The organism is Pseudomonas sp. GW821-FHT02A11, assembly GCF_059421985.1.
In genome coordinates this window covers 1-56,037 of record NZ_JBWKWB010000031.1, presented here as the reverse complement: position 1 = coordinate 56,037, position 56,037 = coordinate 1, and the positions used below count along the sequence as shown (strand labels likewise).

Below are 56,037 nucleotides of genomic sequence, written 5' to 3'. Positions count from 1 at the left end.
ATGTCAGACAACATGGGATGCCTGATACGACGCCATCGCGGGCAAGCGCGCTCCTACGGGACAGTGATGCTGGTTAAATCACCTTGAAGCCATGGGTGCCGTCGCGGCCCAGCTGCTCCACCAGACCAAACTCCCAATCCAGATACGCCTGCATCGCTTCGCGCGGCGCGTCGGTGCCTTCGTAAGGGCGGCGATAGCGATCGATGCGCGGGGAGGCCAGGTGGGTTTCGCCGGTTTCCAGCGCGAACCCGGCAGCGACCCAACTGGCCGTGCCGTCCTTGAGCAGGAACACGGGTTTGCCGGTCAGCGCTTCCACTTCCGGGACGGCCAGGCGCGCCAGTTTGCTGCTGCCACAGGTCAGCACGTAGTGCTCGGCGGCGGGAATCTTGCGCAGGGCGTTGGAGAGATCCGCGCGCAGCGTCCACCAGGCTCCCGGAATGTGCTGCTTCACATAATTGGCGCTGGCGGTGAAATCCAGTACCGCGACGCTGCCATGCTCCTGCCAGTGACGCAGGGTGTCGGGGCTGATCTCCTCGACCTGCCAGGGCGTCGGAATCGGCGCATTCCACGGGCCTTTTTCGCTGAAGTCGTGAGGGCGCAAGTCGTCGAGCACGTACACCTCCCAGCCCAGTTGCGCGAGCCAGGAGGCCGACATGTTGGCGCGCACGCCGTTGTCGTCCGCCAGCACGACCCGCGCGCCACGCACGCTGGCGTAGTGATCGGTCTCCTGCACCAACTGGCCGCCAGGCGTTGCGCGTGCGCCCGGCAGGTGACCGGCTTCAAATTCCTCCGGCGTGCGCACATCGAAGAGATACGTGGTGCGCGTCGTCTCAGCGTGCCACACCTGCAGGTTGGCGCGCGTGGCACGCTGTACGCCAGCGCGGTCGGCGACCTTGCGGGCGTCGGCGCGGGCGACGTTCAGGGTCTTCTCACTGACCTTTGGAAAGCGCCGCGACTGACCGTGATCCAGGGTCTGCCCGGCCAGCAGCCAACCGATGGTGCCGTTGCGCAGGGCCGAGATCGGGTTCGGCAGGCCGGCGTTCACCAGTGACTGCGTGCCGATGATGCTGCGGGTGCGTCCTGCGCAATTGACGATGATACGCGTGTCGGGATTCGGCGCCAGTTCGCGGGCGCGCAGCACCAGTTCGGCGCCCGGCACGCTGACCCCGGTGGGAATGCTCATGGTCTGGTATTCGTCGAAACGGCGGGCATCGAGCACCACCACATCGGCCTTGCTGTCGAGCAGTTGCTTGACTTCCTCCGCGCCCAGGGACGGGGTGTGACGATGGTGCTCGACCAGTTCGCCAAACGCCTTGCTCGGCACGTTGACATCGATGAACAGCTCGCCGCCCGCATCACGCCAGCCCTGCAGGCCGCCTTCCAGCAGTTTCACGTCGCTGTAACCCAGGTCGACCAGGCGGGCGAGGGCCGATTGAGCCAGACCTTCGCCGTTGTCGTAGAGGGTGATCGCGGTGTCGCGACGCGGGATGCGCGACAGCACTTCAAGCTCCAGTTTCGACAGCGCAATGTTCGCTGCGAATAGCGGGTGAGCTTCGGCAAACGGCGCTTCTTCGCGCACGTCCACCAAGGCGACTTCTTCTTTATTGAGCAGGGCGGCGCGAATATCGGCAAATGAGCGGGTGCTATGGGTCATTGGGCAGGATTCTCTTTGGACAGGTCCCAGATGTTCGGGAGATAGGCGTTGGAATAGCCGGAAATGAACAGTTTTTCGCTGCCGTCAGGTTGATAGACGGCACGCTTCACGGCACCGATGTTGGCGCCGTAGACATGAATGCTGATCGACACTTGATCGCTGAAAGCGTTGCTGACCTGATGAATATCGTTGCTGCGCGGCGACAGGGCTTCAACGTGGCCGGGCTCCAGGCGAATGGCCGGCCCTTCCTGTTCCAGTCGGCCGTCGGCGCTGCGGGCAAAGCCCTGAGAATATTCGGCGCCACGCAACATGCCGATCAGCCCCCACACGCGATGGTCATGAATCGGTGTGCTCTGCCCCGGCCCCCAGACAAAACTGACGATGGAAAAGCGCTGACGGGAATCGGCGTGCAGCAGAAATTGCTGATAACGGGTCGGGTCTGGCACGGCGAATTCGTCAGGCATCCAGTCGTCGAATTGCACCAGTTGCCCCAGCAGCCTGCCACCGCGATGCAGCAGATCGCCTTCGCGCGGGTTGCTGTCGATCAACTCGGCCAGTGCGCCAATGAACTCGCGCAGGCGTTCGGGGTGTCGGGGGTGAGTCATGTGGGCTCCACGGCAGGTTCGGTTAGCCAATATAAGCATAATGCCGCGGCTTAATATGCTATTTATTGATGATTAGGTTATAACGAAAAAGCATTTGATAACCTTCAGGCAGGTTGCCGGGGTATCCAGCCGAAGCGTTTGGAATTATGCTTTTTGCCTATCTTGTCCCCCTTTTTCCATGTGCGTACCGAATGAAAATTGATGATATCGATGCCTTTGTCGCGGTGATTCGCTGCCAGTCCATCAGCCATGCCGCCGAGTCCCTTGACCTGACCCAGCCGGCCATCACCCGCCGCGTGCAGAACTTCGAGCAGGCGTTGGGCGTGGAACTGTTCGACCGCAACACCAAACCTCTCAAGCCGACCGCCATGGGCACTCAGGTGTACCAGAAATGTCTGGCGATCCTGCGGGAAATGGACTCACTGCGCGAGCTGGTGGCCAGTGACACTCCGCCCAGCGGCCTGTTGCGCCTGGGCGTGCCGCAGACCATCGGAGATGTGGTGCTGCTCGATGCGTTGAAACATATGCGCGGCCAATTTCCCGACCTGCGCGCGCAAGTGGTCACAGGGTGGGGCAGCCATCTGATCGGCAAGATCGAGAACGGCGAGCTCGACGCCGCCGCTGCGTTGTTCCCGGCGGGCAAGATTTTTCCGGACGCCATCATTGGTGAGTCCATCGGCAAGATGGAGCTGGTGGTGGTCTGCGCCAGAAGTCAGCTGCCGAAAAAACCGGTGAAACTGGCTGACTGCTACGAACAGGGCTTTGTGTTGAACCCCGACGGCTGCGGCTTTCGCGCAGGTTTACAGCGCACCCTGGCCGATCAGGGCTTGAGCCTGAAGGTCAATCTGGAAACCTTCGGCACCGAACTGCAATTGGGCCTGGTGGCGGATGGCATGGGCTTCGGGCTGGTCCCGCGCCCGTTGCTGGAGCGCAGCATTCATCGCGATGTGCTGGCCGTGATGCCGCTCAAGGACTTCAAGCCGGTACTGGACCTGTGGCTGATTTACCCGCGTTTCCTCGGCAATCTGCAGGCGCCGGTCAGCCTGTTCGGGCGTCTGGTGGCCGACGCCTTGAAGCAGTCCCGCGAGGCGGCCTGAGCCGATGGGGCTGATAATAAAAAATATTGATAATTAGCTTAGAAGAAAATGTGATTTTTAAACGTCTGCCCGCGCGCTTAGGCTCCCTCGACACGTCTATTCCAGACCCACAGGGAGTCATGCATGAGCAACGTCAGTCCTTTGCCCGTCCAGTCCGGTTCAAATAACGTACAGGACCGGGTCAGCCCCGAAGAGTGGGAGGTGCGGGTCAAGCTCGCGGCGGCCTATCGACTTGCCGCGCTCAAGCGCTGGACCGACCACATCTACACGCACTTCTCGGCGCGGGTGCCGGGACCGGACGAGCACTTCCTGATCAACCCCTTTGGCCTGCTGTTCGACGAAATCACCGCGTCGAATCTGGTCAAGGTCGACATCGACGGCACCCTCGTCGACGACCCGACCGGCCTTGGCATCAATAACGCAGGGTACGTTATCCACAGCGCCATTCACGCGGCGCGACCCGACCTGCAAGCGGTGCTACACACCCACACCCGCGACGGCATTGCGGTGTCGGCGCAAAAAAATGGCTTGTTGCTGATCTCCCAGCACGCTCTGGCGTTCTCCGGGCGTGTGGCCTACCACGGTTACGAAGGCATCGCGCAGGACCTGGGCGAGCGCGAGCGGCTGGTGGCAGATCTGGGCGACAAGAGCGTGATGATTCTGCGTAATCACGGCCTGCTCACGGCGGGCGTCAGTGTCGAGCATGCGTTCAAGCAGCTGCACAACCTGGAATACGCCTGCAACATTCAGATCGCCGCGCAGGCAGCGGGCAATGCCGAGCTGATCTTCCCGCCAGAGGAAGTGGTGAAGAAGGTCGAGGAACAGGCCAGGGTGTTTCAGGACGGCAACGGACCGGGCGTGACGCGGCATTGGAATGCGTTGATCCGCGAGCTGGATCGGCATGGGACGGGTTATAAGGAGTAGGGCCGGTCCAGCGCGCATGATCATTCTGTGGGAGCGAATTCATTCGCGAGAGGTGGGTACATCCGATGAAGATATGTCGGATGTACCTTCGAATCGCGAATGAATTCGCTCCCACAGGGTAGGCACGCGGTGTGCCTGGAAACTACGCCACCTTTTCCTGCTTCGCCCGCTCACGCTTGGCCACCAGCTCACGGGTCAGCGGGATCAGTTTCTTGCCGTAATCAATCGCGTCTTCCAGCGGGTCGAAACCGCGAATCAGGAAGGTGGTGATGCCCAGATCGTAATAATCGAGCAGCGCCTCGGCGACCTGTTCGGCTGTGCCCACCAGCGAGGTCGAGTTGCCCTTGGCGCCCAGCAGCCCGGCAATCCCGGTCCACAGACGTTTATCCAGGCGCGCTCCCTGCGCGGCAGCGGCGAGCAGGCGCTTGGAGCCTTCGTTGGCCGGCTCACGACGCTGAATGCCGTTCGCCTGTGCCTGTGCTTTCGCCCGCTGCAGAATGCTGTCCGCCCGGGCCCAGGCCTTTTCTTCGGTCTCTGCCAGAATCGGCCGCAGCGACAGACTGAAACGTACCGTTCTGCCGTGCTTCGCCGCCTCGGCTCGCACCTGTTTGACGATATCCCTGACCTGCTCATAGGTTTCGCCCCACAGGGCATACACATCAGCGTGTTTGCCTGCCACCTCGATGGCCGCCTGCGAAGCGCCGCCGAAGTACAACGGAATGTGTGGTTGTTGAGGTGACTTGACCAGCGAATGGGCGCCTTCGAACTGGTAATACTTGCCGTGATGGTCGAAGGGCTTTTCCGCGGTCCATTCCTGGCGCACCACACTCAGGTATTCATCGGTGCGCGCATAGCGCTCGTCCTTGCCGATGAAACTGCCGTCGGCGCGCAGTTCCTGATCGTCGCCACCGGTAATGATGTGAATCGCCGTGCGCCCGCCGTTGAACACATCCAGCGTCGCGAACTGTCGCGCCGCAACGGTGGGCGAAATGAAGCCGGGCCGGTGAGCGATCAGGAATTTCAGCCTGGTTGTAACGCTGGCGGCGTAGGACGCGATGAAGGCGCTGTCCGGGCTGTTGGAGTGATAGGCCACCAGTGCGCGGTCGAAGCCGGCGTCTTCATGGGCGCGCGCGACCTTTTCGACATAGTCAGGCTGAACTGTCTGACCGCTACGAGGGTGGATTTCCGAAAAGGGCTGGGTGGCAATGTAACCGATGAATTCAACGCTCATGGGCAATTCCTCAGGGTTGTCACAACTGTCGGGCGCGGATCTTTGCGCGAGGCGAGTGAGCAACATAGGGGCAGCCGGTGAGCGTGTGAAATTCGATTTGGCGCTAAGCTAATTATAAAAATAATGCATCTATAAATCTAACAACATCAGAAAAGCTGAGTATTAGCTTATGTCCAATCGTCATTTCACGCTGTTTTTTTATGCGTTTAGGATGGCCTGCATACTTGGAATGGTCTGGCCGTTCCTTTTCAACAGGTCTCGCAAGGATGTCGTTCATGGGGTTTATCTGGCACAGGCTGGCGCAAAAAAATGCTGCGCTGTTGTTGTCGTTCGTGGTGCTGCTATTGGTCGGATGCGGGGATGAAGGGCACACGCAGGCCGCTGTTTCGGATGCGGTGGACTGGTCGAAGGTCAAGCTGATCCTCGGTGATCAGGCCAAGGGCTTGCGGACGGTGGTCGATGCATCCAAGGCTTTCGACGGGATTGCGTATCAAGTGGAATGGGCGAACTTTCAAGGTGCCGCTCCCTTATTCGAAGCCCTACGGGCGGGCGCCGTGGATCTCGCTCCCGCCGGTGACACCCCGGTTCTGGCGGCTGCCACCGGTGGCACGCCGTTGCGCATTGTTGCGGTGCGCCGCGGGCAGTCGCGCAGTATCGGAATTCTGGTGCCACCGGATTCCGACATTAAAACCGTTGCCGACCTGAAGGGGCGCAGCGTGTCGATCTCGTCGGCTCGCGGCAGCATCTCGCAATACCTGCTGATTCGTGCGCTGGAGAATGCCGGGGTCAAGGAATCGGACGTCAACATCGGGTTCGTGATGCCCACCGATGCGCTGTCGGCCTTTCATGCCGGGAAGATCGACGCGTGGGCCACGTTTGGCATCTATCAGGCGTTTGCCGAAGAAAACGGCGCGCGGCTGTTGCTGAGCGGGGAGGGCATCAACACCGGCCTGACGTTTATTACGGCGTCGGACAAGGCGCTGGCCGACAAGGTCAAGCGCCAGGCACTCAATGATGTGTTGCAGCGTTTGGCCAAGGCGTTCGAATGGGCCAAGGCCAACCCTGAGCAGTACGCGCAGGTGTTCTCCAGCGCCAATAACGTGCCGTTGCCGGTGTCCCAGCGTTTGCAGAGTTGGGGAGTGGAGTCGTTGCAGCCGGTCGATGCGTCGGACATCGCTGCGTTACAGGGTGTCGATGATCTGTTCGTGGCGAAGAAGATATTTCCGCAGCCGGTGCAGGTGTCCGGGCTGGTGGATCGGGAGGTATTTCCGAGTGCTCATGGGGTGTTGCTGCGCTAACGGAGCGACGGGTGCCGAACCCTGTGGGAGCGAATTCATTGGCGAAAAATGGTAGGACCGGCAGAGATACGTCGGATACCGGCCCCTCGCGAATGAATGCGCTCCCACAGGGGAGATCGGCGTTGCCCGCGGGAGCAGCGCCGGTCATCCCTGGGCTCAGTGGCGCGAACCGTCCTGCCCCATCGCCAGCAGCTGCTTTTCCTGATCCCAGTCGAACGGCTCGTCATTCTCTTCAGCTTCGAAGCGGCGCTCTTCCAGCGAGGTGTACATGTCGATTTCTTCGTCGGGCATGTAATGCAGGCAGTCGCCGCCGAAGAACCACAGCAGGTCGCGTGGCACCAGGTGGGCAATTTGCGGGTAGCGCTGGATCACCTGGCACAGCAGGTCCTGACCCAAGTATTGGCTCTCGATCGGTTCGACCGGCAGCAGGCCGAGCAATTCGTCATAACGTTCGATGAACAGCGCATGACTTTCTTCGGGTACCTGTTCGGCGTCACCGAGCGCGACCAGAATGCCGCGCAGGTGCGTCAGCAGGTTGAGAGTGCGGTCGAGATTGGCGTCGGCCATGATGAAGTCCTCAAAGACAAAAACAGGCGCGGGAGTATAGATCCCTGAACAGGTGACCGATACCCCAACGAGGACAGGCCGACGCCCGGGATCAGTTCAATGCCATAATCCGGCCAGGTAGCGATGGCCCGCCTCGGTCAGGGCCAGGTGGGCATAGGTGTTGTCGGGATTGGGCTTGCGTGTGACGAAGCCGATGAGCAGAAGGGTTTGCAGGGTGAGGGTGGGTTTGCCGCTCTGAAAGTCCTCCCCCGAGGCGATTTCGGCAAGCAGGCAACGATGGGTCATGCGTTGGTTGATCATGATGCTTCCCCTTGGTGTTTTCTTGTTGTTACCGGGGAGTGTAGGACAAGGTTCGAGGATGTGCAGGCTAGAGCGTTGGATTCAGTGGATTGATGAGTCCTCGACTGTAGGAGCGCGCTTGCCCGCGATGGGGTACATCAGCAAGATATGTTGCGCTGACACACCGATATCGCGGGCAAGCGCGCTCCTACAAAACGTTCATTTACACTGGATCAACGAACTTTCCCTTCAGAGGCCTTCAGTTCCTCTTTATCAAAATCATCCACGTCGATTACCTTGCGTCGCGCCGCTTCTGCCTCGCGCAGTTTCTGCGCCTCAGCCGGTTGCAACACGCCTGCATTCAACGCCGCATCGATCACATGCTCGCCACCAGCAGCCTTGAGCTGACCGGTTTTGAGCCCCTGATGCAGCTTGCCGCGCAACGTTTTGGCGCCGCTCAAGAGGTCCGCCGCATGTTGCAGCGCGCCCACCGGATCGCTTTCCGAGGTCGGGCGGTAGCAACCGGCGAGCACCGACTCCAGCGCCGGATCGCCTTTGGCACGACCGATGATGGCCGCCACTTCGGCATCCAGCGCATCAGACGGCCCTTTGTGGCGACGACCCAGCGGGAAGACGATCACACGCAGCAGGCCGCCGAGAATCCGGTTGGGGAAGTTGCTCAGCAGCTCATCCAGCGCGCGCTCCGATTCGCCGAGCGCTTCTTCCATCGACCAACGAAACAGCGGCGCCAGCGCTTCGGGATAATCCAGGTCGTGATAGCGCTTGAGCGCCGCCGAGGCCAGGTACATGTGGCTCAGCACATCGCCCAGGCGCGCCGACAGACGCTCGCGACGTTTCAGCTCGCCGCCCAGCAGCATCATGCTCAGGTCGGCAAGCATGGCAAACGCTGCGGCCTGACGATTGAGCGCGCGGAAATAGCCTTGGCTCAGGCGATCCCCCGGCATGCTCTCGAAATGCCCGAAGCCCAGATTGAGCACCAGCGTGCTGGCCGCATTACGCACCGCGAAGCCGATGTGTTGCAGCAGCAGATGGTCGAATTCCTTCACCGCCTGGTCATGATCCTCACGCCCTGCGAGAGCCATTTCCTTCAGCACGAAGGGATGGCAACGAATGGCGCCCTGACCAAAGATCATCAGGTTGCGTGACAGAATGTTCGCGCCTTCCACGGTGATGAAAATCGGCGCGCCTTGCCACGAGCGGCCCAGATAGTTGTTCGGGCCCATGATGATGCCCTTGCCGCCGTGCACGTCCATGGCGTGAGTGATGCACTCGCGACCGCGTTCAGTCAGGTGGTATTTGAGAATCGCCGACAGCACCGAGGGCTTCTCGCCCAAGTCCACCGCGTTGGCGGTGAGCATGCGCGCGCTGTCCATCAGCCAGGCGTTGCCGCCGATGCGCGCCAGAGATTCCTGAATGCCTTCAAATGCCGAAAGCGGCACGTTGAATTGCTCGCGAATCTGCGTATATTGCCCGGTGACCAGGCTGGTGTATTTCGCAGCGCCGGTGCCGACAGCGGGCAGGGAAATCGAACGGCCCACGGACAGGCAATTCATCAACATCATCCAGCCCTTACCGAGCATGGCCTGACCGCCGATCAGATATTCCAGCGGGATGAACACGTCCTTGCCCGAGTTGGGACCGTTCATGAAGGCCGCGCCCAACGGCAAATGACGGCGGCCGATTTCAACGCCCGGCGTGTCGGTGGGAATCAACGCCAGGCTGATGCCCAGATCCTCTTCCTCGCCCAGCAGGTGTTCGGGGTCGTAGGCCTTGAAGGCCAAGCCGAGCAACGTGGCTACCGGCCCGAGGGTGATGTAGCGTTTTTCCCAGTTCAGGCGCAGGCCGATGACTTCCTCACCCTGCCACTGGCCTTTGCAGATGATGCCGGTGTCGGGCATCGCGCCAGCGTCGGAACCCGCCAGGGGGCCGGTGAGGGCGAAGCACGGAATGTCGTCGCCCCGGGCCAGGCGCGGCAGATAATGGTTGCGCTGTTCGTCTGTGCCGTAATGCAGCAGCAGTTCAGCCGGGCCCAGGGAATTGGGGACCATGACGGTGGACGCCAAGTCGCCGCTGCGGGTCGCCAGTTTCATCGCCACCTGCGAGTGGGCGTAGGCCGAAAAACCTTTACCGCCGTACTCCTTGGGGATGATCAGCGCAAAGAAACCGTGCTCTTTAATGTGCGCCCAGGCTTCGGGGGGCAAGTCCATGGCCTGGCCGATTTCCCAATCGCTGACCAGCGCGCACAGCTCGTTGGTCGGGCCGTCGATAAAGGCTTGTTCCTCTTCGGTCAACTGGCTTTTGGGGTAGGCCAGCAGGGTGTCCCAGTCGGGGCGACCACTGAACAGTTCGCCGTCCCACCAGACCGTGCCAGCATCGATGGCGTCGCGCTCGGTTTCCGACATGGGCGGCAACACTTTCTGAAACCAGGCGAACATCGGCGTACTGAAATATTGGCGGCGCAGGTCCGGCAGGGCCAGTGGCAATGCCACGGCGAGCCACAGCACCCACGGAATGATCATCCAGCCATGGGCATGACTCAGCGCACCCATCGCCAGCAGATACACCGCCACTATACCCAGGGCAGGGAAGGGGGCGACGCGCCGATGGGCCAGCCAGGCCACGCCGATCACCAGAACCACGATCCACAACAACAGCATAAGAATCCCTCCGAGATGACGGCGAAGTTGAGCGCCATCGACACCACGGGCAGCCGCTCTGGCCCGCGCATCGATAGTGACCCCGTGCTGTCATGGGAGTTCGAGGGCTGGCCGATGCGCGTGAAGTTGTGGCTCGAATACCCCCTTCGTCACGCGCTGGGGGTAGACTGACGACCCACCGGCATATGCCACTAATTCGTCGCCACTACGTACGGGAGAACAACAACCATGTTGAAAATCTGGGGCCGCAAGAACTCGTCCAACGTTCGCAAGGCGTTGTGGGTCGCAGAAGAGCTGGGCCTGGCCTACGAGTCGATCAATGCTGGCGGCGCGTTTGGCGTAAATGACCAGCCCGACTACCTGGCCAAGAATCCCAATGGCGTGGTGCCGATGATCGAAGACGGTGATTTCGTGCTGTGGGAATCCAACGCCATCGTGCGTTACCTGGCTGCGCAATACTCACCTGATTCGGCCTTGTTCCCAAGTGATCCCAAGGCGCGTGCCCAGGCCGACAAGTGGATGGACTGGACCACCTCAACCTTCGCTGGTCCGTTCCGCACCGTATTCTGGGGCGTGGTGCGCACCCCGGCCGAGCAGCAGGACTGGACGCAAATCAACGCTGCCAAGGCCACCATCGAAGGCTTGCTGCGCATCGTCGACAAGACGCTGAGCACCCAGCCGTACCTGTCGGGGCAGGCCTTCGGCATGGGCGACATCCCGTTGGGCTGCTTTATTTATGCCTGGTTCGAAATGCCGATTGAACGCGCCGAGCTGCCTCACCTCAAAGCTTGGTACGAGCGTCTGCAGCAGCGTGCGGCGTATCGCGCGGCGGTGATGACCGCGCTGACCTGAGGCTGACAGCGTTAGATTAATAACTACTATCAATAGATCTCGCTGTACTTGCGCGGCGTCGGCACGCAACATTGCCACACGCCGCGTTTGCAACGGGTTGTTACAGATGATGAGGGTTTTTAAACCTCCGTGCGCTGAACCCCCTGCAGCCTCCGCGCTTTTTGTATTCGTTTTTTCTCCCTTTTCCTTTTATTGGTGTGTTTTCAGTCATGAGTTCAGCTCTGTCCATCCGGCAGCTAACCAAGACCTACGGCAACGGTTTCCAGGCCCTCAAGGGCATCGATCTGGATGTTGCCGAGGGTGATTTCTTCGCATTGCTCGGCCCCAACGGCGCCGGCAAATCCACCACCATCGGGATCATCTCGACCCTGGTCAACAAGACCACGGGCACGGTGAACATCTTTGGCCACGACCTGGATCGCAACCCGGCGCAGCTCAAGCGCTCGATCGGCGTGGTGCCGCAGGAGTTCAACTTCAATCAGTTCGAGAAGACCTTCGACATCGTCGTGACCCAGGCCGGTTACTACGGGATCCCGCCGAAGATCGCCAAGGAACGGGCCGAGCAGTACCTGACCCAACTGGGCCTGTGGGACAAGCGCAACGTGCCTTCGCGCTCGCTGTCCGGCGGCATGAAGCGTCGCTTGATGATCGCCCGCGCGCTGATTCACGAGCCGCGTCTGTTGATCCTCGACGAACCGACTGCGGGCGTGGACATCGAGCTGCGCCGTTCGATGTGGACCTTCCTCACCGAGCTGAACGAGAAAGGCATCACCATCATCCTCACCACGCACTATCTGGAAGAGGCCGAGCAGCTGTGCCGCAACATCGGCATCATCGATCACGGCACCATCATCGAAAACACTGGCATGAAGACGCTGCTCAATAAACTGCACGTCGAAACCTTCCTGCTGGATCTGAAAGACCCGATGCTTACCGCGCCACAGCTGAGCGGTTACCCGTCGCGGCTGGTAGACGACCACACCCTGGAAGTGCAGGTCGACAAGACCATCGGCATTACCTCCCTGTTCGGTCAGCTGGCGTTGCAGAACGTTCAGGTGCTGAGCCTGCGTAATAAAACCAATCGCCTTGAGGAGCTGTTCGTGGGCCTGGTCGAGAAAAACCTGTCGAAGGTGGCGGTATGAGTTCCGAGCTGCGCCCCAACCTGATCGCGATGAACACCATCGTGTACCGCGAAGTCCGCCGCTTCATGCGCATCTGGCCGCAGACTCTGCTGCCGCCGGCGATCACCATGGTTCTTTACTTCGTGATCTTCGGCAACCTGATCGGCCGGCAGATCGGCGACATGGGTGGCTTCACCTACATGCAGTACATCGTGCCAGGCCTGATCATGATGTCGGTGATCACCAACTCCTACGGCAACGTGGTGTCGAGCTTTTTCGGCGCAAAATTCCAGCGCTCGGTGGAAGAGCTGATGGTGTCGCCGGTTTCGCCGCACACCATCCTCATCGGCTACACCATCGGCGGCGTGCTGCGTGGCCTGGCGGTGGGCGTGATCGTGACGATCCTGTCGATGTTCTTTACCGACCTTCAAGTGCATCACCTGGGTGTGACCCTTGTGGTGGTGCTGCTGACGGCGACGATCTTCTCATTGCTGGGCTTTATCAACGCCGTGTTTGCGCGCAACTTCGATGACATTTCGATCATCCCGACCTTCGTGCTGACACCGCTGACCTACCTGGGCGGGGTGTTCTACTCGATCAACCTGCTGCCGCCGTTCTGGCAGACCGTGTCGCTCGCCAACCCGGTGCTGCACATGGTCAACGCATTCCGTTTCGGAATTCTGGGCGTGTCGGACATCAAGATCAGCATTGCACTGGCGTTTATGGTCGTTGCGACCATCGTGCTGTACCTGGGCTGTGCGCGTCTGTTGGTGAGTGGACGCGGCATGCGCCAATAATCCTGCGGCAGGATCTGCCTGCCTGACGGACAAACCTGTGGGAGCGAATTCATTCGCGAGAGGGCGGTACATTCAACACATCTGTGTCGGATGCACCACCTCATCGCGAATGAATGCGCTCCCACCGTTCAACTGCGTTTCTGCTTTCTGGTTTTCCACTGCCGCCCCACCCACCAGCGCCAGTACGCCATCGTCGCAAAATACCCCAACGCCCCCAGCACGACCCCCGCCACCACCGATCCCAGCAAAAAAGGCTGCCACAGCGTCGACAACTGCCCGCTGATCCACTCCCAGCTCATCTCGTCCGGAAAGCTTCTGGGCGGCAGCCCCATCAGCAGGGCGCCGATCTTATATGTGCAATAAAACACCGGCGGCATTGTCAGCGGGTTGGTCAGCCAGCACAGGCTTACCGCAATCGGCATGTTGGCGCGAACCCACACTGCCAAAAATGCGGCCAGCAACATTTGCAAGGGCATGGGCATGAGTGCGGCAAACAGGCCAATGCCCATCGCCCGCGCGACGGAGTGACGATTGAGGTGCCAAAGGTTCGGATCGTGGAGGAGGGTGCCGAGAAAACGTAAGGATTTGTGTTCCCGGATGCTGTTCGGATCGGGCATGTACCGCTTGATCAGGTGACGTGGCATACAGGAAATCCGGAGGGTTGGTGCGGGAAATTCGGGCAAGTATGCATGGATAGTGAGCGAGGGAAATTCAGACATTGTGACAATTAATAAAAGCGCCGCCGCTTCGATGGGCTAAGCCAAGAGGGTGAATTTCATCGGTTGTGAAGGAAAAGCCTTATGCGCACAGGGATGGTGGCGCTTGCGGCGGGACTGCTGGTCCTGCGTTTTTTACCGGCACTACCGCCGGTCTGGTTGATGCTGGCGATGCCGGTGGTCGCGCTGATGCTGCTGCCGTTTCGCACCTATCCGCTGGCGTTTTTTCTGTTCGGGCTGACCTGGGCCTGTGTATCGGCCAAGTCGGCGCTGGACGATCGTCTCCCTGAACGCTTCGACGGCCAGACGCTGTGGCTCGAGGGCAAGGTCATGGGCTTGCCAAGCACGGTCGATGGCGTGGTGCGCTTTGAGCTGCAAGACCCGGTGTCACGCCGCACGCGCTTACCCGAACGCCTGCGCATCGCCTGGTACGCCGGCCCCGAGGTGCGCAGCGGCGAACGCTGGCGGCTGGCGGTCAAGCTCAAACGTCCCGCGGGCCTTGCCAATCCGGGTGCATTCGACTATGAAGCCTGGTTGCTGGCCCAGCGCATTGGCGGCACAGGCACGGTGGTCGATGGCCAGCGACTCGCCTCTGCAGGCGAATCCTGGCGCGACGGGATCCGTCAGCGCTTGCTGGCAGTGGATGCCCAAGGGCATGAAGGTGGGCTGGCGGCGTTAGTGCTGGGCGACGATTCGGGGCTCAGTTCCGCGCAGTGGCAGGTGTTGCAGGACACCGGCACCGTGCATCTGCTGGTGATTTCCGGCACCCACATCGGCTTGCTTGCAGGGCTGCTCTACAGTCTGGTCGCAGGCCTCGCGCGCTGGGGGTTGTGGCCGCGATTCATTCCATGGCTGCCGTCGGCTTGCGTGCTGGCATTCACCGGCGCGCTGACCTATGGGTTTCTTGCCGGTTTCGAAGTGCCGGTGCAACGGGCCTGCGTCATGCTCGGGCTGGTGTTGCTGTGGCGCCTGCGTTTTCGTCATCTGGGTGTGGTCTGGCCGATGTTGATCGCCCTGAATTTGGTGCTGCTCGCCGAGCCGTTGGTCAGTTTGCGGCCGGGCTTCTGGCTCTCGTTCACGGCAGTGGGGATTCTCATGCTGATCTTCGGCGGCCGCCTTGGCGCCTGGGGTTGGCTGCACAGTTGGTCGCGGGCGCAGTGGCTGATTGCCTTGGGTTTGTTGCCGGTGCTACTGGCGTTGAACCTGCCGGTGAGCGTCAGCGGGCCGATGGTCAATCTGCTCGCTGTGCCGTGGGTCAGCATTTTCATCCTGCCGTTGGCGCTGTTCGGAACGTTTTTTCTGGCGATCCCGCTGATTGGCGAGCGTCTGCTCTGGCTGGCGGGCGGTTCGATGGAGGGGCTGTTTCGCTTTCTTTCCTATATGGCCGATGGATTGCCTGCCTGGACCGGCCCTGCAGTCCCGGTTTGGGTCTGGCCGTTAAGTCTGCTCGGTGCGTTTGTGCTGTTGCTGCCCAAGGGCGTGCCGATGCGTCCATTGGGCTGGCCGATGTTGCTGCTGTGCGTTTTCGCGCCTCAGAAAAGCGTCCCGGCGGGTGAGGTTGAGGTCGTGCAACTGGACGTGGGGCAAGGCCTGGCGATCCTGCTGCGTACCCGCGATCACGCGCTGTTGTATGACGCAGGCCCCCGTTTTGGCGAGTTCGACATTGGCGAGCGGGTGGTGCTGCCGGCGATTCGGCGCGCTGGCATCCGTCATCTGGACCTGATGCTGCTCAGCCATGCCGACGCCGATCACGCAGGTGGCGCTCCGGCGATTCATCAGGCATTGCCGGTCGGTCGAGTCCTTGGCGGAGATGTCGAGCGTATGCCGCCTGGTTTGCCGGTGGAGCGCTGCCGAAACGGCGAGACGTGGACGTGGAATGCGGTGACCTTTGCAACCTGGATCTGGGAGCAGGCCGGCGAGGGCAATGCGGCGTCTTGCGTCTTAAGCGTGGAGGCCAGCGACGAGCGCCTGTTGCTGACGGGTGACATCGATATTCACGCCGAGCGCGCCATGCTCGACAGCGGTTTTGACGTGCGCGCCGATTGGCTGCAAGCCCCCCACCATGGCAGCCGCACCTCATCGTCCAAGCGCTTTCTCAACGCGGTTTCGCCCAAGGGCGTGCTGATTTCCCGAGGTCGAAACAACGCCTTCGGCCACCCGCACCCGCTGGTCATGTCGCGTTATCGCTGGCTTGGAATCGACACCCATGACAGCGCCGAACTCGGTGCCATCACCTTGCAATTAGGGACGTTTAGCGGCGTTCAGACCGAGCGCTCGACGCGACGTTTCTGGCGTGAATGAAATTGTCGGTCATTGATCGACGGGTTCGGCGAGTCCGCGACGCTATGGTAGAGTGGCGCCACTTTTTTTCAGGGGGTGGTTGCTGTGTGGGAGCTGGTCAAATCTGGTGGCTGGATGATGCTGCCGATCATTTTGAGTTCCATCGCCGCCGTCGGGATCATCATCGAGCGTCTGTGGACCTTGCGCGCCAGCCGCATTACACCACCGCATCTGCTCGGTCAGGTGTGGCGCTGGATTCAGGACAAACAGCTGAGCAGCGAGAAGCTCAAGGAACTGCGCGCCGATTCGCCGTTGGGTGAAATCCTCGCTGCGGGTCTGGCCAATTCCCGTCATGGTCGCGAGATCATGAAAGAGTGCATCGAAGAGGCCGCCGCCCGCGTCATTCATGACCTCGAACGTTATCTGGCAACCCTCGGCACCATCGCGGCCATGGCGCCGTTGCTGGGGCTGCTGGGCACCGTGCTGGGCATGATCGACATCTTCGGTTCGTTCACCGCCACCGGCATGACTGGCAACGCAGGCATGCTTGCTGGCGGTATCTCCAAGGCGCTGATCTGTACGGCCTCGGGCCTGACCGTGGCGATTCCGACCATCTTCTTCCATCGCTACCTGCAAAGCCGCGTCGATGAGCTGGTGGTCGGCATGGAGCAGGAAGCGATCAAGCTGGTCGAAGTGGTGCAGGGCGACCGTGATGTCGACCTGACCGACGCCAAGCCTGACCTCAAGGCCGCCGCCCGGGGCGAGGGTCGCAAGAAGTGAAATTCCGTCGTCGCAAACCCCGCGAGACCATCGACATCAATCTGGTGTCGCTGATCGACGTGGTGTTCATCCTGCTGCTGTTCTTCGTGGTCACCACCACCTTCACCCGCGAGACGCAGATGCGCGTGGACCTGCCGCAGTCAGTGACCGGCGCGTCGGCCGATGATGTCGACAAAAAGCACGTGGACATCACGATCAACGCCGATGGCGCCTATTCGGTGAACAACACCCTGCTGGGCGACAGCAAGCTGGAAACCCTGATCGATGCGCTGCAAAAGGAATCCGGTGGCGACACCAGCCTGCCGCTGTCCATCAGCGCCGACGGCAAGACCCCGCACCAGGCGGTCATCACCGCAATGGACGCCGCAGGCAAGCTGGGTTTCGCCCATTTGCGCATGACCACTGTCGAGGCCGCATCGGCTAACTGATGGCACTGACCGACCGTTTGCTTGACGCCTGGTACACCGGCCATCCGGCGCTGACCTTGCTGCGCCCGCTCGAAGCCCTTTATCGGCGGGTGGTCAACGCCAAGCGCGCGCGTTTCTTGGCCGGACAGGGCGAGATCTACAAAGCCCCGGTGCCAGTCATCGTGGTTGGCAACATCACCGTGGGTGGCACCGGCAAGACGCCGCTGATCCTGTGGATGATCGATTACTGCCGCAAGCGTGGCCTGCGGGTCGGTGTGGTCAGCCGTGGCTATGGCGCCAAACCGCCGAGCCTGCCATGGCGCGTGCTCGCCCAGCAGAGCGCCGATCAGGCAGGTGATGAACCCTTGCTGATCGTCAAGCGCACCGGCGTGCCGCTGATGATCGACCCCGATCGCTCCCAGGCCGTACGCGCCTTGCTTGCCGAGGCGTCGCTGGACGTGATTCTCTCCGACGACGGCCTGCAGCACTATCGTCTGGCCCGTGATCTGGAACTGGTATTGATCGACGCCGCACGCGGGCTGGGCAATCGTCGTTGCCTGCCTGCGGGGCCTTTGCGTGAGCCGGTCGAGCGCCTGCAAAGCGTCGATGCGCTGCTCTACAACGGCGCCCGCGAGGATCGCGACGATGGCTATGCCTTCACCTTGCAGCCCACTGCGCTGGTCAACCTGCTGACTGGCGAGCATCGCCCGGTCGATCATTTTCCTCCCGGTCAGGCCCTCCACGCCGTGGCCGGAATCGGTCATCCGCAACGTTTCTTCAACACCCTCGAAGGACTACACTGGCGGCCTGTTCCCCATGCATTCGCCGATCATGCCGAGTTCAGTGCGCAGGCGCTGGCCTTCACGCCCGCTCTGCCGTTGGTCATGACCGAGAAAGACGCCGTGAAGTGTGCGGCCTTCGCGGCGCCCGACTGGTGGTACCTGGCCGTGGAAGCCGTGCCTTCCCCGGCCTTCGTCAGTTGGTTCGATTCGCAGTTAACCCGGCTTTTGCCATGACTCGCTCAGGATTTCTCTAATGGACACCAAATTGCTCGACATCCTCGCTTGCCCGATCTGCAAAGGTCCACTCAAGCTCAGCGCCGACAAGACCGAGTTGATCAGCAAAGGCGCAGGTCTGGCCTACCCGATTCGTGACGGCATCCCGGTGATGCTCGAAAGCGAAGCCCGCACCCTGACCACTGACGAGCGTCTGGACAAATGACCGCAGCGTTCACCGTTGTTATTCCGGCGCGTTACGGCTCCAGCCGCTTTCCCGGCAAACCGCTGAAAACCATCGCGGGCAAGCCGATGATCCAGCACGTCTGGGAGCAGGCGCGCAAAAGCAGTGCCGAGCGCGTGGTCGTGGCCACTGACGATCAACGCATCGTCGAGGCCTGCCTGGACTTTGGCGCCGAAGTGCTGATGACCCGCGACGACCACAATTCCGGCACCGACCGCCTGGCTGAAGTGGCCTCGCTGCTGGGCCTGGCCAACGACGCCATCGTGGTCAACGTGCAGGGCGACGAGCCCATGATTCCGCCGACGGTGATCGATCAAGTCGCCGACAACCTCGCTTCGCACCCTGAAGCGCGTATGTCGACCCTGGCCGAGCCAATCGACGACGTGGCTGCCTTGTTCAACCCGAACGTGGTCAAGGTCAGTTCCGACCTCAACGGCCTGGCCCTGACGTTCAGCCGCGCGCCACTGCCCTGGGCTCGCGATGCGCTGGCCAAGAGCCGCGACGAGTTGCCCGAAGGTGTGCCGTATCGCCGTCATATCGGCATCTACGCCTATCGCGCCGGTTTCCTGCACGACTTCGTCAGCTGGGGCCCGTGCTGGCTGGAAAACACCGAGAACCTCGAACAGCTGCGTGCCCTGTGGCATGGCGTGCGGATTCACGTCGCCGACGCCCTGGAAGCGCCTCCCGCGGGCGTCGACACGGCCGAAGACCTGGAGCGCGTACGGCGCTTGCTGGAGGCTTGATGGTGACCGACCGCTGCGTTCAGGCGCTCGCTGCGCAGGTGTTTGCATGAGCCTGCAAATCCAGTCCGATGTGTCGCTCAAGCCGTTCAATACTTTTGGCGTCGACGTTCGCGCCCGCCTGTTCGCCGAGGCCCACAGCGACGCCGATGTGCGTGAGGCCCTGGCGTACGCGGCCGAACACAAGGTGCGGCTGCTGGTGATCGGCGGTGGCAGCAACCTGCTGCTGACCGGCGATATCGATGCGCTGGTGCTGCGCATGGCCAGTCGCGGCATTCGCTTGACCCACGAAGACTGCGGCGTAGCGATTGTCGAAGCCGAAGCGGGCGAGCCGTGGCACCCGTTTGTGCAGGAAATGCTGGCCCAAGGCCTGTCGGGGCTGGAAAACCTCAGCCTGATCCCCGGCACCGTGGGCGCTGCACCGATGCAGAACATCGGCGCCTATGGCGTCGAGATCAAGGACGTTTTCCACAGCCTGATCGCCCTGGATCGCCAGACCGGCGAGCTGCGTGAATTCTCGCTGGCCGATTGCGCCTTCGGTTATCGCGACAGCATCTTCAAGCACGAAACCGGCCGCTGGCTGATCTTGCGCGTGCGTTTTCGCCTGAGTTTTGCGGCAACACTGCATCTGGACTACGGCCCGGTGCGCCAGCGTCTGCAGGAGCAGGGCATCACCGAACCGACGCCGATGCATGTCAGCCGCGCGATCTGTGCGATCCGAAGCGAAAAACTGCCGAACCCCGCCGTGCTCGGCAACGCGGGCAGCTTCTTCAAGAACCCGCTGGTGTCTGCCGAACTGGCGGCACGCATCCGTGAGTCGCATCCGGGGCTGGTGGGTTATCCACAGGCCGACGGGCAGGTGAAACTCGCCGCCGGCTGGCTGATCGAGCAGGCGGGCTGGAAGGGCTTCCGTGACGGCGATGCTGGGGTTCATGCGCTGCAGTCGCTGGTGTTGGTCAACTACGGCGCGGCGACCGGGCAGGATCTGCTGAGCCTGGCGCAACGGATTCAGGCCGATATCCTCGAACGTTTTGGCGTCTCGCTGGAAATGGAGCCTAACCTGTACTGATCCGGCTTTGCCGAACGGTAGTGCGTTGTTCTGGCGCGGCCTTTGCATTTTGGTGTGAACACATCCTGGATCAGAGGCCAAACATGCCTGAAACCCTGTGCGCCATCGTCCTTGCTGCCGGGCAGGGAAGCCGCTACCGGCAGATCGCCGGCGCCCATCGCAACAAGCTGCTGGCGCAATGCACAGGGCGTGATGGCGTCGAGCGCGCCGTGCTTGAGCACGTTCTGGTCAACCTGAGCCGCGTGGTCGACAAGATCGTGCTGCTCACCCGTCCCAACTATTCCAGTGTCGCGGAACTTGCCTTGCGTCATCGCTGTGAGGTTGTCGTGCTCGATTCCCCGGGCATGGGCGACAGCATCGCCGCAGCCGTCTCGGCGCAACCTGATCATCGCGGCTGGTTGATTGCCCTGGGCGACATGCCTTTCATTCAGGTGGATACCCTCGAACATGTGACTCGGTCCCTGACAGCGGACGCTATCAGCGTGCCTGTCTTTGAGGGGCAGTATGGGCATCCAGTGGGATTTGGGCGGGCGTTTGGCCCGGCGTTGATGGGGCTGGAAGGGGAGAAGGGCGCCAAGCGCTTGTTCAAGGGGGCGAAGGTGAACGAGATTGTGGTCGACGATCCGGGCGTGCTCTGGGACGTCGATGTACCTTCGGCGTTGCTGTTCAAATAGGTTTCAGGCGCTGCCTACGACAAGCTGATAGCCAAACGGCAGACATAAAAAAGCCCTACCTGCATCACACAGGTGGGGCTTTTTCATTCACTGGGGATTACAAAGGCTTTGGCTCTTTGCTTTCTTCCAGCTCTTCACCGTTCTCGGTCACGACTTCCTTGACCTGGGCGGCAGCAGCTTCAGCTTCTTTCTGCAGACGCTCGGCTTCCAGACGACGGCGGCGAACTTCACGAGGATCGTTCGGCGCGCGACCGGTGCTGGCCATGGGCAGTGCTGGCTTTTCAGCCTCGACTGGCGCAGGGGCCGGTGCTGGAGCCGGTTCAGCGGCCACTGGAGCGGCGACGATTTCCGGTGCAGCGGTTTCAGCCGGAGCCTGGACCACTGGCTCAGCGGCTTTCGGCGTTTCGACTGGGGCTTGGACCACTGGCGCTGGCGCTGGAGCTTCAACCAAAGGGGCCGGAGCTTCAAAGACCGGTGCTGGCGCTGGAGCCTGCTCAACCACGGCGGGTGCCTGTTCAACGACCGGAGCAGGTTGCTCGGCTTCGGCAGCGGCTTTCACCTGACGCTCGAACGGGCTCAGCGAGGCGTCGAACGTCGCGACTTCAACTTCCGGCATGACCGAACGTTTGGTCGGGGCAGCGGGTTGCTCCACAGCCGGTGCTTCGACAACCGCAGTTTCGACGACAGGGGCGTGTGCCACTGGCGCTTCGGCTTGCTCGACCGGAGCAGCCTCAACGGCAGGCGCTTCGACCACCGCAGTGGCGCGCTCGGCTTGACGATGAGCTTCGGCCTCGGCTGGCGCGCTGATCACGGTTTCGGCAACGGCAGCCGTTACAGCCAGACCCGCAGCGATTTCTTCGCTGTTGCCTTCGCTGCGCACTTCAACGCCGGACTCGGCACCTTCAGCGCCTTCCGAACCTTCGATCACGTTGCCATCGGCATCACGCTGACGCTCGCGACGGTTGCTGCGACGACGCTGGCCACGGGAACGACGACGAGGGCGATCGCCTTCAGCGTGCTCCTGGTTGTCATCCTGCTGTTCTTCGTTGTTCAGCAAGGTTTCGTCTTCAGCAACGGCGGTCTGCTCTTCACGCGGCTTGCGCTCTTCGCGCGGCGGACGTGGCTGACGCTCTTCACGCGGTGCGCGTTCAGGACGCTCTTCGCGAGGGACATTGACGGCCGGGGCGGCATCCAGTGGCTCGCGCAGTTCACGCACGCGCTCTTCGCGAGGCTTGCGGTCTTCACGCGGGGCACGTGGCTGACGCTCTTCACGCGGCGCGCGAGGTGCGCGTTCTTCACGTGGGGCGCTGTCTTCACGGGCTTCACGTGGCTCGCGCGGTGCACGCTCTTCACGAGGAGCACGCTCTTCGCGCGGTGCGCGTTCTTCGCGAGGGGCACGTTCTTCACGCTCGGCACGTGGAGCACGTTCTTCGCGCGGCTTGCGCTCTTCATCGCGACGCCCGTTACGGCTGCGGCTCTGCTGACGACCGTTGCGACGCTCTTCGTTGCGGGCAGGGCGCTCGGCAGCCGGCTTTTCAACGGCAGCGACGGGCGCAACAGGCTCTTCCTTGGTCGCAAACAGGCTGACCAGGGATTTCACCAGGCCTTTGAACAGGCTTGGTTCATGGGCCACTGGCGCTGGCGCGACCGGTGCAGCGGCTTCGGTCGGAACCGGAGCGTTGGCACGAGCCGGGGCGGTCTTGACTGCGGCTTCCTGGCGAACCAGGGTGCGGGTGGCAGCGGCTGGCTGGACTTCTTCCACTTCAGCGGCGGCGGCAGCGATTTCATAGCTGGACTGCAGGCTGTGGGCTTCCGGGCTGTCGTCGCGCAGACGCTGGACTTCGAAGTGCGGCGTTTCCAGATGGTCGTTCGGCAGAATGACGATGCGGGCGCGAGTGCGCAGTTCGATCTTGGTGATCGAGTTGCGTTTTTCGTTGAGCAGGAACGCGGCGACCGGGATTGGCACCTGAGCGCGCACTTCGGCCGTGCGATCCTTCAGCGCTTCTTCTTCGATCAGGCGCAGGATAGCCAGCGACAGCGATTCGACGTCACGGATGATGCCGGTGCCGTTGCAGCGTGGGCAGACGATGCCGCTGCTTTCGCCCAGGGATGGACGCAGGCGCTGACGGGACATTTCCAGCAGGCCGAAGCGCGAGATGCGGCCGATCTGCACGCGGGCGCGGTCGGCTTCCAGGCATTCGCGGACTTTTTCTTCCACGGCGCGCTGGTTCTTGGCCGGAGTCATGTCGATGAAGTCGATGACGATCAGGCCGCCGATGTCACGCAGACGCAGTTGACGGGCGATTTCCTCAGCCGCTTCAAGGTTGGTCTGCAGGGCGGTTTCTTCGATGTCACTGCCTTTGGTGGCGCGTGCCGAGTTGATGTCGATGGACACCAGGGCTTCGGTCGGATCGATGACGATGGAGCCGCCGGAAGGCAGTTCGACAACGCGCTGGAAGGCGGTTTCGATCTGGCTTTCGATCTGGAAGCGGTTGAACAGCGGAACGCTGTCTTCGTACAGCTTGATCTTGCTGGCGTACTGCGGCATCACCTGACGGATGAAGGTCAGGGCTTCTTCCTGGGCTTCGACGCTGTCGATCAGGACTTCACCGATGTCCTGGCGCAGGTAGTCGCGGATGGCGCGGATGATGACGTTGCTTTCCTGGTAGATCAGGAACGGCGCGGCGCGATCCAGGGACGCTTCCTTGATGGCGGTCCACAGTTGCAGCAGGTAGTCGAGGTCCCACTGCATTTCTTCGCTGCTGCGGCCGAGGCCTGCAGTGCGCACGATCAGGCCCATGTCGGCCGGGGCGATCAGGCCGTTCAGCGCTTCACGCAGTTCGTTGCGCTCTTCGCCTTCGATGCGGCGCGAGATGCCACCGGCGCGCGGGTTGTTCGGCATCAGCACCAGGTAACGACCGGCCAGGCTGATGAAGGTGGTCAGGGCGGCGCCCTTGTTGCCACGCTCTTCTTTTTCCACCTGAACGATGACTTCCTGGCCTTCGCTCAGGACTTCCTTGATGTTGACGCGACCTTCCGGGGACTTCTTGAAGTATTCGCGGGAGATTTCTTTCAGCGGCAGAAAGCCGTGACGCTCGGAGCCAAAGTCGACGAAAGCCGCTTCAAGGCTGGGCTCGATACGCGTGATCCGGCCTTTGTAGATGTTGGCCTTCTTCTGTTCGCGGGCCCCGGACTCGATGTCCAGGTCGTATAGGCGCTGGCCGTCTACCAGCGCAACACGCAACTCTTCGGGTTGAGTTGCGTTAATCAGCATTCTTTTCATGTAGTACCGTCGGTTTCCGGGCTGCCGGAAACGGCGTTCGGCACACACGACTTCTCACGGTCGGTGTCAGGGCACGTCAGGAGTGCTTGGACACTCCAGTGTCTAACGATGTTCGGCCAGCGGGGCCGGAGTCGCGACGACGTTTCCTGCTTGCTGTGGTGACAAATGACACCCTGTCAGCAAAAGCTTTGTCAGGAGGAGGAATCAACCATCGGTAGCGGACGATATGAAGCGTCTTGATTAAAGCCTTTTGCTACACAGTCCGACGGTTGTGCGTCTCCACCCCACACGTATCCCTGATAATTCGGGTGCTGCCGCGCGCTGAATCCGCAGCGGGTTTGCATTTACGCGACCTTCGATGGGAAGTTCGCGCCTCATGGCTCAAATTAAGGCGTGGTTTCCGAAGCATTCGCTCGATGCGACCGTCAGCGACTGCACTTTGTGAACTGGCCTTGAACGTGGGCCTCGATGGCGAGTGTTTCACTCTGCGATCGGGCTTGTTTCAGGCCTCATGTCACCTGCGCTCGTTACACTGGCTGGCCTTTCGTTGTCACCGAAAGCCCCGTAGGACGGCCTCGCGCCCTCGTGAATTGCGTTGGTCAGGGCCGGCAGTCTGCCGTTTGTCCGCTGTCCAGGCCGCTTTTGGCGGCGTTCGCGACTATAGCAGCAATCATTAAGTGCTTCAAATCCATAAAAAATTGTTATGATTTGCGCCATGACGAATATCACCCCCCCAACCTCCGGCGTTCAGCTGGTAGAGGTTGCGCCGGAATACGCCGGTCAACGCATCGATAATTTTCTGATCACGTACCTCAAGGGCGTTCCCAAGACCTTGATTTACCGCATATTGCGCAAAGGCGAAGTGCGAGTGAACAAGGGGCGGATCAAGCCCGAGTACAAGCTTCAGGCAGGCGACATCGTGCGCGTTCCACCCGTTCGGGTGCCTGAACGCGACGAGCCCGTGCCGGTTGCGCAAGGTCTGTTGCAGCGCCTGGAAGAGGCCATTGTCTATGAAGACAAGGGGCTGATTGTGCTCAACAAGCCCGCTGGCATCGCGGTCCACGGCGGAAGTGGCCTGAGCTTCGGGGTCATCGAAGCCTTTCGTCAGTTGCGTCCCGATGCCAAGGAGCTGGAGCTGGTCCATCGCCTGGACCGCGACACCTCGGGGCTTTTGATGATCGCGAAAAAACGCAGCATGCTGCGCCATCTGCACGAGCAGTTGCGCGGTGATGGCGTCGACAAGCGCTACATGGCGCTGGTGCGTGGCAACTGGCCAACCTCGCAAAAGCAGGTCCGTGCGCCGCTGCTCAAGAGCAATCTGCGCTCCGGCGAGCGCATGGTCGAGGTCAACGAAGAAGGCAAGGAGGCGCTGACCCTGTTCAAGGTGCTACGTCGTTTCGGCGACTTCGCGACCATGATCGAGGCGCGGCCGATCACCGGTCGGACCCACCAGATTCGCGTGCACACCCTGCACGCCGGTCACAGCATTGCTGGCGACAGCAAATACGGCGATGAAGATTTCACCCGCGAGATCCGCGATCTGGGCGGCAAGCGTCTGTTCCTTCATGCTTACGCCCTCGTCGTGCCGCTGCCCGATGGCGGCAAGCTTGAATTGCAGGCGCCTGTCGACGAGATGTGGGCCAAGACCGTGGAGCGACTGTTGAGTGCGCCGTGATTACGAACTGCTGATTTTCGACTGGGACGGCACGCTGTCCGACTCCATTGGTCGTATCGTCGATGCCATGCGTCAGGCCGCAGGTCTTGCCGGTCGTCCGGTGCGGGATGATCTGGCGATCAAGGGCATCATCGGCCTGGGCTTGCCGGAGGCAATTCGCACGTTGTACCCGGATATTACTGCCAACGACCTGATCGACTTCCGTCAGCACTACGCCGATAGCTACATGGCGATGGATGTCGAGCCCTCAAAGCTGTTCGACGGCGTGCATCAATCCCTGGAGGCCTTTCGCGCCGAGGGCTACCGCCTGGCGGTGGCTACCGGCAAGGCTCGCCGTGGTCTGGATCGCGTGCTCAAGGCCCATGGCTGGCTCGATTACTTCGATGCCACCCGCGCCGCTGACGAAACCGCCAGCAAGCCCGATCCACTGATGCTCAACGAGATACTGCAGCATTGTGGCGTCAGTCCCGAGAAGGCGTTGATGGTCGGGGATGCGTCCTTCGATCTGTTAATGGCGCGCAACGCCGGCATGGATTCTGTTGCAGTGGGTTACGGCGCGCAGGCGATGGAATCGCTGCTGCAATACGAGCCGCGTCTGGCGATCAAGCATTTTTCCGAATTGCGCACCTGGCTGGGTGTGCGGACTGCCTAATCTTCATCTTAGTTGTCGGGGTAACTGATCTATGTCGGACGAATGGAAATCGCCGTCTTCGCAAGAGCGAGACGACTCAGGCGATGCAAAAAGCTGGAAGTTGCTGGAGAAAACGTTGCTGGCCAACGTGCAGGAGCACCGCCGGACCCGGCGCTGGGGCATCTTCTTCAAATCCCTGACGTTCATTTACCTGTTCGGCGCGCTCGCGTTGTTTTCGCCGCTGATGGATTTCGGCAAGGGTGCATCACGAAAGGCCAGCCACACCGCGCTGATCGAAGTCAAAGGCATGATTGCCGACAACGAGCCTGCCAGCGCTGACAATATCGTCGGCAGCCTGCGCGCCGCCTTCGAGGATGAAAAGACCAAGGGCGTGATTCTACGCATCAACAGCCCGGGCGGCAGCCCAGTGCAGTCGGGTTACATTTACGATGAAATTCGCCGTCTGCGCGCGAAAAAGCCAAACATCAAGGTCTACGCAGTCATCAGCGATCTGGGTGCGTCGGGAGCCTATTACATCGCCAGCGCGGCCGACGAGATCTACGCCGACAAGGCGAGCCTGGTGGGTTCCATCGGGGTGACGGCAGCCAGTTTCGGCTTCGTTGGCACCATGGAAAAGCTGGGTGTCGACCGTCGCGTCTACACCTCGGGTGAACACAAGGCCTTCCTCGACCCGTTCCAGCCGCCGAAAGCTGAAGAAACGGCGTTCTGGCAGAGCGTTCTGGACACCACTCACAAGCAGTTCATCGCCAGCGTGAAAGCGGGGCGGGGCGATCGCTTGAAGGACAAGGATCACCCGGAGTTGTTCTCGGGCCTGGTCTGGACCGGTGAACAGGCGGTAGGGCTTGGGCTTGTGGATGGTCTGGGCAGCGCCAGCTCGGTGGCGCGCGATGTGATCGGCGAGAAGGACATGGTCGATTACACCGTGCAGGAGTCGCCTTTCGACCGCTTCTCCAAGAAGCTGGGTGCAAGCGTCGCCGAGCAGATCGCGATGTGGGCAGGTTTCAATGGGCCTTCGCTACGCTGATCCTGTTTCGCAGCCTGTCTTGCACGCTTGTTGTGGAAGGAAAAGCCCGGCCGCTGGTCGGGTTTTCGTTCAGGGGACCTGAACGCCCTCGTTGGACAACATGTCCACCAGCCTTATTAAAGGAAGGCCGATCAGGCTGGTGGCGTCCGGGCCCTCGGTGCTGCGAAACAGGCTGACGCCCAGCCCTTCCGCCTTGAAGCTGCCTGCGCAGTCGTAGGGCTGCTCGGCGTGCAGGTAGCGGCTGATTTGTTCTGGAGAAAGATCGCGCATGTGCACGGTGAACGGCACGCAATCGACCTGGCATTCGCGGGTCTGGCTGTTGTAGAGCGCAAGACCGGTCAGGAAACTTACGCGCTTGCCGCTGCTGGCGCTCAGCTGTTCCAGGGCGCGCTCAAAGGTGTGTGGCTTGCCGAGGATCTGATCGCCCAGCACAGCGACCTGGTCGGAACCGATGATCAGGTGGTTTGGAAATTGCGCCGCCAGGGCCATGGCTTTTTCCTTGGCCAGGCGTTGCACGAGTGCCTTGGCTGGCTCCTCGGGGAGGCGGCTTTCGTCGATGTCCGGCGACGCGCAGACGAACGGCAGGCGCAGGCGATCGAGCAATTCCCGGCGATAAGGTGAGCTGGAGGCAAGGAGCAGAGGCAGCATGGGGTTCTCCGGAACATGAAAGTCGAGTGTAATCAGCGGCTCAGGTTGCGAACAGCCCCTGAATTTCCTTTGACAGTTACCGGGGTCGTCCCTAGAATGCTGCGCCTATGTTGAATGACCCGATTCCACCTCACGTTGACCCGCGCAAATTAGCTGACCGTGCCACTACTCTTCAGGGAGAGTTGCTGCTGGCTGATTTGGAGAGACTCTGCGACCCGCTTGCTGACAATCTCGGTACAGTGCAGGCGAAATTCGTTTTTGAAAAAGACGAGCGACGCGCCGTGGTTATCCACAGCGAAATCGACGTTGAAGTCAAAATGGTTTGCCAGCGTTGTCTTGAGCTGGTCACCCTGCCGATTCACAGCGAATGCAGTTATGCCGTGGTGAAGGAGGGTGCAAATACCCAGTCGTTGCCGAAAGGCTATGACGTGCTGGAACTCGGCGAAGATCCATTGGATCTGAAGGCCTTGGTCGAGGAGGAGCTATTGCTCGCCTTGCCTATCGTGCCTCTTCATGATCCGAAAGAATGCCAGCAGCCGGCGGGCGCCGATGAGCCCGAGCCGAGCGTGGACGAGGTAACGCGGTCCAACCCGTTCAGTGTATTGGCGCAGTTAAAGCGTGACCCAAACGTTTAGGAGTTAATCAATTATGGCTGTTCAGCAGAACAAAAAATCCCGCTCTGCCCGTGACATGCGCCGTTCCCACGACGCTCTCGAGGCTAGCACCCTGTCTGTAGAAAAAACCACCGGTGAAGTTCACCTGCGTCACCACGTATCGCCAGAAGGCGTATACCGTGGCCGTAAAGTGATCGACAAGGGCGCTGACGAGTAATTTCTTGTCCGCTCCGGTCATCGCGATCGACGCAATGGGCGGGGACTTCGGTCCCCGCAGCATTGTTCAGGCCAGCATTGCCTGCCTGCTCGCTACGCCCTCGCTCCACCTGACCCTCGTTGGTCACGCCCCCCTCCTTGAAGAACTCATCGCACGCCACGCTGGTGTCGATCGCTCGCGCCTGCTCGTCGTACACGCCAGTGAGGTCATCACCATGGATGATCGGCCGTCCTTGGCGCTGCGTGGCAAGCCGGACTCGTCGATGCGCGTGGCATTGCGTCTGTTGGCCGAAGGCGCTGTTCAGGCGGTGGTGAGTGCGGGGAATACCGGCGCGTTGATGGCGTTGTCGAGGTTCGTGCTCAAGACCCTGCCGGGCATCGATCGTCCGGCGATGGTTGCCGCGATTCCAACTCAGCAGGGCTATTGTCAGTTGCTGGACCTGGGGGCCAATGTCGATTGCAGCGCGGAAAGCCTCTACCAGTTCGCTGTCATGGGCTCGGTGGCAGCCCAGGCGCTGGGCGTGGCGCGACCCAGGGTCGCGTTGCTCAACGTCGGCACCGAAGACATCAAGGGCAATCAGCAGGTCAAGCTGGCTGCCAGCCTGTTGCAGGCAGCGCCAGGGCTGAATTATGTCGGCTTCGTCGAAGGTGACGGATTGTATAGGGGTGAGGCAGATGTGGTGGTCTGCGACGGCTTTGTCGGCAACATCCTGCTCAAGTCCAGCGAAGGGCTGGCGACCATGATCAGTGAGCGAATCGAGACATTGTTCCGCCAGAATGCGCTTTCCAGGGCAGTGGGTGCGCTGGCGATGCCTCTGCTCAAACGACTCAAGGCGGATCTGGCTCCAGCGCGACACAATGGCGCCAGCTTTCTCGGGTTGCAGGGCATTGTGGTGAAAAGCCATGGCTCGGCCGGTGTGCAAGGCTTTCAGAGCGCGATTCAGCGTGCGCTGATCGAGATTCAGGAGAACCTGCCGGAGCGCCTGCATGGGCGGCTGGAAGAGTTGCTGTAACGCGTCTTGCGCTAGAATGTGACCGCTGTGACCGCTCAGTCATCCAACTGAGCTGATGCAACACTTTGAATTACCTCGCGTTCGGCATGGCCGGACGTTCATTTCGACGACAATAATCAGGGGCTTGTTAATGTCTGCTTCCGTCGCATTCGTCTTTCCGGGCCAGGGCTCGCAGTCCCTCGGCATGCTCGCCGAGCTGGGCGCGCAGTACCCGCTGGTCCTGGACACGTTCAAAGAAGCCTCCGACGCTTTGGGCTATGACCTGTGGGCTCTGATCCAGCAGGGCCCGGAAGAAAACCTCAACCAGACCGACAAAACCCAGCCGGCCATCCTGACCGCCTCGATCGCTCTGTGGCGTCTGTGGCTGGCCGAAGGTGGCGTGCGTCCGGCATTCGTTGCCGGTCACAGCCTGGGTGAATACAGCGCGCTGGTTGCCGCTGGCAGCCTGTCGCTGGGTGAGGCTGTCAAGCTGGTCGAGCGTCGTGGTCAGTTGATGCAGGAAGCCGTGCCTGCGGGGCAGGGCGGCATGGCAGCCATTCTCGGTCTGGAAGACGCTGACGTCATCGCAGCCTGCGCCGAAGCGGCTCAGGGCGATGTGGTCAGCGCCGTGAATTTCAACTCGCCTGGCCAGGTGGTCATCGCCGGTGCCAAGGCGGCGGTCGAACGCGCCATCGAAGTGTGCAAGGCCAAGGGCGCCAAGCGTGCGCTGCCCCTGCCGGTCAGCGTGCCGTCGCACTGCGAACTGATGCGCCCGGCTGCCGAGCGCTTCGCCCAATCCATCGCCGCCATCGACTGGCAGGCGCCGCAGATCCCTCTGGTGCAGAACGTCAGCGCCAGCGTGGTTTCGGATCTGGACACCCTGAAAACCGACTTGCTGCAACAGTTGTACAAGCCGGTTCGCTGGGTCGAGTCAATTCAGGCGCTGGCCGCCAATGGCGCGCTGCAGCTGGTCGAATGCGGTCCAGGCAAGGTTCTGGCCGGTCTGAACAAGCGTTGCGCCGACGGCGTGAACACTTACAACCTCAACACCCCGGATGCCTTCGCTGCCGCTCGCGCAGCGCTGGTCTGATCCCGATTAGGAGACGCTTGCATGAGTCTGCAAGGTAAAGTTGCACTGGTCACCGGCGCGAGCCGTGGCATTGGCCGGGCAATCGCCCTGGAATTGGGTCGTAACGGCGCAACCGTCGTGGGTACCGCCACCTCTGAAGCCGGTGCCGAGAAAATCACCGCCTGCTTCAAGGAAAACGGTGTCGAAGGCTTCGGTCTGGCCCTGGATGTCGGCAACGACGAGTCGGTCAGCGCCGTTCTGGCACAGATTACCGAGCGCGTTGGCGCGCCGTTGATCCTGGTCAACAACGCCGGCATCACCCGTGACAACCTGATGATGCGCATGAAGGATGACGAGTGGCATGACGTCATCAACACCAACCTGACCAGTCTGTATCGTCTGACCAAGGGTGTTCTGCGCGGTATGACCAAAGCCCGGTGGGGCCGCATCATCAGCATCGGTTCGGTAGTGGGTGCCATGGGCAACGCCGGTCAAGTAAACTATGCCGCCGCTAAAGCGGGTCTGGAAGGCTTCAGCCGCGCATTGGCGCGTGAAGTCGGTTCGCGTGCCGTGACCGTCAACTCGGTCACGCCGGGCTTTATCGATACCGATATGACGCGCGAGCTGCCAGAGGCACAACGTGATTCCCTGACGGCCCAGGTTCCACTGGGTCGACTGGGGCAGGCCGAAGAGATCGCGCATGTGGTCGCTTTTCTTGCCTCGGAAGGTGCAGGTTACGTGACCGGGGCTACAATCCCCGTGAACGGCGGCATGTACATGTGACTTCCCGTATCGAAAAAATGTCATACGGGCTGTCTAAAATCCGTTATAAAGCTGAAATCTATTGATGGGTTGCGGGGCGATGGGCGTAGCGGGAATTGCGTTTAGCTTGAAATACGCAAAACCTCTTCTATACACTTACCCATCGGCCAGCTGCCCGAATTTGTCCACTAGGAGTTAAAACACGGTATGAGCACCATCGAAGAGCGCGTCAAGAAAATCGTTGCCGAGCAACTTGGCGTCAAATCTGAAGAAGTCGTAAACACTGCTTCTTTCGTTGAAGACCTGGGTGCCGACTCCCTTGACACCGTTGAGCTGGTGATGGCTCTGGAAGAGGAATTCGAGACCGAAATCCCTGACGAAGAAGCCGAGAAGATCACCACTGTTCAAGCTGCTATCGATTACGTCACCAGCCACCAGGCTTAAGACTTTGTAATCGTAGTTTGCTGTCCTGGAGAAACCGCACTGCCTCAGGCGTGCGGTTTTTTCTTTAAACAGGGCCAGCGTTTCGTCAATAGATTAAAGGAGAGTCCTGTGTCGCGTAGACGCGTCGTGGTCACCGGTATGGGTATGCTGACGCCACTGGGTAACGATGTGCCCAGCACCTGGCAAGGCATTCTGGCTGGCCGGAGTGGCATTGGCCCCATCGAACACACGGACCTTTCGGCCTACACGACCCGTTTCGGCGGCTCGGTCAAAGGCTTCAACGTCGAAGAATATCTGTCGCCCAAAGAGGCGCGCCGTCTCGACCTGTTCATTCAGTACGGCCTGGCTGCCAGCTTTCAAGCTGTGCGCAACGCCGGGATCGAAATCACCGACGCCAATCGCGAGCGCGTGGGTGTGGCGATGGGCTCCGGTATCGGCGGCCTGACCAACATCGAAAACACCAGTCGCCTGCTGCATGAGCAGGGGCCTGGCAAGATCTCCCCGTTCTTCGTGCCGGGTTCGATCATCAACATGATTTCCGGTTTCCTGTCGATCCATCTGGGCGCACAGGGACCGAACTACGCCATCGCCACGGCGTGTACCACCAGTACGCACTGCATTGGCATGGCAGCGCGCAACATCGCCTACGACGAAGCCGACGTGATGATCGCCGGTGGCGCTGAAATGGCGGCCTGCGGTCTGGGCATGGGTGGCTTTGGTGCCTCCCGCGCATTGTCGACCCGCAATGATGAACCGACCCGGGCGAGCCGTCCGTGGGACAAGGGCCGTGATGGCTTCGTGCTGTCGAACGGTGCCGGCGCGCTGGTGCTTGAAGAGCTCGAGCACGCCAAGGCCCGCGGCGCGACTATCTATGCCGAGCTGATCGGCTTCGGCATGAGCGGCGATGCGTTCCACATGACCTCGCCGCCCGACGATGGCGCAGGTGCGGCCCGTTGCATCACCAACGCCTTGCGTGACGCGAAAATCGCTCCGGATCAGGTGCAGTACATCAATGCTCACGGGACTTCGACTCCGGCAGGCGATCTGGCCGAAGTGAACGCCATCAAGTCGGTGTTCGGCGATCACGCCTACAAGTTGGCGGTCAGTTCGACCAAGTCCATGACCGGCCACTTGCTGGGTGCTGCAGGCGCCATCGAGGCGATCTTCAGTGTGCTGGCGATCAACGGCCAGATCGCCCCGCCGACCATCAACCTCGATGAGCCGAGCGAGGGCTGCGATCTGGACTTTGTGCCTCATGAGGCGCGCAGCATGCCGATCGATGTCGTGGTCTCCAACTCCTTTGGTTTTGGCGGCACCAACGGCTCTCTGGTGTTCCGCCGGTTCGCCGAATGACCTTGTGCTGGATCGACGGCGCGCCCGACAACTCCCTGTCCGTGAAGGATCGGGGGTTGGCCTACGGGGATGGTTTCTTCGAGACCATCCTGGTCAAGGCGGGGCAGCCGTTGCTGTTCGAGCGTCACATGCAGCGCCTGGCGCTGGCGGGCAAGCGTCTGGCGTTTGCGCTCGATCTGCCCTTGATTGAGTCCGAATGTCGGGCGTTTGCCACGCAGCTGGGCCTCGGGGTGATGAAACTGATCATCACCCGTGGCGACGGCCTGCGGGGCTACGCACCTACCGCAGGTGCTCCGGCGCGGCGCATTCTGCAGGCCAGCCCGTTGCCCGCTTATCCACAGGCGAATGCCGAGCGGGGTGTGCGTCTGTTTCCTTGCCGCACGCGGCTCGCCGAGCAGCCACTGCTCGCAGGGCTCAAGCACCTCAATCGTCTGGAGCAGGTCATCGCCCGTAACGAGTGGAGCGACAGCGACCATGCTGAAGGTTTGATGCGTGACACATCTGGACGCATTGTCGAGGCGGTCTACAGCAACCTGTTTCTGGTCAAGGGCGGTGTGTTATTGACGCCTGACCTGACCCGTTGTGGTGTGGCTGGCGTGATGCGTGCCGAGCTGCTCGCGCAGGCCGAGCAGGCTAATCTGGCGGTGCGGGCGCTGGACCTGCAAATGTCCGATCTGCACAAGGCCGACGAAGTGTTTGTCTGTAACAGCGTGTACGGCATCTGGCCGGTTCGTGGCTTCGAACAACTGAACTGGCCCGTTGGCCCGGTCACCCGTAAACTGCAACACCTCGTTCGCGGGCTTCTGGATATCTGATTCGTGATCCGAAAATTATTCGTCTTGCTGGAAACAGGTGTGGTTCTGGCGGGGCTGTTGCTGGGTCTGGCCTTCTGGCAGCAGAACAATGCGCTGCAACAACCGCTGAACCTCACTCAAGAACAATTGCTCGATGTGCCGTCTGGCGCATCGCCTACCGGCGTTCTCAATCGTCTGCAAGCCGATGGCGTCATCAAGGACGCGTTCTGGTTGCGCCTCTATTGGCGTTTCAACCTCGCAGGCCAATCGCTGCACAGCGGTGAATACCGCATGACCCCGGGGATGGACGCCAAGTCCTTGCTCGCCCTGTGGCAGAAAGGCGAGGTCGTGCAATACAGCCTGACCCTGGTCGAAGGCTGGAATTTCCGCCAGGTGCGCGCCGCGCTGGCCAGGCAGGCCAAGCTCGAACAGACCCTGACCTCTCTCAGCGACAGCGAACTGATGGTCAAAATCGGGCATCCCAACGTCTTTCCTGAGGGGCGTTTTTTCCCCGACACCTATCGCTATGTGCGCGGCATGACTGACGTCGAGCTGCTCAAACAGGCCTACAATCGCCTCGATGAAGTGCTGCAGGATGAGTGGGAGAAGCGCGCCGCCGATGTACCCTATGTCGACCCTTATCAAGCGCTGATCATGGCTTCGCTGGTCGAGAAAGAAACCGGCGTCCCCCAAGAGCGTGGGCAGATTGCCGGCGTTTTCGTGCGACGCCTGCAGCAGGGCATGTTGCTGCAGACCGATCCTACGGTCATCTACGGTTTGGGTGAGCGTTACAACGGCAAGATCACACGTGCGTTTCTGAAAGAGGCTACGCCGTACAACACCTACGTGATTTCCGGTCTGCCGCCCACGCCCATTTCGATGGTCGGACGTGAGGCAATTCATGCTGCGATGAATCCGGTGCCTGGCAACAGCCTGTACTTCGTGGCGCGGGGTGATGGCAGTCACGTGTTCTCGGCGGATCTGGACGCGCACAACGCGGCGGTCAAGGAGTTTCAGCTCAAGCGCCGGGCTGATTACCGTTCAAGCCCTGCGCCTGTCTCGAACCCGGCACCGAGTGGCGAGCCTGCACCGAGCGCTGAAAAGCCGCCGGTTGAGTTGACGCCAGTAACGCCGCCGCAAGTACCGCAGCCTGAACCAAAACCGGCCGAGCCAACGCTCGCCGAGCCAAAAGAATCTGCAAAACCGGGCGCGGAACCGCCGGCCCCTGAGCCATCTGCTCCGTCGACCGAGGCCAGCGGCAAGGCCGGAAAAAGCGAGTCGAGCCCGCAATGAATCTGATGAAGGACTGCCTGTGACTGGTTTGTTTATTACCCTGGAAGGTCCCGAAGGCGCGGGCAAGAGCACCAACCGCGAATACCTGGCCGAGCGCCTGCGCAGCCACGGTATCGACGTGGTGTTGACCCGTGAACCAGGCGGTACACCTCTGGCCGAACGCATTCGCGAACTGCTGCTCGCGCCCAGCGATGAACAAATGGACGCCGATACCGAGCTGCTGTTGGTGTTCGCCGCTCGCGCTCAGCATCTGGCCGGTGTGATTCGCCCGGCGTTGGCCCGTGGCGCCGTGGTGCTTTGCGACAGGTTCACCGACGCAACTTACGCCTATCAGGGCGGCGGCCGCGGCTTGTCTGTCGAGCGTATCGCCGCGCTGGAAGATTTCGTGCAGGGTGCTTTGCGCCCGGATCTGACGCTGGTGTTCGACCTGCCGGTCGAGATTGGTCTGGCGCGGGCGAGCGCTCGTGGTCGGCTCGATCGCTTCGAGCAGGAAGGCCGTGCCTTCTTTGAAGCGGTGCGCAGCACTTACCTGAATCGCGCTGCCGCTGCGCCCGAGCGTTACCGCCTGGTCGAAGCCGCGCTACCGCTGGATCAGGTGCAGACGTCCCTCGACACCTTGCTGCCCGAGCTGCTGAAACTGCTGGCGGATCGTAAGCATGGCTGAGGCCTATCCCTGGCAGCAGAGCCTCTGGCAGCAACTGGCCGGTCGTCAGCAGCACGCCCATGCCTATCTGCTGCACGGGCCTGCCGGAATCGGCAAGCGTGCACTGGCCGAACGGTTGATGCACCTGCTGCTCTGTCAGCGTCCCGAGGGGCTTGAGGCCTGTGGTCAGTGCAAGTCCTGTTCGCTGCTCGCTGCGGGCAGCCACCCTGATAACTACGTGCTGGAGCCTGAAGAAGCAGACAAGGCGATCAAGGTCGATCAGGTGCGTGATCTGGTCAGCTTCGTGGTGCAGACCGCGCAGATGGGCGGGCGCAAGGTGGTGCTGATCGAGCCGGTCGAGTCGATGAATATCAACGCCGCCAACGCTCTGCTCAAAAGCCTTGAAGAGCCTTCCGGCGACACCGTTTTGCTGCTGGTCAGCCATCAGCCGAGCCGTTTGCTGCCGACCATCAAGAGCCGTTGCGTTCAACAGGCCTGCCCGCTGCCGAGCGCGGCCATGAGCGTGGCCTGGCTGGCCGATGCGTTGCCTGACTGTACTGAAGAAGAACGTGTCGAGCTGCTGACCCTGGCTGCAGGCTCGCCACTGGCAGCGGTCACCCTTCAGGCTCAAGGTGTTCGTGAACAGCGCGCGCTGGTGGTCGATGGTGTGAAAAAGCTGCTCAAGGGCCAGCAATCGCCGACTCAGCTGGCCGAGGGCTGGAAGGATGTGCCGCTGTTGCTGTTGTTCGACTGGTTCTGCGACTGGTCGAACCTGATCCTGCGTTATCAGCTCACTGATGACGAAAACGGCCTTGGATTGGCCGACATGCGCAAGGTGGTGCAGTATCTGGCGCAGAAGTCGCCCCAGGGTAAAGTCCTGGCCATGCAGGACTGGATTCTGCTGCAACGTCAGAAAGTGCTGTCCAAAGCGAACCTGAATCGTGTTTTGTTGCTCGAAGCGTTATTGGTGCAGTGGGCATCTCTGACCGGACAGGGGTAGACTGGCCGCATGACATCAGCATTCTACAGAGGAAGTTGAGATGAGCGTCCCCCTGAGCCCGGGTCCACGTAACGGCATCCTGTCTCTGACGATCAAGGACAAGTCGGTCCTGTATGCCGCCTATATGCCCTTTATCAAGAATGGCGGCCTGTTCATTCCTACCAGCAAAAGCTACAAGCTGGGAGATGAAGTGTTCATGTTGCTCAACTTGATGGACGAGCCGGAAAAGATCCCGGTCGCTGGCAAAGTCACCTGGATCACCCCCAAAGGTGCCCAAGGCAACCGCGCGGCGGGCGTCGGCGTGCAGTTCAACGACGGTGACAACACCGCGCGGAACATGATCGAAAATTACCTGGCCGGTGCCCTCAAATCCGACCGTCCCACTCATACGATGTAAATTGCTGCGGTTCCCATGCTTGTAGATTCCCATTGTCACCTGGATCGTCTCGATCTCACTCAGCACGCAGGCTCCCTCGATAACGCGCTGGAAGCGGCGCGTGGCCGGGGCGTCGGGCATTTTCTCTGCATCGGCGTCAGTGCCGATAACGCCGCCGAGGTCAAATCTTTGGCCGACCGTTACGACGACGTGGATTGCTCGGTGGGCATTCATCCACTTGACTTGAAGCCTGGCGAGGCGCCCGCGCTGGAATGGCTGTTGGGCGAGCTGAATCACCCGCGCGTGGTCGCCATCGGCGAAACCGGCCTTGATTATCACTACGAACCTGAAGCGGCCGAGTTGCAGCAGGCATCGTTTCGTCTGCACTTGCAGGCCGCCAATGCGACGGGCAAACCGGTGATCGTGCACACCCGTGGCGCTCGCGCCGATACCCTCGAACTGCTGCGCGAAGCCGCGTTGCCCCAGGCAGGCGTGCTGCATTGCTTCACCGAGGACTGGGACATGGCCAAGGCTGCGCTGGACCTGGGGTTCTACATTTCCCTGTCGGGCATCGTGACCTTCCGCAACGCCGACGCCCTGCGTGACGTGGCGAGCAAAGTGCCTGCCGATCGTCTGCTGGTCGAGACCGATTCCCCTTACCTGGCGCCGATCCCGTATCGCGGCAAGCCGAACCTGCCGCAATACGTGCGCGAGGTGGCGGAGTTCCTGGCGATGTTACGGGGCGAGAGCTTCGAGCGGTTCTCGCAGCAGACCACCGAGAACTTCAGACGCCTGTTCCCGCTTGCCCGGGTCAAGGCTGCCTGAGGTCGTCGAATCGCAGGCAAAAAAAACCCGGGTTCTGGGGGGTGAATCCGGGTTAAGACCATTAGGAGTAAAACAAAGACACGCTATCCATTGGTGCCTTTACCGATGCCAGCACTTGGGGGAGATGCCGCATCAGCGAATGTAAGTATTGGTCATATTCCACGGGCGTCCAGCGCTCTGCTGTACGTTTTTTAAACAGTTTTGGAATACCCAGTCTGCTGCTGATACCTCAAAGCTTGGGGCGCTGTACTGGAATTCTCGCAGTTAGCGATCACCAGGGCGCCGCAGTTTCAGTCGACGCCAAAAGCGACAGAAGATAGGGCTTAACAGGTTTTTTTTGACCAGCGAGCTACCATCGGTCGACGTAACGTTCAGCCATTCCCCATTCGTTCACGAAGGTATTGCCCGACTCTCACTCAGTCAAAATAGTCCCGCGGGCCCAGCAAAACGTTCTCTTTTGGCTAAATTTTGCACTGGGTGGGTCGCGCGTGTCTGGCCACGGTTTGACCGCTTCAAGCTGAGATAACGCGAATAATGCGCTTGCGAAAACGCTTCTTGAAACGTGGACATGGTCGGATGATCCGTGCAATTTCCCGCAAGTTAGGCATAATGTGCGGCTTCGATTTTGACTCCACAGCCTCTTCCTATGCAGAAAGAACCTCGTAAGGTCCGTGAGTTTCGGCGCCGTGAGCAAGAAATTCTCGATACCGCGTTAAAGCTGTTTCTCGAACAGGGTGAAGACAGTGTCACCGTCGAGATGATTGCTGATGCCGTGGGTATTGGCAAAGGCACCATCTACAAGCACTTCAAGTCGAAGGCGGAGATCTACCTGCGCCTGATGCTCGACTACGAGCGCGATTTGAACGAGCTGCTGCACTCTGCCGACGTCGACAAGGACAAGGAGGCACTGTCCCGTGCCTACTTCGAATTCCGCATGCGTGACCCGCAGCGCTATCGCCTGTTCGACCGGCTGGAAGAGAAGGTGGTCAAAGGCAATCAAGTGCCTGAGATGGTGGAGCAACTGCACAAGATCCGCGCCTCGAACTTCGAACACCTGACCCTGCTGATCAAGGGCCGCATCACCGAAGGCAAGCTCGAAGACGTGCCGCCGTACTTCCATTACTGCGCGGCCTGGGCGCTGGTGCACGGCGCGGTGGCGCTGTACCACTCGCCGTTCTGGAGCAACGTGCTCGAAGATCAGGAAGGTTTTTTCCAGTTCCTGATGGACATCGGCGTGCGCATGGGCAACAAGCGCAAGCGCGATCCGGAAACCGGTCACGACCTCAAGCCGGAAATCTCCGGTAGCTGATCGGCTCACCGAGCACCCTGGCAGGCACCGTCCGGTGTCTGCCATCCGCAGTCACATCTTTGCCCGGAATGACCCTTGCCAAAAGTTGATTTTTGAGTCAGCTTTTGCGCGCTGCATTTCTTCCCGGAGCTCTCCATGATCGTTGATCGCCAAGGCCGACGTTTCCGCAATCTGCGGATCAGTCTGACGTCTGCGTGCAATTACGCCTGTACCTACTGCGTGCCCGATGGCAAGCGGCTGGTGGCTGCGCAGAACGAGCTGTCGGCTGATGCCATGGCGCGGGGCGTTGAATACCTGATCGAAGCGGCGGGCATCGAGCGGCTGCGTATCACGGGAGGCGAGCCGCTGGTGAGTCCGCGCCTTGAGCATTTCATGGGGCAGGTCGGGCGGATGGGCCTGGCCGATATCAGCCTGACCACCAATGGCCAGCTGCTGGCGCGCAAACTGCCGATCCTGCTCAAGGCGGGGATCAGTCGGATCAATGTGTCGCTGGACACCCTTGACCCTTCGGCCTTTCGCGCCATTGCCCGGGGAGGCGACCTGGCGACCGTGCTTGATGGCATGGAGCAGGCGAGGGCGGCGGGCATCCGCATCAAGGTCAACATGGTGCCGTTGCGTGGCAGTAATCTGGATCAGGTCATGCCGCTGCTCGATTATTGTCTGGCCCGTGATTACGAGCTGCGGTTCATCGAGCTGATGCGCATGGGGCATCTGGCGGGGGATCACAACGGTTTCCTGCAGCAATTCGTCAGCCTCGATCAGTTGCTGGCGTTGATCGGCGAGCGTTACGAATACCAGCAGGCTGATGCGCCGGTGGACGCCACGGCAGTGCGCTATCGCATTCCCGGCAAAGGTCATTTCGGCGTGATTGCCAACGAAAGTGTGCCGTTCTGCCGGACGTGCTCGCGCTTGCGTCTGTCTTCTACAGGCTGGCTGCATGGGTGTTTGTCGTCGAGCAATCGCCATTATGTCGGGGACCTGCTCGACAAGCCCCGGCATCAGGCCTTGCCTGCTTTGCAGCGTCTGCTGATCAAGGCGCTGGATGACAAACAGGCGGTGGCGTTTTCCGGCGGCGCGACGGTGATGAAAATCATCGGGGGCTGAGCGCGATGTTGGCGACGTGGCACGTTCCCCCCTGTGGGAGCGAATTCATTCGCGAGGCGGTGGGTCGGGCGTTATATGTGTGTCGGATGTACCTGCCTCTCGCGAATGAATTCGCTCCCACAGATGAAAGTCCCCGCTGATTTCCGCTGAGCTGGCGCAAAAGCTGCATTACCCGGCCATTCGCCGGTTTTCCGTCGCCGGACTTTGGAGGAAGTAATGCGTAGTCTGGTTTTACTGCTGACGTTGCTAATGCTCAGTGGCTGCATGCACGTCAGCGATCTGGCACAGGGCGCCCATGATGAGCTCAGTGATGCGGGCCTGCTGGATCACAGCTCGACGCGCCGGATCAACAATTTCCGCCTGCAGCCGGACTCCTTCATCTATATCGCCCAAGGCGCGTTCGCCCCGCCGGGCAGTGCCAATCCGCGGCCTAACGTGGTGGCTGAAGAAGCCTTCAACGGCTTCGTCGAGTACTTCCCGATGGTTCGTCGTGCTCGCGCGCCGGAAGGTCTGGACGAGGCGATGAACGAAGCTCGTGCCGCGGGCGCGCATTACCTGCTGTACACCCGCTTTGCCAGGGCAGACGATCGCATCGGCAACTTCGATGAGTGGTCGGACCAGGAAGCTGTCGACCGTCTGGGCATCGACAGCGGCGTGATCCAGCTGATGCTGATCGAAACCAGCACCCGCTACCTCATCGATTCGGCGCGGATTCACAGCCGTGGTGGCCTGCTGACTTTGTACGACACCAAGCCAGAGGATTTGCTAGGTCCGCCCATGGAGGATTACGCTCGCAGTCTGTTGGGCGTCCAAGCCCGCTGAGGAGCAGCGTATGAATGGTGCGGGCAAAGCCAACGATCTGTTGGCGCAACTCCCCAAGACCGGCAAGGGCTTGCCGCCCGTGCATCTGTGGAATCCCGATTTCTGTGGCGATATCGACATGCGTATCGCCCGTGACGGCACCTGGTTCTATCTGGGCACGCCAATCGGTCGTAAGCCGATGGTGCGCCTGTTTTCCACCATCATTCGTCGCGATGGCGATGATTATTTTCTCATCACCCCGGTCGAGAAAGTCGGCATCACGGTCGACGATGCGCCCTTCGTGGCGGTGCTGCTGGAGGTGGAAGGCGAGGGTGAGTCTCAGGTCCTGCGTTTCACCAGCAATGTTGACGACACGGTAGAGGCGAGCGCCAAGCATCCGTTGCGCGTCAGCATCGATCCGGCGACTCAGGAGCCAGCGCCTTACGTGCATGTGCGCAGCAATCTGGAAGCGTTGATTCATCGCAACGTTTTCTATCAACTGGTCGATCTGGCGGTCAGCCGCGAAATCGACGGTCAGCGCTGGCTGGGTGTGTGGAGCCATGGCGAGTTCTTTCCCATCGGGCTTGAACCCTGACGCCACACGCTGACAGTCATCCTTGTGGCCAGGTCAATTGCCTGGCTTTCAACTCGCGGTTAAAGTGCCGCCCCCGATTTTTCTGAGGTTTTTGCATGAGCCAGTCCTTTGATATCGCCGTGATCGGCGCCACCGGTACTGTCGGCGAAACCATCGTCCAGATCCTTGAAGAGCGCGACTTCCCGGTCGGCGAGCTGCACTTGCTGGCCAGTTCCGAATCCGCGGGTAGCTCGGTGGCCTATCGGGGCAAGAACGTGCGCGTGCGTGAGGTCGATGCGTTCGATTTCGCCAAGGTGCAGATCGCATTCTTCGCCGCAGGCCCCGCTGTGACCCGCAGCTTCGCGGCTCGCGCCACTGCCGCGGATTGTGCGGTGATCGACCTGTCGGGCGGGCTGCCGGTGGAACAGGCACCCAACGTGGTCCCCGAGGTCAACGGCACGCTGCTGGCGACCCTCGCCAAACCCGTTCAGGTCGCTTGCCCAAGCCCGACGGCCGCCGCGCTGGCCATGGTGCTGGGGCCGCTGCGCGGGTTGCTGGATGTGCAGCGGGTGAGTGTCACGGCGTGTCTGGCGGTGTCGAGCCAGGGCCGGGAAGGCGTGACTGAACTGGCGCGTCAGACCGCCGAGCTGCTCAACGTGCGTCCGCTGGAACCCCGCGTGTTTGACCGTCAAATGGCGTTCAACGTCCTTGCTCAGGTGGGCGTACCTGATGCGCAAGGCCACGTGCCACTTGAAAAACGCATGGTCAGCGAGTTGCGCGAGCTGCTGTCGCTGCCTTTAATCAAGGTCGGCGTGAGCTGCATTCAGGTCCCGGTGTTCTTTGGCGATAGCCTGAGCGTGTCAGTGCAGAGCGCTGCCAGGGTTGACCTTGCGGCGATCAGTGCGGCGCTGGATTCGGCTGACGGCATCGATCTAGTAGATGCCGGGGATTACCCGACGCCGGTCGGCGACGCGGTCGGGCAGGACGCTGTCTATGTAGGACGTTTGCGCAGCGGGATCGACGATGACTGTGCGCTGGATTTCTGGGTCACGTCGGACAACGTGCGCAAAGGCGCGGCCCTCAACGCTGTGCAGGTGGCTGAATTGTTGATAAAAGATGTTGCGTAAAAGATACTTGCCAACAATTCAAAGAATCATTCGAGCTGTGGCGTGTCGAAACGCCCTACGCCCTAGCAGGCTTTATCTTCTCGGTTGCCGGGGAAATTTTAAACAAGGGATGGGCTATGGTTCAGGTTCGTAAACTGGTTTTAGCAATCGCTGCAGCCTCGGCGTTGTCATCGGGGATGGCTCAGGCGCTCGGCCTCGGTGGCTTGACCGTCAAGTCGAGCCTGAACCAACCGCTGCTGGCCGAAATCGAACTCACGCAGGTGCAAGATCTCAATTCCGCGCAGGTGGTGCCGAGTCTGGCGACGTCTGCCGAGTTCGCGCAGGCCGGCGTGGGACGCATGCCGATCCTCGACGACCTGGTGTTCACTCCGGTGGTCAATCCCGGCGGCAAAAGCGTGCTGCGTATCACCTCGACCAAACCCATCCGTGACCCTTACGTGAAATTTCTCGTGCAGGTGCTGTGGCCTAACGGCCGTGCCTTGCGCGAATACAGCCTGTTGCTCGATCCGCCCAAGGTGTCGCCACAGGCCGCTGCTGCCGCGACGGCGCAATTGCCGTCGACGGCGCCAACCACCGCGCCTGCTCAGGCACCAGCCGCCGAGACGCCACCTCCGACTGAGCCTGCCCCGGCTCCAGCCGCTGCACCAGAACCCAAATACACCCAATACACCACCGCCAATAACGACACGCTGTGGGAAATCGCCGAGCGCGTACGCAATGGCGGTACGGTTCAGCAGACCATGCTGGCGATTCAGGCGCTCAACCCGGACGCCTTCATCGCAGGGAACATCAATCGCCTGAAGAAGGGCCAGGTGTTGCGCCTGCCTTCGCCGCAGGAAGCCACCGCGCTGCCGCAGCCGCGGGCGGTCGCGGAAGTCGCCGAGCAGAATCGTGCGTGGCGTGAAGGCCGTCGTTTGCCGGGTGGCGCGCGACAGGTTGATGCGACTCGTCGGGACCGAGCGGGCGCCGCCCCGGCGCAAATCGACGCCAAGGACAACCTGAGCCTCGTGGCTGCCAACGCCAGACCCGGCGCAAAAGGTGCCTCGGGTGATGCGGAACTGGCCAACAAACTGGCCGTGACCCAAGAGAGCCTCGACAGCACTCGCCGCGACAACGCCGAGCTGAAAAGCCGCATGGGCGATCTGCAGAGCCAGCTCGACAAACTGCAGCGCCTGATCGAACTGAAGAACGACCAACTGGCCAAGATGCAGGCCGCCGGGGCAGCCGTTCCGCCACCTGTGGATAACGCCAACGGCACGGTCAGCCCGAACAGCGTGACCAATCCGAACAATGCCGCGAACCCTGCCATGCCTGCGCAGATCGTTCCGCCGCCCGCTGCGCCGGACACCGCTGGCAAGCCGCCGAATGAAATTGCCCCGGAAGACGCGCTGCCGGTTGAAGGTGCCAACGTTACCGGCGCGACCCCGGATCAGCCGTTGGTCACGCAGCCGGATGCCGCTGCCAACCCCGACAACCAGAGCGCGCTGGACAAGATCCTTGCAAGCCCGATGCTGCTGGGCCTGATCGGTGGCGCGGCGGTGCTGGTCCTGCTGTTGCTGGTCTTGCTGATGGTGCGTCGCCGCAATGCGATCCTTGAGGCGGAAAGACATCGGCAAATGGCCCGTGCGCTATCGGAAGAGTCCGATTTCGCCTCTGACATGAACATGCCCGAAAGCAGTTTCGAGGGTCTGGAGGTTCCTCCGCCCACTGTAAAGCCGGCACCGCTGGCGGCCGTCATCATTGAGCCGACCCGCGAACGCCCAACCGACGTACTCGTTCAGGCTGAAATCCACATTGCCTATGGCCGCACCAATCAGGCGGCCGCGTTGCTGGAAGAAGCCATCAAGGAAGAGCCTGAGCGCAGTGAGCTGCGCCTCAAGCTGATGGAGATCTACGCCCAGCAGGACAACAAGTCCGGTTTTGTGGCTCAGGAGCGCCAACTGGTCGCTACCGGCAAGAACCACGCTGATGTCGAGCAACTGAAATCCCGTTACCCGGCCATGGCAGCCGCCGCAACGGCAGCGGCCGGTGTTGCCGCGGCGGCGGCATTGGCGGCCGATATGGACGCCAAGTACGTTGAAGACCTGCTCACCGACAAGCAAGAGCCTGAAACACCTGCGCCGCGGGTCGAGCCTGAACCCGCTGCGGAGCCTGTCGCCCAAGCGTCGGATGATTTTGATACCGCATTCGACCTGAGTCTGGACGATCTGGAAGCGGCCTCGCCGACCGAGGTGCCGGACCGTAGCGCGCCTGTCGCCGACGCCGGATTTGACGAGCTGGATCTGGATGCACCGTTTGGTAGTTCGACGTCCGATGATCTGGATTTCGACGCCATCCTGCGCGAGCAGACCGAAGCCAAGCCTGCCGAATCGACCGATCTGGACGATTTCGACCTGAACCTGGCGGAAGAAGAGTCGGGCCTCAGGGCTGAAGATGACGCCCTTTTGGGTTCGGGCAGGGACGACGAGTTGCGCGACCTCCCGGCGTTTGAAGAAACGGCCGACCTGGGCGCCAGCAAGCAAGGCCCGGACGACAAACTCGAGCTGCCGGACGATTTCGATCTGTCGTTGGCCGATGAGATGGAAACCGACCAGGCTTCCCAGGCTTTTGCCTCCGAAATCGACGACGTCAACGCCGAACTCGAACGTCTGTCGCAAAGCCTGGAACAACCGCCGATCGCCAAGCCGTTCGACGAAGCACCCACCTTCGGCGAGGACGATGCGCTGCTGGCCGATGACAACGAGCCGGAGTTTGACTTCCTTTCCGGTACGGATGAAGCCGCCACCAAGCTGGATCTGGCGCGGGCCTACATCGAAATGGGCGACGCTGACGGCGCGCGCGACATTCTCGATGAGGTCGTGGCCGAAGGTGACGACGGGCAGAAGAGCGAAGCGCGCGAGATGCTGTCGCGTCTGGCCTGATCCGCTTGCAGGCCCCTTGAAAACGACCGCTCCGGCGGTCGTTTTCGTTTATGGCAATAAAAGGGGGGAAGAAACCTGTCGGCGCGACTTCATTCGCAAAAGATGTTTCAGGCGACTGATATGTGGTGACCGTACCGACCTTTCGCCAATGAATTCGCTCCCCACAGCTGGCGCAAGAATGGAGGCTGGCGTCGGCCGCCAATGGCGTCTTTTTCCGTCATCCGTATAATGGCCGCCCTTGCGCACATCCACAGGCTTTAAGCACTTGGCAATCACAGACACCGAGGCACAGACAGCGGCCGCCGAAATGGCTGCTGAAGGTTTTTTCAGAATCGCACTGGGCGTGGAGTACAAAGGCTCGCGCTACAGCGGTTGGCAGCGCCAGACCACCGGCGTACTGACCGTTCAGGAAACCCTGGAAGACGCCTTGTCCAAAGTGGCCGACTCGTCGGTCTCGCTGATGTGCGCCGGTCGCACCGATGCGGGCGTGCATGCCTGCGGTCAGGTGGTACACTTCGACACCCAGGCCGTGCGCAGCATGAAAGCCTGGACCATGGGCGCCAATATCAATCTGCCCCATGACGTCAGCGTCACCTGGGCCAAAGAGATGCCAGCGCATTTTCACGCGCGCTTCAAGGCCATCGCCCGCCGTTACCGCTACGTGATCTACAACGATCAGATTCGCCCTGCGCATCTGGGCCAGGAGATCACCTGGAACCATCGTCCGCTGGACGTCGAGCGCATGGCGCTGGCGGCCGAGTATCTTGTGGGCACCCACGACTTCAGCGCGTTCCGCGCCGGTCAGTGCCAGGCCAAGTCGCCGATCAAGCAGATCCACCACCTGCGCGTGACGCGCCACGGCAAGATGATCGTCATCGACATTCGCGCCAACGCATTCCTGCACCACATGGTGCGCAACATTGCAGGCGTGCTGATGACCATCGGGGCAGGGGAGCGGCCGATCGAGTGGGCCAGTGACGTCCTTGAAAGCCGCGTGCGCCGTACAGGCGGGGTCACGGCCCATCCATTCGGGCTTTATCTGGTGCAGGTCGAGTACCGCGATGAATTCCCGTTGCCGGAACGTTACATCGGGCCGCACTTTCTTACAGGCTTCGCGGAACTTGGCGGCTGACGCCCGGAATAGCATTTGCTAACATCCGGGACTTTCGCAAGGCTTGAGGTATTCACTACATGTCAGCCGTTCGCAGCAAGATCTGCGGGATTACCTGCATAGAAGATGCGCTGGCCGCTGTCGATGCGGGAGCCGATGCCATCGGCTTCGTGTTCTACCCCAAGAGTCCGCGGGCCGTCACCATCGAGCAGGCGCAGGCGATCATCACCCAATTGCCGCCGTTCGTGAGCACGGTGGGGCTGTTCGTCAACGCCAAGCGTGATGCGCTGAAGGCACTGCTCGATGCCGTTCCTCTGGACCTCATTCAATTCCACGGCGATGAAACTCCCGAGCAGTGCGAAGGCTATCATCGCCCCTGGATCAAAGCGCTGCGCGTGCAGGCCGGTGACGACATCGCCGCCAGCTGCGATCGGTATCACAAGGCCAGCGGCATTCTGCTGGACACCTATGTCGCGGGCGTTCCGGGTGGCACCGGCGAAACTTTCGACTGGGCATTGATTCCAAAACAGCTGAGCAAACCGATCATCCTGGCGGGCGGGCTGACGTCGGCTAACGTCGCCCAGGCCATCGCCCAGGTGCGGCCTTATGCGGTGGACGTCAGCGGCGGGGTCGAGCGAGCCAAGGGGCTGAAAGATCACGACAAGATCCGTGCATTCATGAGTGCAGTGCACGGCGCGTAAGCGTTTTTTCGCGGGCGCAGGCCTTCGATGTGACGGCAGGCAGGCGGTCGCCGTCCACTAGCCTGCGACCGCAGAATGCGGGCCGCCACAAATTGAACAGGCGAAGACGCGCAAGCGTTTCGCTGCAACAGGTAGAGGGCAGTATCAAGGCACGGTCCTTGCGACTGGTCCGGCGCTGGCGCCGATCGTTGCAGGACGTTGCGATGCTGCACATGAATTCGTTTTAAGGGCCTGCGCGTGGCACTGACTGCCATCGCGTTCACGCCACCGGTACTGGAGAGAGAAAGCATGAGCAACTGGTTGGTAGACAAACTGATCCCTTCGATCATGCGTTCCGAGGTCAAGAAAAGCTCGGTACCCGAAGGCTTGTGGCACAAGTGCCCGTCTTGCGAAGCGGTGCTTTATCGTCCCGAGCTGGAAAAAACCCTGGACGTCTGTCCGAAATGTAACCACCACATGCGTATCGACGCCCGCGCGCGTCTGAACATCTTCCTGGACGTCGAAGGCCGTCAGGAAATCGGTGCCGATCTGGAGCCGGTTGACCGCCTGAAATTCCGCGACAGCAAGAAGTACAAGGATCGCCTGACCGCTGCCCAGAAGCAGACGGGCGAAAAAGACGCCCTGATCTCCATGAGCGGCACCCTGTTGGGCATGCCTGTGGTGTGCAGCGCCTTCGAATTCTCATTCATGGGCGGTTCCATGGGCGCCATCGTTGGCGAACGTTTCGTTCAGGCGGCCAACTACGCCTTGGAAAAACGCTGCCCGATGATCTGTTTCGCTGCTTCCGGCGGTGCACGCATGCAGGAGGCGCTGATCTCCCTGATGCAGATGGCCAAGACCTCGGCCGTGCTGGCGCGTCTGCGTGAAGAAGGCCTGCCGTTCATTTCCGTGCTGACCGATCCGGTCTACGGTGGTGTGTCGGCAAGTCTTGCGATGCTGGGCGACGTGATCGTTGCCGAACCCAAGGCACTGATCGGTTTCGCCGGTCCTCGGGTGATCGAGCAGACCGTGCGCGAAAAATTGCCGGAAGGCTTCCAGCGCAGCGAATTCCTGCTGGATCACGGCGCGATCGACATGATCATCGCCCGTGGCGAGCTGCGTCAGCGTCTGGGCAATATCCTGGCGCAGATGATGGGCCTGCCAACACCGAAATTCGTGGCACCGAAGCTCGAACCTATCGTGGTTCCACCGGCTCCGGCCAACATATGACCGCACGCTCTCTGAGCGACTGGCTCAGCTACCTGGAGCAGCTGCATCCCTCCGCCATCGACATGGGGCTGGATCGTTCGCGTCAGGTCGCGTTGCAGGCAGGCTTGAGTCGCCCCGCGCCGCGGGTCGTGACCGTTACCGGCACCAACGGCAAGGGATCGACCTGCGCCTTTGTCGCCTCGCTGCTGCAGGCGCAGGGCCTCAAGGTCGGCGTCTACAGCTCGCCGCATCTGGTGAGCTACAACGAGCGTGTGCAGATTGAGGGCGTTGAAGCCACCGACGCACAGTTATGCCAGGCATTTGAGGTCATCGAAAAGGCGCGCGGCGCTGTCTCGCTGACGTACTTCGAGATGGGCACGCTGGCGGCGTTCTGGTTGTTCGAGCAGGCGGCGCTGGATGCCGTGGTGCTGGAAGTCGGTCTTGGCGGGCGTCTGGATGCGGTGAACCTGATCGATGCCGACATGGCGCTGGTCACCAGCATTGGCGTCGATCACGCCGAATGGCTGGGCAATACCCGTGAATCCGTTGCATTCGAGAAGGCCGGTATTTTCCGCGAAGGGCGTCCTGCCTTGTGCGGCGACATTGACCCGCCGCAGCCTCTGCTGGATCAGGCCAACGCATTGAAGTGCCCGCTGTCGTTGCGTGGCGCAGATTTCGACCTGTCCATTGAAGCCGCGAGCTGGAACTGGTTCGGCACCGATGCCAAGGGCCAGCGCGTTGAATTGCGCGATCTGCCGCTGCTCGATCTGCCGATGCAGAACGCTGCATTGGCCTTGCAGGCTTATCTGTTGCTGGGCTTGCCTTGGCAGGACGCAGCGATTCGAAAGGCCTTGCTCGATACGCGGGTGACCGGTCGTCTTGATCGTCGCACCTTCGAATGGCAGGGCAAGCAGCTGCACGTCCTGCTGGATGTAGGCCACAATCCGCATGCGGCGGTGTTCCTGGCCCAGCGCCTGAATCGGCGCCCGGTGGCGGGCAAGCGCCTGGCGGTGTTCGGGCTGCTCAACGACAAGGATCTGGACGGCGTGCTCGGCGAGCTTGTCGGCTGCTTCAGCAGTTGGGCGGTTGCGCCGCTGCCAACCCCGCGCAGTCGCTCGGAGCAGGAGATTGCCCTGGCCCTGCAGAACCTTGGCGCCGTCGTGACGTCCTATCCCGATGTCGTGCAGGCCCTTGAGGCTCAATGCGCGCAGGCGACAGCCAATGATGAAATCGTGCTGTTCGGGTCTTTTTATTGCGTAGCCGAGGCCCTGGAATGGCTTGCTGGCGCGTCACGGAGGAAGTGACACATGGCTTTGCTGGATAAGGCGTACAAACAGCGGATGGTCGGCGCTTTGGTGTTGATCGCCATCGCGGTGATCTTCCTGCCGATGCTGTTTTCGCGTCAGGACGAAGCCCGCCACGTGCAGGTGGACGCGCCTGCCGCGCCGCAAGCGCCTGCCGTTGCGCCGATCAAGGTCGAGCCGGTGTCGGTTCCCGAGCAGCAGCCTTTGCCGCAAGAGCCTGTACCGACCGACGAAGAGCTGACTCAGCCGGCGCGTCCTGCCGTTAACCAGCAGCCACCGTCGATGCCGATCGCTCCAGCGCCTGCACCGGCCAAACCTGCGGCAGCAGCGCCTGCTGTCAAAACCACGCCCGTGCCGCTGCCATCAAAACCGGCCTCTGCACCTGCCGTGCCCGCATCGCCACCCCCGCTGGCCGCTGACACCAATCGGGTCGATGCCAATGGCCTGTCGATCACCTGGGCGGTTCAGGTGGCGAGCCTGTCCAACCGGGCCAACGCCGACAACCTGCAAAAGACCCTGCGCACCCAGGGTTACAACGCCTACATCCGCACCTCCGATGGTGTGAACCGGGTATTTGTCGGGCCGCTGATCGAGCGTGCTGAAGCTGACCGTCTGCGTGATCAGCTCAACAAGCAGCAGAAGCTGAACGGCATCGTCGTGCGCTTCGTGCCCGAGCGTAAGTAAGCAGAAACGGCGGCGCTTGCCGCCTTTCTCTTTATGCAAAGTCCAATAGTTCGCCTTAATTGGTGACTACCCTCAATCCCTGCTTACCGCCGGGCGAGCGCTCTGCTAAAATGCGCCGCCTCATCAGTCTGTAGGCTGCAACGTGTCATTTACTCCGGTTGACTGGGCGATCATCGCGATTGTCGCCATCTCCGCTTTGATCAGTCTCAAGCGCGGCTTCGTCAAGGAAGCGTTGTCCTTGCTGACCTGGATCATCGCAGGTGTCGTGGCCTGGATGTTTGGCGGTTCGCTGGCCCAGTATCTGGTCAATTACATCGAAACACCTTCGGCGCGCGTGATTGCGGGCTGCACCATTCTTTTCGTCGCCACCCTGTTGGTCGGCGCCATGGTCAACTTTCTTATCGGGGAACTGATTCGCGTCACCGGGCTGTCCGGGACCGATCGTTTTCTGGGTATGGTCTTCGGCGCCGCGCGCGGAGGCCTGCTGGTCGTAGTTGCGGTAGGGCTGTTGAGCCTGGGCCCGGTACAACAGGATCAATGGTGGCAGCAGTCTCGACTGCTGCCACAGTTCGTGATGGTCGCTGACTGGTCGAAAAACCTGATTCTCGGGATGTCCAGCAAGTGGCTAGCCAGCGGGGTCAGCGTACCTGTTGATATCCCGTTCAAGGATCACCTCTTGCCGTCGGTAACGCCGCAGGATGTGATCGGTAAATCCAGTTCCACTAAGTAGGGGTTGTGTCGCATGTGTGGCATCGTCGGTATCGTCGGCAAGTCGAACGTCAATCAGGCGCTGTATGACGCGCTCACCGTCCTCCAGCACCGCGGCCAGGACGCTGCCGGTATCGTGACCAGCCATGATGGCCGGTTGTTCCTGCGCAAGGACAACGGTCTGGTCCGTGACGTCTTCCAGCAGCGCCATATGCAGCGCCTGGTCGGTCACATGGGCATCGGTCACGTACGTTATCCAACCGCGGGCAGCTCGACCTCGGCCGAAGCCCAGCCGTTCTACGTCAACTCGCCGTACGGCATCACGCTGGCGCACAACGGTAACCTCACCAACGTCGAGCAACTGGCCAAGGAGATCTACGAATCTGACCTGCGCCACGTCAACACCAACTCCGACTCGGAAGTGTTGCTCAACGTCTTCGCCCACGAGCTGGCCGTTCGCGGCAAGCTGCAGCCGACCGAAGAAGACATCTTCGCTGCCGTGACCGACGTGCATAACCGCTGCCGTGGTGGCTACGCGGTCGTGGCCATGATCACCGGCTACGGCATCGTCGGCTTCCGCGACCCCGACGCCATCCGCCCGATCGTGTTCGGCCAACGTCACACCGACGAAGGCGTGGAGTACATGATCGCTTCCGAAAGTGTGTCCCTGGATGTGCTGGGCTTCACCCTTATCCGTGACCTGGCCCCAGGCGAAGCGGTGTACATCACCGAAGACGGCAAGCTTCACACCCGTCAGTGCGCGGCCAACCCGAAATACGCACCGTGCATCTTCGAACACGTTTACCTGGCGCGTCCGGATTCGATCATCGACGGCATCTCGGTCTACAAGGCGCGCCTGCGCATGGGCGAGAAGCTGGCCGACAAGATCCTGCGCGAGCGTCCGGATCATGACATCGACGTGGTCATCCCGATTCCCGACACCAGCCGCACCGCCGCGCTGGAACTGGCCAATCACCTGGGCGTCAAGTTCCGCGAAGGCTTCGTGAAGAACCGCTACATCGGCCGTACCTTCATCATGCCGGGCCAGGCGGCGCGCAAGAAATCCGTGCGCCAGAAGCTCAACGCCATTGAACTGGAATTTCGCGGCAAGAACGTGATGCTGGTGGACGACTCCATCGTGCGCGGCACCACTTGCAAGCAGATCATCCAGATGGCCCGCGAAGCCGGCGCCAAGAACGTGTATTTCTGTTCGGCGGCCCCGGCCGTGCGCTTCCCTAACGTCTACGGCATCGACATGCCGAGTGCCCATGAGCTGATCGCTCACAACCGTACCACCCAGGACGTGGCCGACCTCATCGGTGCCGACTGGCTGGTCTATCAGGATCTGAACGACCTGATCGAGGCGGTCAGCGGCAGCAAGAAGATCAAGATCGACAACTTCGATTGCTCGGTTTTCGACGGCAAGTACGTGACCGGTGACATCGACGAGCATTACCTGAACAAGATCGAGCAGGCGCGTAACGACGCTTCCAAGGTCAAGAATCAGGCTGTCAGTGCGATCATCGATCTGTACAACAATTAATTCAGACAAGTGATCAGATAAGGAGCAGGCGGCATGACTCAGAAATGGGATGCCGGTCGACTGGACAGCGATCTGGAAGGCGTGGGTTTCAATACCCTCGCCGTGCGCGCTGGTCAGCACCGTACGCCGGAGAGCGAACACAGCGATCCACTGTTTTTCACCTCGAGCTACGTGTTCCGAACGGCCGCCGACGCGGCCGCGACCTTTGCCGGTGACCAGCCGGGTAACGTTTACTCGCGCTACACCAACCCGACCGTGCATTCGTTCGAAGAGCGCATCGCCGCGCTGGAAGGTGGCGAGCAGGCCGTGGCGACCTCCACCGGCATGTCGGCGATCCTGGCGACCGTGATGAGCCTGTGCAGCGCCGGCGATCACGTGCTGGTGTCCAAAAGCGTATTCGGCTCGACCATCAGCCTGTTCGAGAAGTACTTCAAGCGCTTTGGCGTGCAGGTCGACTACGTTCCGCTGGCCGAGCTGTCTGGCTGGGACGCGGCGATCAAGCCCAACACCAAACTGCTGTTCGTCGAGTCGCCGTCCAACCCGCTCGCCGAGCTGGTCGACATCGCCGCGCTGGCCGAGATCGCTCACGCCAAGGGCGCGATGCTGGTCGTCGACAACTGCTTCTGCACCCCAGCGCTGCAGCAACCGCTGCGCATGGGTGCTGATGTGGTCGTGCATTCGGCCACCAAATTCATCGACGGCCAGGGCCGCGCGATGGGGGGCGTGGTGGTCGGTCGCAGCGAGCAGATGAAGGAAGTCGTAGGTTTTCTGCGCACGGCCGGTCCGAGCCTGAGCCCGTTCAACGCCTGGCTGTTCCTCAAGGGCCTCGAAACCCTGAACGTGCGCATGCGCGCCCACTGCCAAAGCGCCCTTGAACTGGCGCAATGGCTGGAGCAGCAGGATGGCATCGAGAAGGTGCATTACGCCGGTCTCCAAAGCCATCCGCAGCACGAGCTCGCCAAGCGCCAGCAGAAGGCATTCGGTGCGGTCGTGAGCTTTGAGGTCAAGGGTGGCAAAGAGGGCGCCTGGCGCTTCATCGACGCCACGCGTCTGATTTCGATCACCGCCAACCTGGGCGACACCAAGACCACCATCACCCACCCGGGCACCACATCCCACGGCCGTCTGTCGCCGCAGGAGCGGGAAGCTGCCGGTATTCGCGACAGCCTGATCCGGGTTGCCGTGGGTCTGGAAGACGTTGCCGACCTCAAGACCGACCTGACGCGGGGTCTGGCTGCGTTGTGAGTGATGTCGTGAGCGAGTTGACGATGGACGCCGCCAGCGTGCACAACGGCCGGGTCGCGTTGGTCACCGGCGCGGCGCGGGGGATCGGGCTGGGCATCGCTGCCTGGCTCATCACCGAAGGCTGGCAGGTCGTGCTGACCGATGTCGATCGGCAGCGCGGCGAGACCGTGGCCGGTGTGCTGGGCGAAAACGCCTCGTTCATCGCCATGGACGTCTCCAGCGAAGAGCAGGTGGCCAGCGGCGTTGCCGATGTGCTCGGCATGTTCGGTCGCCTGGATGCGCTGGTCTGCAACGCTGCGGTGGCCGATCCCCGCAACACCGTGCTGGAAAGTCTTGGCCTTGCGCACTGGAACCGTGTGCTGGCAGTGAACCTGACCGGCCCCATGTTGCTCGCCAAGCACTGTGCGCCTTATTTGCGTGCCCACGGTGGCAGCATTGTCAATTTGAGCTCCACCCGCGCGCGACAGTCCGAACCCGATACCGAGGCGTATGCCGCGAGCAAGGGCGGTCTGCTGGCCCTCACGCACGCCCTGGCCATGAGCCTGGGACCGCAGGTGCGGGTCAACGCGGTCAGCCCAGGCTGGATCGACGCCCGTGATCCTTCACAGCGCCGCGCCGAGCCGTTGTCCGATGCCGATCATGCACAGCATCCGGCGGGCAGGGTAGGGACGGTGGAGGACGTTGCTGCGACGGTTGCCTGGTTGCTGTCGAAGAACTCAGGGTTCGTCACCGGCCAGGAGTTCGTGGTCGACGGCGGCATGAGCAAGAAAATGATCTACGTCGAGTAGGGCAGCGGCAAGCTTCAAGCTGCAAGAAAAGGCAAGAGCAAGAGCGGACCGGGTGTTCGCTTTTTTGTTTTTAACTTGCCGCTTGAAGCTTGTGGCTAAAAATTGCTTTTTTAAAAAAACTTCAATCAGGCTATTGACTTAGGTTCGGTACCTGCGTAAATTTCGCGGCCTCAGCGAAGCAAAGGGTGATTAGCTCAGCCGGGAGAGCATCTGCCTTACAAGCAGAGGGTCGGCGGTTCGATCCCGTCATCACCCACC

55 protein-coding genes, 1 tRNA gene and 1 pseudogene are annotated in these 56,037 nt (G+C 61.2%); 47 read left to right on the top strand and 10 right to left on the bottom strand.

Annotated elements, in window-relative coordinates; all coding sequences use genetic code 11:
• Positions 1–73: 73 nt before the first annotated feature.
• Positions 74–1,654: a rhodanese-related sulfurtransferase gene (locus tag AC07V9_RS26870; protein WP_495018653.1), complete on the bottom strand. Its 1,581-nt coding sequence runs from the start codon at positions 1,652–1,654 to the stop codon at positions 74–76.
• Positions 1,651–2,259: a cysteine dioxygenase family protein gene (locus AC07V9_RS26865; protein WP_495018652.1), complete on the bottom strand. Its 609-nt coding sequence runs from the start codon at positions 2,257–2,259 to the stop codon at positions 1,651–1,653. The genes AC07V9_RS26870 and AC07V9_RS26865 overlap by 4 nt, the downstream gene beginning before the upstream one ends.
• 191 nt (positions 2,260–2,450) lie before the next feature.
• Between AC07V9_RS26865 and AC07V9_RS26860 the strand changes: the two genes are divergently transcribed.
• Together AC07V9_RS26860 and AC07V9_RS26855 are read left to right on the top strand one after the other, a co-directional pair.
• The gene (locus AC07V9_RS26860; protein WP_495018651.1) at positions 2,451–3,356 is read left to right on the top strand and encodes a LysR family transcriptional regulator; all 906 of its coding nucleotides are present in this window, start codon (positions 2,451–2,453) and stop codon (positions 3,354–3,356) included.
• A gap of 123 nt (positions 3,357–3,479) precedes the next feature.
• Positions 3,480–4,280 carry a class II aldolase/adducin family protein gene (locus AC07V9_RS26855; protein WP_495018650.1) on the top strand — a complete coding sequence of 267 codons (801 nt, stop codon included), beginning with the start codon at positions 3,480–3,482 and terminating at the stop codon, positions 4,278–4,280.
• A 142-nt stretch (positions 4,281–4,422) separates the two neighbouring features.
• Here the strand turns inward: AC07V9_RS26855 and AC07V9_RS26850 are convergent, their stop codons facing one another.
• Both AC07V9_RS26850 and AC07V9_RS26845 read right to left on the bottom strand, forming a co-directional pair.
• Positions 4,423–5,511, bottom strand: a complete 1,089-nt coding sequence (locus tag AC07V9_RS26850; protein WP_495018649.1) for an LLM class flavin-dependent oxidoreductase — start codon at positions 5,509–5,511, stop codon at positions 4,423–4,425.
• 112 nt (positions 5,512–5,623) lie between these two features.
• On the bottom strand, positions 5,624–5,788 hold the full coding sequence (locus AC07V9_RS26845) for a hypothetical protein (RefSeq protein WP_495018648.1): 165 nt from the start codon (positions 5,786–5,788) through the stop codon (positions 5,624–5,626).
• Here AC07V9_RS26845 and AC07V9_RS26840 point away from each other — a divergent pair.
• Entirely contained in the window at positions 5,787–6,809 is a 1,023-nt protein-coding gene (locus tag AC07V9_RS26840; protein ID WP_495018647.1) for an ABC transporter substrate-binding protein, read from the top strand. The genes AC07V9_RS26845 and AC07V9_RS26840 overlap by 2 nt on opposite strands.
• A 156-nt stretch (positions 6,810–6,965) precedes the next feature.
• Here the strand turns inward: AC07V9_RS26840 and AC07V9_RS26835 are convergent, their stop codons facing one another.
• From AC07V9_RS26835 to AC07V9_RS26825, 3 genes are all read right to left on the bottom strand, one after another.
• Complete coding sequence (locus AC07V9_RS26835; protein WP_495018646.1) at positions 6,966–7,376, bottom strand: PA2817 family protein; 411 nt, start codon at positions 7,374–7,376, stop codon at positions 6,966–6,968.
• Positions 7,377–7,472: 96 nt separating this feature from the next.
• Complete coding sequence (locus tag AC07V9_RS26830; protein ID WP_495018645.1) at positions 7,473–7,676, bottom strand: hypothetical protein; 204 nt, start codon at positions 7,674–7,676, stop codon at positions 7,473–7,475.
• Between the two features lie 212 nt (positions 7,677–7,888).
• Complete coding sequence (locus AC07V9_RS26825; protein WP_495018644.1) at positions 7,889–10,333, bottom strand: acyl-CoA dehydrogenase; 2,445 nt, start codon at positions 10,331–10,333, stop codon at positions 7,889–7,891.
• A gap of 15 nt (positions 10,334–10,348) precedes the next feature.
• On the opposite strand from AC07V9_RS26825, the gene AC07V9_RS26820 reads away from it, so the two are divergent.
• From AC07V9_RS26820 to AC07V9_RS26805, 4 genes are all read left to right on the top strand, one after another.
• Entirely contained in the window at positions 10,349–10,504 is a 156-nt protein-coding gene (locus tag AC07V9_RS26820) for a hypothetical protein (protein WP_495018643.1), read from the top strand.
• A gap of 57 nt (positions 10,505–10,561) precedes the next feature.
• On the top strand, positions 10,562–11,185 hold the full coding sequence (locus AC07V9_RS26815; RefSeq protein ID WP_495018642.1) for a glutathione S-transferase family protein: 624 nt from the start codon (positions 10,562–10,564) through the stop codon (positions 11,183–11,185).
• A 209-nt stretch (positions 11,186–11,394) separates the two neighbouring features.
• Positions 11,395–12,327 (top strand): ABC transporter ATP-binding protein, encoded by a 933-nt coding sequence (locus AC07V9_RS26810; protein WP_495018641.1) that lies wholly within the window; start codon positions 11,395–11,397, stop codon positions 12,325–12,327.
• On the top strand, positions 12,324–13,103 hold the full coding sequence (locus AC07V9_RS26805) for an ABC transporter permease (RefSeq protein WP_495018640.1): 780 nt from the start codon (positions 12,324–12,326) through the stop codon (positions 13,101–13,103). The genes AC07V9_RS26810 and AC07V9_RS26805 overlap by 4 nt, the downstream gene beginning before the upstream one ends.
• A 128-nt stretch (positions 13,104–13,231) precedes the next feature.
• Here the strand turns inward: AC07V9_RS26805 and AC07V9_RS26800 are convergent, their stop codons facing one another.
• Positions 13,232–13,747: a DUF2062 domain-containing protein gene (locus tag AC07V9_RS26800; protein ID WP_495018639.1), complete on the bottom strand. Its 516-nt coding sequence runs from the start codon at positions 13,745–13,747 to the stop codon at positions 13,232–13,234.
• Between the two features lie 156 nt (positions 13,748–13,903).
• Here AC07V9_RS26800 and AC07V9_RS26795 point away from each other — a divergent pair, with 156 nt between their 5' ends.
• The 8 genes from AC07V9_RS26795 to AC07V9_RS26760 all read left to right on the top strand — a co-directional run bounded on the left by AC07V9_RS26795 (position 13,904) and on the right by AC07V9_RS26760 (position 21,008).
• On the top strand, positions 13,904–16,120 hold the full coding sequence (locus AC07V9_RS26795; protein ID WP_495018638.1) for a DNA internalization-related competence protein ComEC/Rec2: 2,217 nt from the start codon (positions 13,904–13,906) through the stop codon (positions 16,118–16,120).
• Between the two features lie 84 nt (positions 16,121–16,204).
• Positions 16,205–16,879 (top strand): MotA/TolQ/ExbB proton channel family protein, encoded by a 675-nt coding sequence (locus AC07V9_RS26790; protein WP_108237149.1) that lies wholly within the window; start codon positions 16,205–16,207, stop codon positions 16,877–16,879.
• Positions 16,876–17,307 (top strand): ExbD/TolR family protein, encoded by a 432-nt coding sequence (locus AC07V9_RS26785; RefSeq protein WP_495018637.1) that lies wholly within the window; start codon positions 16,876–16,878, stop codon positions 17,305–17,307. Before AC07V9_RS26790 ends, AC07V9_RS26785 begins: the two co-directional genes overlap by 4 nt.
• Positions 17,307–18,302 (top strand): tetraacyldisaccharide 4'-kinase, encoded by a 996-nt coding sequence (lpxK, locus tag AC07V9_RS26780; protein ID WP_495018636.1) that lies wholly within the window; start codon positions 17,307–17,309, stop codon positions 18,300–18,302. Before AC07V9_RS26785 ends, lpxK begins: the two co-directional genes overlap by 1 nt.
• A gap of 19 nt (positions 18,303–18,321) precedes the next feature.
• Complete coding sequence (locus tag AC07V9_RS26775) at positions 18,322–18,507, top strand: Trm112 family protein (RefSeq protein ID WP_003174668.1); 186 nt, start codon at positions 18,322–18,324, stop codon at positions 18,505–18,507.
• Positions 18,504–19,268, top strand: a complete 765-nt coding sequence (gene kdsB / locus AC07V9_RS26770) for a 3-deoxy-manno-octulosonate cytidylyltransferase (protein ID WP_495018635.1) — start codon at positions 18,504–18,506, stop codon at positions 19,266–19,268. The genes AC07V9_RS26775 and kdsB overlap by 4 nt, the downstream gene beginning before the upstream one ends.
• 46 nt (positions 19,269–19,314) lie before the next feature.
• Positions 19,315–20,334, top strand: a complete 1,020-nt coding sequence (gene murB / locus AC07V9_RS26765) for a UDP-N-acetylmuramate dehydrogenase (protein ID WP_495018634.1) — start codon at positions 19,315–19,317, stop codon at positions 20,332–20,334.
• Positions 20,335–20,417: 83 nt separating this feature from the next.
• A complete protein-coding gene (locus AC07V9_RS26760) occupies positions 20,418–21,008 on the top strand; it encodes a nucleotidyltransferase family protein (RefSeq protein ID WP_495018633.1) in 591 nt (196 codons plus the stop codon).
• A 97-nt stretch (positions 21,009–21,105) separates the two neighbouring features.
• On the opposite strand, the gene rne is transcribed toward AC07V9_RS26760, so the two are convergent.
• Positions 21,106–24,291, bottom strand: coding sequence for a ribonuclease E (gene rne, locus AC07V9_RS26755; protein WP_495018632.1), 3,186 nt, complete (start codon positions 24,289–24,291; stop codon positions 21,106–21,108).
• Positions 24,292–25,006: 715 nt separating this feature from the next.
• Here rne and rluC point away from each other — a divergent pair.
• The 3 genes from rluC to sppA are packed head-to-tail and all read left to right on the top strand — an operon-like array spanning position 25,007 to position 27,642.
• Positions 25,007–25,966 (top strand): 23S rRNA pseudouridine(955/2504/2580) synthase RluC, encoded by a 960-nt coding sequence (gene rluC, locus AC07V9_RS26750; RefSeq protein ID WP_495018631.1) that lies wholly within the window; start codon positions 25,007–25,009, stop codon positions 25,964–25,966.
• A complete protein-coding gene (locus AC07V9_RS26745) occupies positions 25,956–26,618 on the top strand; it encodes an HAD-IA family hydrolase (protein WP_495018630.1) in 663 nt (220 codons plus the stop codon). Before rluC ends, AC07V9_RS26745 begins: the two co-directional genes overlap by 11 nt.
• Before the next feature lie 31 nt (positions 26,619–26,649).
• Positions 26,650–27,642: a signal peptide peptidase SppA gene (gene sppA, locus AC07V9_RS26740; protein WP_495018629.1), complete on the top strand. Its 993-nt coding sequence runs from the start codon at positions 26,650–26,652 to the stop codon at positions 27,640–27,642.
• A gap of 69 nt (positions 27,643–27,711) precedes the next feature.
• Here sppA and AC07V9_RS26735 read toward each other — a convergent pair whose 3' ends face one another.
• Positions 27,712–28,290: a Maf family protein gene (locus AC07V9_RS26735; RefSeq protein WP_495018628.1), complete on the bottom strand. Its 579-nt coding sequence runs from the start codon at positions 28,288–28,290 to the stop codon at positions 27,712–27,714.
• A gap of 107 nt (positions 28,291–28,397) precedes the next feature.
• Between AC07V9_RS26735 and AC07V9_RS26730 the strand changes: the two genes are divergently transcribed.
• The 29 genes and pseudogenes from AC07V9_RS26730 (at position 28,398) to AC07V9_RS26590 (ending at position 56,035) form a co-directional block, all read left to right on the top strand.
• On the top strand, positions 28,398–28,925 hold the full coding sequence (locus tag AC07V9_RS26730; RefSeq protein ID WP_495018627.1) for a YceD family protein: 528 nt from the start codon (positions 28,398–28,400) through the stop codon (positions 28,923–28,925).
• Between the two features lie 13 nt (positions 28,926–28,938).
• Positions 28,939–29,121 carry a 50S ribosomal protein L32 gene (rpmF, locus tag AC07V9_RS26725; RefSeq protein WP_003179396.1) on the top strand — a complete coding sequence of 61 codons (183 nt, stop codon included), beginning with the start codon at positions 28,939–28,941 and terminating at the stop codon, positions 29,119–29,121.
• 4 nt (positions 29,122–29,125) lie between these two features.
• Entirely contained in the window at positions 29,126–30,133 is a 1,008-nt protein-coding gene (plsX, locus tag AC07V9_RS26720; protein ID WP_495018626.1) for a phosphate acyltransferase PlsX, read from the top strand.
• 130 nt (positions 30,134–30,263) lie between these two features.
• A complete protein-coding gene (gene fabD / locus AC07V9_RS26715; RefSeq protein ID WP_495018625.1) occupies positions 30,264–31,202 on the top strand; it encodes an ACP S-malonyltransferase in 939 nt (312 codons plus the stop codon).
• A 21-nt stretch (positions 31,203–31,223) separates the two neighbouring features.
• Positions 31,224–31,964: a 3-oxoacyl-ACP reductase FabG gene (gene fabG, locus AC07V9_RS26710; protein ID WP_495018624.1), complete on the top strand. Its 741-nt coding sequence runs from the start codon at positions 31,224–31,226 to the stop codon at positions 31,962–31,964.
• Between the two features lie 186 nt (positions 31,965–32,150).
• Positions 32,151–32,387, top strand: coding sequence for an acyl carrier protein (acpP, locus tag AC07V9_RS26705; RefSeq protein ID WP_002552692.1), 237 nt, complete (start codon positions 32,151–32,153; stop codon positions 32,385–32,387).
• A 108-nt stretch (positions 32,388–32,495) separates the two neighbouring features.
• Positions 32,496–33,740, top strand: a complete 1,245-nt coding sequence (fabF, locus tag AC07V9_RS26700) for a beta-ketoacyl-ACP synthase II (protein ID WP_495018623.1) — start codon at positions 32,496–32,498, stop codon at positions 33,738–33,740.
• Entirely contained in the window at positions 33,737–34,555 is an 819-nt protein-coding gene (gene pabC, locus AC07V9_RS26695; protein WP_495018622.1) for an aminodeoxychorismate lyase, read from the top strand. The genes fabF and pabC overlap by 4 nt, the downstream gene beginning before the upstream one ends.
• 3 nt (positions 34,556–34,558) lie before the next feature.
• Positions 34,559–35,827 (top strand): endolytic transglycosylase MltG, encoded by a 1,269-nt coding sequence (gene mltG / locus AC07V9_RS26690; RefSeq protein ID WP_495018621.1) that lies wholly within the window; start codon positions 34,559–34,561, stop codon positions 35,825–35,827.
• Between the two features lie 19 nt (positions 35,828–35,846).
• Positions 35,847–36,491 carry a dTMP kinase gene (gene tmk, locus AC07V9_RS26685; RefSeq protein ID WP_495018620.1) on the top strand — a complete coding sequence of 215 codons (645 nt, stop codon included), beginning with the start codon at positions 35,847–35,849 and terminating at the stop codon, positions 36,489–36,491.
• A complete protein-coding gene (locus AC07V9_RS26680; RefSeq protein ID WP_495018619.1) occupies positions 36,484–37,470 on the top strand; it encodes a DNA polymerase III subunit delta' in 987 nt (328 codons plus the stop codon). The genes tmk and AC07V9_RS26680 overlap by 8 nt, the downstream gene beginning before the upstream one ends.
• Before the next feature lie 40 nt (positions 37,471–37,510).
• The gene (locus AC07V9_RS26675; RefSeq protein WP_037011754.1) at positions 37,511–37,867 is read left to right on the top strand and encodes a PilZ domain-containing protein; all 357 of its coding nucleotides are present in this window, start codon (positions 37,511–37,513) and stop codon (positions 37,865–37,867) included.
• Positions 37,868–37,882: 15 nt separating this feature from the next.
• On the top strand, positions 37,883–38,671 hold the full coding sequence (locus tag AC07V9_RS26670; protein WP_495018618.1) for a TatD family hydrolase: 789 nt from the start codon (positions 37,883–37,885) through the stop codon (positions 38,669–38,671).
• A 646-nt stretch (positions 38,672–39,317) separates the two neighbouring features.
• Positions 39,318–39,980: a TetR/AcrR family transcriptional regulator gene (locus AC07V9_RS26665; RefSeq protein WP_495018617.1), complete on the top strand. Its 663-nt coding sequence runs from the start codon at positions 39,318–39,320 to the stop codon at positions 39,978–39,980.
• 135 nt (positions 39,981–40,115) lie between these two features.
• Positions 40,116–41,084, top strand: coding sequence for a GTP 3',8-cyclase MoaA (locus AC07V9_RS26660; RefSeq protein ID WP_495018616.1), 969 nt, complete (start codon positions 40,116–40,118; stop codon positions 41,082–41,084).
• 216 nt (positions 41,085–41,300) lie between these two features.
• Positions 41,301–41,906 carry a DUF4823 domain-containing protein gene (locus AC07V9_RS26655; protein WP_495018615.1) on the top strand — a complete coding sequence of 202 codons (606 nt, stop codon included), beginning with the start codon at positions 41,301–41,303 and terminating at the stop codon, positions 41,904–41,906.
• Between the two features lie 10 nt (positions 41,907–41,916).
• The gene (locus AC07V9_RS26650) at positions 41,917–42,480 is read left to right on the top strand and encodes a DUF1285 domain-containing protein (RefSeq protein ID WP_495018614.1); all 564 of its coding nucleotides are present in this window, start codon (positions 41,917–41,919) and stop codon (positions 42,478–42,480) included.
• Positions 42,481–42,575: 95 nt separating this feature from the next.
• Entirely contained in the window at positions 42,576–43,586 is a 1,011-nt protein-coding gene (locus AC07V9_RS26645; protein WP_495018613.1) for an aspartate-semialdehyde dehydrogenase, read from the top strand.
• A 116-nt stretch (positions 43,587–43,702) separates the two neighbouring features.
• On the top strand, positions 43,703–46,507 hold the full coding sequence (locus AC07V9_RS26640) for a motility hub landmark protein FimV (protein ID WP_495018612.1): 2,805 nt from the start codon (positions 43,703–43,705) through the stop codon (positions 46,505–46,507).
• A 307-nt stretch (positions 46,508–46,814) separates the two neighbouring features.
• A complete protein-coding gene (gene truA / locus AC07V9_RS26635; RefSeq protein WP_495018655.1) occupies positions 46,815–47,639 on the top strand; it encodes a tRNA pseudouridine(38-40) synthase TruA in 825 nt (274 codons plus the stop codon).
• A gap of 59 nt (positions 47,640–47,698) precedes the next feature.
• Positions 47,699–48,319: a phosphoribosylanthranilate isomerase gene (locus AC07V9_RS26630; RefSeq protein WP_495018611.1), complete on the top strand. Its 621-nt coding sequence runs from the start codon at positions 47,699–47,701 to the stop codon at positions 48,317–48,319.
• A gap of 288 nt (positions 48,320–48,607) precedes the next feature.
• The gene (gene accD / locus AC07V9_RS26625; RefSeq protein ID WP_495018610.1) at positions 48,608–49,528 is read left to right on the top strand and encodes an acetyl-CoA carboxylase, carboxyltransferase subunit beta; all 921 of its coding nucleotides are present in this window, start codon (positions 48,608–48,610) and stop codon (positions 49,526–49,528) included.
• Positions 49,525–50,831 (top strand): annotated as a pseudogene (gene folC / locus AC07V9_RS26620) (bifunctional tetrahydrofolate synthase/dihydrofolate synthase). Before accD ends, folC begins: the two are co-directional and overlap by 4 nt.
• The gene (locus tag AC07V9_RS26615) at positions 50,815–51,495 is read left to right on the top strand and encodes an SPOR domain-containing protein (RefSeq protein ID WP_495018609.1); all 681 of its coding nucleotides are present in this window, start codon (positions 50,815–50,817) and stop codon (positions 51,493–51,495) included. Before folC ends, AC07V9_RS26615 begins: the two are co-directional and overlap by 17 nt.
• A gap of 142 nt (positions 51,496–51,637) precedes the next feature.
• Positions 51,638–52,225: a CvpA family protein gene (locus AC07V9_RS26610; RefSeq protein WP_404640482.1), complete on the top strand. Its 588-nt coding sequence runs from the start codon at positions 51,638–51,640 to the stop codon at positions 52,223–52,225.
• A 12-nt stretch (positions 52,226–52,237) separates the two neighbouring features.
• Positions 52,238–53,746: an amidophosphoribosyltransferase gene (purF, locus tag AC07V9_RS26605; protein WP_495018608.1), complete on the top strand. Its 1,509-nt coding sequence runs from the start codon at positions 52,238–52,240 to the stop codon at positions 53,744–53,746.
• A gap of 33 nt (positions 53,747–53,779) precedes the next feature.
• The gene (locus AC07V9_RS26600) at positions 53,780–54,991 is read left to right on the top strand and encodes an O-succinylhomoserine sulfhydrylase (protein WP_495018607.1); all 1,212 of its coding nucleotides are present in this window, start codon (positions 53,780–53,782) and stop codon (positions 54,989–54,991) included.
• Positions 54,992–55,014: 23 nt separating this feature from the next.
• Positions 55,015–55,779 (top strand): SDR family oxidoreductase, encoded by a 765-nt coding sequence (locus AC07V9_RS26595; protein WP_495018654.1) that lies wholly within the window; start codon positions 55,015–55,017, stop codon positions 55,777–55,779.
• Positions 55,780–55,962: 183 nt separating this feature from the next.
• Positions 55,963–56,035 (top strand) — tRNA-Val (locus AC07V9_RS26590).
• Positions 56,036–56,037 lie beyond the last annotated feature (2 nt).

Coding starts and splice junctions, on each gene's coding strand:
- AC07V9_RS26865 (WP_495018652.1), bottom strand. CDS start 2,259: ATGACTCACCCCCGACACCCCGAACGCCTGCGCGAGTTCATTGGCGCA.
- AC07V9_RS26870 (WP_495018653.1), bottom strand. CDS start 1,654: ATGACCCATAGCACCCGCTCATTTGCCGATATTCGCGCCGCCCTGCTC.
- AC07V9_RS26760 (WP_495018633.1), top strand. CDS start 20,418: ATGCCTGAAACCCTGTGCGCCATCGTCCTTGCTGCCGGGCAGGGAAGC.
- AC07V9_RS26815 (WP_495018642.1), top strand. CDS start 10,562: ATGTTGAAAATCTGGGGCCGCAAGAACTCGTCCAACGTTCGCAAGGCG.
- rluC (WP_495018631.1), top strand. CDS start 25,007: ATGACGAATATCACCCCCCCAACCTCCGGCGTTCAGCTGGTAGAGGTT.
- AC07V9_RS26775 (WP_003174668.1), top strand. CDS start 18,322: ATGGACACCAAATTGCTCGACATCCTCGCTTGCCCGATCTGCAAAGGT.
- AC07V9_RS26820 (WP_495018643.1), top strand. CDS start 10,349: ATGACGGCGAAGTTGAGCGCCATCGACACCACGGGCAGCCGCTCTGGC.
- truA (WP_495018655.1), top strand. CDS start 46,815: ATGGCTGCTGAAGGTTTTTTCAGAATCGCACTGGGCGTGGAGTACAAA.
- AC07V9_RS26615 (WP_495018609.1), top strand. CDS start 50,815: ATGGCTTTGCTGGATAAGGCGTACAAACAGCGGATGGTCGGCGCTTTG.
- AC07V9_RS26800 (WP_495018639.1), bottom strand. CDS start 13,747: ATGCCACGTCACCTGATCAAGCGGTACATGCCCGATCCGAACAGCATC.
- lpxK (WP_495018636.1), top strand. CDS start 17,307: ATGGCACTGACCGACCGTTTGCTTGACGCCTGGTACACCGGCCATCCG.
- rne (WP_495018632.1), bottom strand. CDS start 24,291: ATGAAAAGAATGCTGATTAACGCAACTCAACCCGAAGAGTTGCGTGTT.
- AC07V9_RS26810 (WP_495018641.1), top strand. CDS start 11,395: ATGAGTTCAGCTCTGTCCATCCGGCAGCTAACCAAGACCTACGGCAAC.
- AC07V9_RS26645 (WP_495018613.1), top strand. CDS start 42,576: ATGAGCCAGTCCTTTGATATCGCCGTGATCGGCGCCACCGGTACTGTC.
- AC07V9_RS26840 (WP_495018647.1), top strand. CDS start 5,787: ATGGGGTTTATCTGGCACAGGCTGGCGCAAAAAAATGCTGCGCTGTTG.
- AC07V9_RS26845 (WP_495018648.1), bottom strand. CDS start 5,788: ATGAACGACATCCTTGCGAGACCTGTTGAAAAGGAACGGCCAGACCAT.
- AC07V9_RS26850 (WP_495018649.1), bottom strand. CDS start 5,511: ATGAGCGTTGAATTCATCGGTTACATTGCCACCCAGCCCTTTTCGGAA.
- AC07V9_RS26680 (WP_495018619.1), top strand. CDS start 36,484: ATGGCTGAGGCCTATCCCTGGCAGCAGAGCCTCTGGCAGCAACTGGCC.
- AC07V9_RS26730 (WP_495018627.1), top strand. CDS start 28,398: ATGTTGAATGACCCGATTCCACCTCACGTTGACCCGCGCAAATTAGCT.
- acpP (WP_002552692.1), top strand. CDS start 32,151: ATGAGCACCATCGAAGAGCGCGTCAAGAAAATCGTTGCCGAGCAACTT.
- AC07V9_RS26805 (WP_495018640.1), top strand. CDS start 12,324: ATGAGTTCCGAGCTGCGCCCCAACCTGATCGCGATGAACACCATCGTG.
- fabD (WP_495018625.1), top strand. CDS start 30,264: ATGTCTGCTTCCGTCGCATTCGTCTTTCCGGGCCAGGGCTCGCAGTCC.
- accD (WP_495018610.1), top strand. CDS start 48,608: ATGAGCAACTGGTTGGTAGACAAACTGATCCCTTCGATCATGCGTTCC.
- AC07V9_RS26855 (WP_495018650.1), top strand. CDS start 3,480: ATGAGCAACGTCAGTCCTTTGCCCGTCCAGTCCGGTTCAAATAACGTA.
- AC07V9_RS26650 (WP_495018614.1), top strand. CDS start 41,917: ATGAATGGTGCGGGCAAAGCCAACGATCTGTTGGCGCAACTCCCCAAG.
- purF (WP_495018608.1), top strand. CDS start 52,238: ATGTGTGGCATCGTCGGTATCGTCGGCAAGTCGAACGTCAATCAGGCG.
- AC07V9_RS26660 (WP_495018616.1), top strand. CDS start 40,116: ATGATCGTTGATCGCCAAGGCCGACGTTTCCGCAATCTGCGGATCAGT.
- pabC (WP_495018622.1), top strand. CDS start 33,737: ATGACCTTGTGCTGGATCGACGGCGCGCCCGACAACTCCCTGTCCGTG.
- AC07V9_RS26860 (WP_495018651.1), top strand. CDS start 2,451: ATGAAAATTGATGATATCGATGCCTTTGTCGCGGTGATTCGCTGCCAG.
- AC07V9_RS26640 (WP_495018612.1), top strand. CDS start 43,703: ATGGTTCAGGTTCGTAAACTGGTTTTAGCAATCGCTGCAGCCTCGGCG.
- murB (WP_495018634.1), top strand. CDS start 19,315: ATGAGCCTGCAAATCCAGTCCGATGTGTCGCTCAAGCCGTTCAATACT.
- AC07V9_RS26830 (WP_495018645.1), bottom strand. CDS start 7,676: ATGATCAACCAACGCATGACCCATCGTTGCCTGCTTGCCGAAATCGCC.
- AC07V9_RS26795 (WP_495018638.1), top strand. CDS start 13,904: ATGCGCACAGGGATGGTGGCGCTTGCGGCGGGACTGCTGGTCCTGCGT.
- AC07V9_RS26655 (WP_495018615.1), top strand. CDS start 41,301: ATGCGTAGTCTGGTTTTACTGCTGACGTTGCTAATGCTCAGTGGCTGC.
- AC07V9_RS26675 (WP_037011754.1), top strand. CDS start 37,511: ATGAGCGTCCCCCTGAGCCCGGGTCCACGTAACGGCATCCTGTCTCTG.
- kdsB (WP_495018635.1), top strand. CDS start 18,504: ATGACCGCAGCGTTCACCGTTGTTATTCCGGCGCGTTACGGCTCCAGC.
- AC07V9_RS26600 (WP_495018607.1), top strand. CDS start 53,780: ATGACTCAGAAATGGGATGCCGGTCGACTGGACAGCGATCTGGAAGGC.
- AC07V9_RS26595 (WP_495018654.1), top strand. CDS start 55,015: ATGGACGCCGCCAGCGTGCACAACGGCCGGGTCGCGTTGGTCACCGGC.
- AC07V9_RS26835 (WP_495018646.1), bottom strand. CDS start 7,376: ATGGCCGACGCCAATCTCGACCGCACTCTCAACCTGCTGACGCACCTG.
- AC07V9_RS26825 (WP_495018644.1), bottom strand. CDS start 10,333: ATGCTGTTGTTGTGGATCGTGGTTCTGGTGATCGGCGTGGCCTGGCTG.
- AC07V9_RS26665 (WP_495018617.1), top strand. CDS start 39,318: ATGCAGAAAGAACCTCGTAAGGTCCGTGAGTTTCGGCGCCGTGAGCAA.
- sppA (WP_495018629.1), top strand. CDS start 26,650: ATGTCGGACGAATGGAAATCGCCGTCTTCGCAAGAGCGAGACGACTCA.
- rpmF (WP_003179396.1), top strand. CDS start 28,939: ATGGCTGTTCAGCAGAACAAAAAATCCCGCTCTGCCCGTGACATGCGC.
- AC07V9_RS26630 (WP_495018611.1), top strand. CDS start 47,699: ATGTCAGCCGTTCGCAGCAAGATCTGCGGGATTACCTGCATAGAAGAT.
- AC07V9_RS26735 (WP_495018628.1), bottom strand. CDS start 28,290: ATGCTGCCTCTGCTCCTTGCCTCCAGCTCACCTTATCGCCGGGAATTG.
- AC07V9_RS26670 (WP_495018618.1), top strand. CDS start 37,883: ATGCTTGTAGATTCCCATTGTCACCTGGATCGTCTCGATCTCACTCAG.
- fabG (WP_495018624.1), top strand. CDS start 31,224: ATGAGTCTGCAAGGTAAAGTTGCACTGGTCACCGGCGCGAGCCGTGGC.